Annotated in this window: 56 protein-coding genes and 5 pseudogenes (1 of these 61 running past the window's edge); 25 read left to right on the top strand and 36 right to left on the bottom strand. The window is 50.9% G+C overall.

Translation table 11 applies throughout. The features are described from left to right. Window positions 1–243 carry the 5' portion of a GNAT family N-acetyltransferase gene (locus tag JCM12308_RS22370; protein WP_054785135.1) on the bottom strand. It extends 219 nt beyond the left edge of the window, so the window shows 243 of its 462 coding nt (coding positions 1–243); its start codon is at window positions 241–243; its stop codon lies off the left edge, out of view. A 10-nt stretch (window positions 244–253) separates the two neighbouring features. Beyond that, complete coding sequence (locus JCM12308_RS22365) at window positions 254–1405, bottom strand: MFS transporter (RefSeq protein WP_054785134.1); 1152 nt, start codon at window positions 1403–1405, stop codon at window positions 254–256. 184 nt (window positions 1406–1589) lie between these two features. Here JCM12308_RS22365 and JCM12308_RS22360 point away from each other — a divergent pair, with 184 nt between their 5' ends. The 6 genes and pseudogenes from JCM12308_RS22360 (at window position 1590) to JCM12308_RS22335 (ending at window position 5976) form a co-directional block, all read left to right on the top strand. Next, a complete protein-coding gene (locus tag JCM12308_RS22360; RefSeq protein ID WP_208608889.1) occupies window positions 1590–2120 on the top strand; it encodes a TspO/MBR family protein in 531 nt (176 codons plus the stop codon). Between the two features lie 42 nt (window positions 2121–2162). Beyond that, on the top strand, window positions 2163–2357 hold the full coding sequence (locus tag JCM12308_RS22355; RefSeq protein WP_014283219.1) for a twin transmembrane helix small protein: 195 nt from the start codon (window positions 2163–2165) through the stop codon (window positions 2355–2357). Between the two features lie 24 nt (window positions 2358–2381). Further along, a complete protein-coding gene (locus JCM12308_RS22350; RefSeq protein WP_054785133.1) occupies window positions 2382–2957 on the top strand; it encodes a cob(I)yrinic acid a,c-diamide adenosyltransferase in 576 nt (191 codons plus the stop codon). A gap of 289 nt (window positions 2958–3246) precedes the next feature. Continuing rightward, window positions 3247–3995 (top strand): annotated as a pseudogene (locus tag JCM12308_RS22345) (electron transfer flavoprotein subunit beta/FixA family protein). 23 nt (window positions 3996–4018) lie between these two features. Then, complete coding sequence (locus JCM12308_RS22340; RefSeq protein WP_054785132.1) at window positions 4019–4948, top strand: electron transfer flavoprotein subunit alpha/FixB family protein; 930 nt, start codon at window positions 4019–4021, stop codon at window positions 4946–4948. 146 nt (window positions 4949–5094) lie between these two features. Next, on the top strand, window positions 5095–5976 hold the full coding sequence (locus JCM12308_RS22335) for a 3-hydroxybutyryl-CoA dehydrogenase (protein ID WP_037037379.1): 882 nt from the start codon (window positions 5095–5097) through the stop codon (window positions 5974–5976). Between the two features lie 67 nt (window positions 5977–6043). Here the strand turns inward: JCM12308_RS22335 and JCM12308_RS22330 are convergent, their stop codons facing one another. Then, on the bottom strand, window positions 6044–7156 hold the full coding sequence (locus JCM12308_RS22330) for a CobW family GTP-binding protein (RefSeq protein WP_083416805.1): 1113 nt from the start codon (window positions 7154–7156) through the stop codon (window positions 6044–6046). A gap of 70 nt (window positions 7157–7226) precedes the next feature. Further along, window positions 7227–8570, bottom strand: a complete 1344-nt coding sequence (locus JCM12308_RS22325) for a D-alanyl-D-alanine carboxypeptidase family protein (RefSeq protein WP_054785130.1) — start codon at window positions 8568–8570, stop codon at window positions 7227–7229. 485 nt (window positions 8571–9055) lie between these two features. On the opposite strand from JCM12308_RS22325, the gene JCM12308_RS22320 reads away from it, so the two are divergent. The 3 genes and pseudogenes from JCM12308_RS22320 to acs all read left to right on the top strand — a co-directional run bounded on the left by JCM12308_RS22320 (window position 9056) and on the right by acs (window position 12341). Further along, entirely contained in the window at window positions 9056–9658 is a 603-nt protein-coding gene (locus JCM12308_RS22320; protein ID WP_054785129.1) for a glutathione S-transferase family protein, read from the top strand. A 160-nt stretch (window positions 9659–9818) separates the two neighbouring features. Beyond that, window positions 9819–10217, top strand: coding sequence for a DUF1761 domain-containing protein (locus JCM12308_RS22315; protein WP_083416806.1), 399 nt, complete (start codon window positions 9819–9821; stop codon window positions 10215–10217). A 176-nt stretch (window positions 10218–10393) separates the two neighbouring features. Then, window positions 10394–12341 (top strand): annotated as a pseudogene (gene acs / locus JCM12308_RS22310) (acetate--CoA ligase). Window positions 12342–12418: 77 nt separating this feature from the next. Here the strand turns inward: acs and JCM12308_RS22305 are convergent. The 11 genes from JCM12308_RS22305 to ffh all read right to left on the bottom strand — a co-directional run bounded on the left by JCM12308_RS22305 (window position 12419) and on the right by ffh (window position 22587). After that, window positions 12419–12853 carry a hypothetical protein gene (locus JCM12308_RS22305; protein WP_054785128.1) on the bottom strand — a complete coding sequence of 145 codons (435 nt, stop codon included), beginning with the start codon at window positions 12851–12853 and terminating at the stop codon, window positions 12419–12421. A 31-nt stretch (window positions 12854–12884) separates the two neighbouring features. Beyond that, window positions 12885–13874: a pilus assembly protein TadG-related protein gene (locus JCM12308_RS22300; protein WP_164845347.1), complete on the bottom strand. Its 990-nt coding sequence runs from the start codon at window positions 13872–13874 to the stop codon at window positions 12885–12887. Window positions 13875–13985: 111 nt separating this feature from the next. Beyond that, window positions 13986–14591 carry an HNH endonuclease gene (locus tag JCM12308_RS22295; protein WP_054785126.1) on the bottom strand — a complete coding sequence of 202 codons (606 nt, stop codon included), beginning with the start codon at window positions 14589–14591 and terminating at the stop codon, window positions 13986–13988. Between the two features lie 223 nt (window positions 14592–14814). Then, complete coding sequence (gene leuC, locus JCM12308_RS22290; protein ID WP_054785125.1) at window positions 14815–16221, bottom strand: 3-isopropylmalate dehydratase large subunit; 1407 nt, start codon at window positions 16219–16221, stop codon at window positions 14815–14817. Between the two features lie 304 nt (window positions 16222–16525). Further along, window positions 16526–17386 (bottom strand): metallophosphoesterase, encoded by an 861-nt coding sequence (locus JCM12308_RS22285; RefSeq protein ID WP_054785124.1) that lies wholly within the window; start codon window positions 17384–17386, stop codon window positions 16526–16528. A gap of 845 nt (window positions 17387–18231) precedes the next feature. Further along, entirely contained in the window at window positions 18232–18693 is a 462-nt protein-coding gene (rplS, locus tag JCM12308_RS22280; protein ID WP_041767793.1) for a 50S ribosomal protein L19, read from the bottom strand. A gap of 201 nt (window positions 18694–18894) precedes the next feature. Next, a complete protein-coding gene (trmD, locus tag JCM12308_RS22275; RefSeq protein WP_054785123.1) occupies window positions 18895–19599 on the bottom strand; it encodes a tRNA (guanosine(37)-N1)-methyltransferase TrmD in 705 nt (234 codons plus the stop codon). Window positions 19600–19725: 126 nt separating this feature from the next. Further along, entirely contained in the window at window positions 19726–20262 is a 537-nt protein-coding gene (gene rimM, locus JCM12308_RS22270) for a ribosome maturation factor RimM (protein WP_054785122.1), read from the bottom strand. 36 nt (window positions 20263–20298) lie between these two features. Continuing rightward, window positions 20299–20691: a 30S ribosomal protein S16 gene (gene rpsP / locus JCM12308_RS22265; RefSeq protein WP_008550428.1), complete on the bottom strand. Its 393-nt coding sequence runs from the start codon at window positions 20689–20691 to the stop codon at window positions 20299–20301. 21 nt (window positions 20692–20712) lie between these two features. Beyond that, window positions 20713–21030: a chorismate mutase gene (locus JCM12308_RS22260; RefSeq protein ID WP_014283236.1), complete on the bottom strand. Its 318-nt coding sequence runs from the start codon at window positions 21028–21030 to the stop codon at window positions 20713–20715. Beyond that, window positions 21031–22587, bottom strand: a complete 1557-nt coding sequence (ffh, locus tag JCM12308_RS22255; RefSeq protein ID WP_008550724.1) for a signal recognition particle protein — start codon at window positions 22585–22587, stop codon at window positions 21031–21033. A 387-nt stretch (window positions 22588–22974) separates the two neighbouring features. Here ffh and JCM12308_RS30835 point away from each other — a divergent pair, with 387 nt between their 5' ends. The 3 genes from JCM12308_RS30835 to JCM12308_RS22245 all read left to right on the top strand — a co-directional run bounded on the left by JCM12308_RS30835 (window position 22975) and on the right by JCM12308_RS22245 (window position 25034). Then, the gene (locus JCM12308_RS30835; protein WP_208978867.1) at window positions 22975–23250 is read left to right on the top strand and encodes a hypothetical protein; all 276 of its coding nucleotides are present in this window, start codon (window positions 22975–22977) and stop codon (window positions 23248–23250) included. Window positions 23251–23341: 91 nt separating this feature from the next. Next, the gene (locus tag JCM12308_RS30830) at window positions 23342–23971 is read left to right on the top strand and encodes an alpha/beta hydrolase (RefSeq protein ID WP_208978866.1); all 630 of its coding nucleotides are present in this window, start codon (window positions 23342–23344) and stop codon (window positions 23969–23971) included. 79 nt (window positions 23972–24050) lie between these two features. Further along, on the top strand, window positions 24051–25034 hold the full coding sequence (locus JCM12308_RS22245) for an alpha/beta hydrolase (protein ID WP_054785121.1): 984 nt from the start codon (window positions 24051–24053) through the stop codon (window positions 25032–25034). Window positions 25035–25097: 63 nt separating this feature from the next. Here the strand turns inward: JCM12308_RS22245 and JCM12308_RS22240 are convergent, their stop codons facing one another. After that, window positions 25098–25775 (bottom strand): YggS family pyridoxal phosphate-dependent enzyme, encoded by a 678-nt coding sequence (locus JCM12308_RS22240; protein WP_054785155.1) that lies wholly within the window; start codon window positions 25773–25775, stop codon window positions 25098–25100. A gap of 212 nt (window positions 25776–25987) precedes the next feature. Between JCM12308_RS22240 and leuS the strand changes: the two genes are divergently transcribed. The 4 genes from leuS (at window position 25988) to JCM12308_RS22220 (ending at window position 30681) form a co-directional block, all read left to right on the top strand. Continuing rightward, a complete protein-coding gene (gene leuS / locus JCM12308_RS22235; RefSeq protein ID WP_054785120.1) occupies window positions 25988–28600 on the top strand; it encodes a leucine--tRNA ligase in 2613 nt (870 codons plus the stop codon). Next, window positions 28587–29198 (top strand): LPS assembly lipoprotein LptE, encoded by a 612-nt coding sequence (lptE, locus tag JCM12308_RS22230; RefSeq protein WP_054785119.1) that lies wholly within the window; start codon window positions 28587–28589, stop codon window positions 29196–29198. Before leuS ends, lptE begins: the two co-directional genes overlap by 14 nt. 7 nt (window positions 29199–29205) lie before the next feature. Next, complete coding sequence (gene holA, locus JCM12308_RS22225) at window positions 29206–30246, top strand: DNA polymerase III subunit delta (RefSeq protein ID WP_014283243.1); 1041 nt, start codon at window positions 29206–29208, stop codon at window positions 30244–30246. A gap of 78 nt (window positions 30247–30324) precedes the next feature. After that, a complete protein-coding gene (locus JCM12308_RS22220; RefSeq protein ID WP_054785118.1) occupies window positions 30325–30681 on the top strand; it encodes a hypothetical protein in 357 nt (118 codons plus the stop codon). Window positions 30682–30805: 124 nt separating this feature from the next. Here JCM12308_RS22220 and JCM12308_RS22215 read toward each other — a convergent pair whose 3' ends face one another. From JCM12308_RS22215 to mnmE, 5 genes are all read right to left on the bottom strand, one after another. Next, window positions 30806–31705: a ParB/RepB/Spo0J family partition protein gene (locus tag JCM12308_RS22215; protein ID WP_008550316.1), complete on the bottom strand. Its 900-nt coding sequence runs from the start codon at window positions 31703–31705 to the stop codon at window positions 30806–30808. A 107-nt stretch (window positions 31706–31812) separates the two neighbouring features. After that, the gene (locus JCM12308_RS22210; RefSeq protein WP_008550276.1) at window positions 31813–32640 is read right to left on the bottom strand and encodes a ParA family protein; all 828 of its coding nucleotides are present in this window, start codon (window positions 32638–32640) and stop codon (window positions 31813–31815) included. 11 nt (window positions 32641–32651) lie between these two features. Next, window positions 32652–33317 carry a 16S rRNA (guanine(527)-N(7))-methyltransferase RsmG gene (rsmG, locus tag JCM12308_RS22205; RefSeq protein WP_306303371.1) on the bottom strand — a complete coding sequence of 222 codons (666 nt, stop codon included), beginning with the start codon at window positions 33315–33317 and terminating at the stop codon, window positions 32652–32654. Between the two features lies 1 nt (window position 33318). Next, window positions 33319–35202: a tRNA uridine-5-carboxymethylaminomethyl(34) synthesis enzyme MnmG gene (gene mnmG / locus JCM12308_RS22200; RefSeq protein WP_054785117.1), complete on the bottom strand. Its 1884-nt coding sequence runs from the start codon at window positions 35200–35202 to the stop codon at window positions 33319–33321. Between the two features lie 286 nt (window positions 35203–35488). Continuing rightward, the gene (gene mnmE, locus JCM12308_RS22195) at window positions 35489–36838 is read right to left on the bottom strand and encodes a tRNA uridine-5-carboxymethylaminomethyl(34) synthesis GTPase MnmE (protein WP_054785116.1); all 1350 of its coding nucleotides are present in this window, start codon (window positions 36836–36838) and stop codon (window positions 35489–35491) included. Window positions 36839–36936: 98 nt separating this feature from the next. Here mnmE and JCM12308_RS22190 point away from each other — a divergent pair. Then, a pseudogene (locus tag JCM12308_RS22190) lies at window positions 36937–38942 on the top strand (thioredoxin domain-containing protein). 115 nt (window positions 38943–39057) lie between these two features. Here JCM12308_RS22190 and JCM12308_RS22185 read toward each other — a convergent pair. The 10 genes and pseudogenes from JCM12308_RS22185 to hemE form a co-directional block, all read right to left on the bottom strand. After that, window positions 39058–39665: pseudogene (locus JCM12308_RS22185) on the bottom strand (GNAT family N-acetyltransferase). Beyond that, complete coding sequence (locus tag JCM12308_RS22180) at window positions 39658–40248, bottom strand: GNAT family N-acetyltransferase (protein WP_083416813.1); 591 nt, start codon at window positions 40246–40248, stop codon at window positions 39658–39660. The pseudogene JCM12308_RS22185 and the gene JCM12308_RS22180 overlap by 8 nt, the downstream one beginning before the upstream one ends. Beyond that, window positions 40241–40579 (bottom strand): GNAT family N-acetyltransferase, encoded by a 339-nt coding sequence (locus JCM12308_RS31810; RefSeq protein WP_083416814.1) that lies wholly within the window; start codon window positions 40577–40579, stop codon window positions 40241–40243. Before JCM12308_RS31810 ends, JCM12308_RS22180 begins: the two co-directional genes overlap by 8 nt. A 101-nt stretch (window positions 40580–40680) precedes the next feature. Beyond that, entirely contained in the window at window positions 40681–40830 is a 150-nt protein-coding gene (locus JCM12308_RS31805) for a GNAT family N-acetyltransferase (RefSeq protein ID WP_244271995.1), read from the bottom strand. Further along, the gene (locus JCM12308_RS22170; RefSeq protein ID WP_054785115.1) at window positions 40823–41407 is read right to left on the bottom strand and encodes a GNAT family N-acetyltransferase; all 585 of its coding nucleotides are present in this window, start codon (window positions 41405–41407) and stop codon (window positions 40823–40825) included. Before JCM12308_RS22170 ends, JCM12308_RS31805 begins: the two co-directional genes overlap by 8 nt. Next, window positions 41400–41990: a GNAT family N-acetyltransferase gene (locus JCM12308_RS22165; protein ID WP_054785114.1), complete on the bottom strand. Its 591-nt coding sequence runs from the start codon at window positions 41988–41990 to the stop codon at window positions 41400–41402. Before JCM12308_RS22165 ends, JCM12308_RS22170 begins: the two co-directional genes overlap by 8 nt. Next, on the bottom strand, window positions 41953–42573 hold the full coding sequence (locus JCM12308_RS22160; protein ID WP_054785113.1) for a GNAT family N-acetyltransferase: 621 nt from the start codon (window positions 42571–42573) through the stop codon (window positions 41953–41955). The genes JCM12308_RS22165 and JCM12308_RS22160 overlap by 38 nt, the downstream gene beginning before the upstream one ends. Window positions 42574–42792: 219 nt before the next feature. Further along, entirely contained in the window at window positions 42793–44058 is a 1266-nt protein-coding gene (gene rho / locus JCM12308_RS22155) for a transcription termination factor Rho (protein ID WP_014283257.1), read from the bottom strand. Window positions 44059–44323: 265 nt separating this feature from the next. Then, complete coding sequence (gene hemJ, locus JCM12308_RS22150; RefSeq protein WP_008550558.1) at window positions 44324–44752, bottom strand: protoporphyrinogen oxidase HemJ; 429 nt, start codon at window positions 44750–44752, stop codon at window positions 44324–44326. Between the two features lie 29 nt (window positions 44753–44781). Next, complete coding sequence (hemE, locus tag JCM12308_RS22145; protein WP_041767802.1) at window positions 44782–45810, bottom strand: uroporphyrinogen decarboxylase; 1029 nt, start codon at window positions 45808–45810, stop codon at window positions 44782–44784. Between the two features lie 427 nt (window positions 45811–46237). On the opposite strand from hemE, the gene JCM12308_RS22140 reads away from it, so the two are divergent. The 5 genes and pseudogenes from JCM12308_RS22140 to dnaQ all read left to right on the top strand — a co-directional run bounded on the left by JCM12308_RS22140 (window position 46238) and on the right by dnaQ (window position 49886). Further along, entirely contained in the window at window positions 46238–47086 is an 849-nt protein-coding gene (locus JCM12308_RS22140) for a pyruvate, water dikinase regulatory protein (RefSeq protein ID WP_075698400.1), read from the top strand. A gap of 61 nt (window positions 47087–47147) precedes the next feature. Further along, window positions 47148–47744: a Maf family protein gene (locus JCM12308_RS22135; protein WP_083416815.1), complete on the top strand. Its 597-nt coding sequence runs from the start codon at window positions 47148–47150 to the stop codon at window positions 47742–47744. Beyond that, a pseudogene (locus JCM12308_RS22130) lies at window positions 47741–48573 on the top strand (shikimate dehydrogenase). The gene JCM12308_RS22135 and the pseudogene JCM12308_RS22130 overlap by 4 nt, the downstream one beginning before the upstream one ends. Next, window positions 48574–49173: a dephospho-CoA kinase gene (coaE, locus tag JCM12308_RS22125; protein WP_014283261.1), complete on the top strand. Its 600-nt coding sequence runs from the start codon at window positions 48574–48576 to the stop codon at window positions 49171–49173. Window positions 49174–49175: 2 nt separating this feature from the next. Beyond that, entirely contained in the window at window positions 49176–49886 is a 711-nt protein-coding gene (gene dnaQ, locus JCM12308_RS22120; protein WP_054785111.1) for a DNA polymerase III subunit epsilon, read from the top strand. 48 nt (window positions 49887–49934) lie between these two features. Here the strand turns inward: dnaQ and JCM12308_RS22115 are convergent, their stop codons facing one another. Next, the gene (locus tag JCM12308_RS22115) at window positions 49935–50921 is read right to left on the bottom strand and encodes a 2-hydroxyacid dehydrogenase (RefSeq protein ID WP_008550212.1); all 987 of its coding nucleotides are present in this window, start codon (window positions 50919–50921) and stop codon (window positions 49935–49937) included. A gap of 249 nt (window positions 50922–51170) precedes the next feature. Here JCM12308_RS22115 and JCM12308_RS22110 point away from each other — a divergent pair, with 249 nt between their 5' ends. Then, on the top strand, window positions 51171–51719 hold the full coding sequence (locus JCM12308_RS22110; RefSeq protein WP_008550430.1) for an SH3 domain-containing protein: 549 nt from the start codon (window positions 51171–51173) through the stop codon (window positions 51717–51719). Between the two features lie 85 nt (window positions 51720–51804). Here JCM12308_RS22110 and fabI read toward each other — a convergent pair whose 3' ends face one another. The 3 genes from fabI to fabA all read right to left on the bottom strand — a co-directional run bounded on the left by fabI (window position 51805) and on the right by fabA (window position 54514). Continuing rightward, a complete protein-coding gene (gene fabI / locus JCM12308_RS22105) occupies window positions 51805–52632 on the bottom strand; it encodes an enoyl-ACP reductase FabI (RefSeq protein WP_054785110.1) in 828 nt (275 codons plus the stop codon). Window positions 52633–52686: 54 nt separating this feature from the next. Continuing rightward, entirely contained in the window at window positions 52687–53904 is a 1218-nt protein-coding gene (fabB, locus tag JCM12308_RS22100; RefSeq protein ID WP_041767806.1) for a beta-ketoacyl-ACP synthase I, read from the bottom strand. A 94-nt stretch (window positions 53905–53998) separates the two neighbouring features. Beyond that, window positions 53999–54514: a 3-hydroxyacyl-[acyl-carrier-protein] dehydratase FabA gene (gene fabA / locus JCM12308_RS22095; RefSeq protein ID WP_008550291.1), complete on the bottom strand. Its 516-nt coding sequence runs from the start codon at window positions 54512–54514 to the stop codon at window positions 53999–54001. 372 nt (window positions 54515–54886) lie between these two features. On the opposite strand from fabA, the gene irrA reads away from it, so the two are divergent. After that, window positions 54887–55318, top strand: a complete 432-nt coding sequence (gene irrA / locus JCM12308_RS22090) for an iron response transcriptional regulator IrrA (protein WP_008550507.1) — start codon at window positions 54887–54889, stop codon at window positions 55316–55318. A gap of 16 nt (window positions 55319–55334) precedes the next feature. On the opposite strand, the gene nth is transcribed toward irrA, so the two are convergent. Continuing rightward, a complete protein-coding gene (nth, locus tag JCM12308_RS22085; RefSeq protein WP_008550121.1) occupies window positions 55335–56054 on the bottom strand; it encodes an endonuclease III in 720 nt (239 codons plus the stop codon). Between the two features lie 100 nt (window positions 56055–56154). On the opposite strand from nth, the gene JCM12308_RS27960 reads away from it, so the two are divergent. After that, window positions 56155–56405: DUF2244 domain-containing protein (locus JCM12308_RS27960; RefSeq protein WP_208978863.1), on the top strand; the 251-nt coding region annotated here is incomplete at its 3' end.

Below are 56405 nucleotides of genomic sequence, written 5' to 3'. Positions count from 1 at the left end.
GATACCACACCCTTGTTTTTCTGGCAGAACAGCCAGCTTTCGCAGTCTCACGGACGGGAGATCGAAGAAGAAAGACCCGACGCCAATCAGATTCTCCTCTTCAAAGGCGCCGATATGAAGAGCCTGGTGATCTTCCGGCACCATAACGCGCTCAATCGGCGAATCCGGCCAAAGTACCTGCTGACGAAGCTTATAGGTGAGCTTTGCAGGGATACCTCGGAACCTAATCTCTATCGCTCGCATCTCATCCCCCTCACCGCTTAATCAGAGACCGGCTCATAAACAGGCTCAGCACAAGTGCAGGAAGCATCAGCATGAAGCCACCCTGAATGCCAAGATGATCAGCCGCATAACCGATGACGAGCGGACCAACGAGGAAACCACCGAGCGCGATCTGAGTCATCAGGCCCACATTGGCGGCAGCAGAACGGCCCGGTTTTTCAGCAGCAGCCGTCACTGCCAGTGGGAACCCGCCGGAAACACCGAGGCCAACAAGACCAAAACCAAGCAGAGACACAGCGTAATTCGGTGAGAACACCAGAATACCAACACCAATGAGCGCGAGAACAACAATACCTGCAGCGGCAACCTGAACCTCAACACGGGACCGCAACCAGTCACCCGTCAGGCGGCCAAAGGTCAGCATCATCGCAAAGGTGCTGTAGGCAATACCGGCATATCCAGCGGAAAGATCAAACAGATCAGTCACATAAATCGCAGACCAGTCCGCAATCGCGCCTTCTGTCATGGTGATGCCAAATGCAAAGAAACACACGGCGACCAGCGCCCCACTTGGCATCTGGAAGCCATCCTCGGACTTTTCAGCAACATCAGGCTCACGCCCTTCTGTCAGACTGTAGGAAGTAAACAGCGCTGGCAACAACGCCATCCCACTCACCATCAGGATGCTCTCAGACGGCCCATAACCAACCCAGGAAAACCCGGAGCTGATCAGACTTCCCACCAGCACGCCCAGGCTCCACAAACCATGGCAGCCAGACATAATCAGCTGCCCACTCTTCCGCTCCGTCTTATCCGCAATCACATTCATGCAGAGCTCAACAAACGCCAGCGAACTGCCAACAACAGCCAGATACACGAAGAGTTCCAGAATGGAGCTCGCATAAGTCGGAAGCGGCATCAGGCAGATGAACGCAAACAAGCCGATGATCAAAAGCTGACGCGCACCAAACTTTTCTGTCAACCGACCAGCGAACATTAACATGATCAGCAAGCCCACCGGCATACCAACCAGAGCCAGCGCAAACTCCCCTTCACTCACCTGAAGTCTTTGCTGAATTTCTGCGATACGTGGAAACCAGGCGCCAAGCGCTATAGGTTGAAGAAAGAAGACGCCGCGAATAAGATTCACATCGCGCGCACCGAGCACTGCTTGTTGTGTCATGGGGAAAGCTTTGAAGAGAGAGAAACGACTAATATAAATATCTAGCGTGATATTTTAGAAAAATGCAAGCTGTGTAGAGCACCTAATACATCGTTATGCTGACCGCTGACGTAACAACGCAAACCAACGCGGAAATAAGCGTAAAAAACGCAATTTCGCACAAAACCTTTCAAAAGGAATGTCCGTGCCCTTAAGCGACACCACAAAAGCCAAGTTAAAGAACAGAGTTGTCTGGAGTCGTCTCGTTGGATGGGGACTTTTGTGTTACGCCACAGCAGCTTACGGCGGCATCGTCACTACGCCGGCTATTCCGGAGTGGTATGCCTCCCTCACCAAGCCATCTTTCAATCCACCAGACTGGCTTTTCGCACCGGTTTGGTCTGTTCTTTACACACTTCTTGCCATCAGCATCTGGCTGGCCACTGAGTTTCAACAGACTGGTACCAATGATGCAACCCGGAAACCCGCAAAAACGAGCCTTCAGATAACTTTCGTTATTCTGTTGTTTTTAAACGGAATTTGGTCTTGGGCTTTCTTTGGACAGCAAAACCCCACTTTAGGTCTCGTTGTCCTTATCATCTTGCTCGCGCTAAGTTTTTTCACTTTCCGCCTGTTTTATAGAGCGCAAATCTTTGCAGCATGGCTATATCTGCCCTATCTCCTTTGGGTTAGCTTTGCAGCCATCCTTAATGTCTCTATTGTGGTTCTGAATTAATCCGACGCCTCAACAAGAGGTGTTCAATGATTGGAGATTTTAATGAGCGGTATTGTTGCCACTCTGGTTCCTATTGCCCTTCTCGCCGTCGCTCTGGTCCTCGCTCTCGGCCTTTGGAACATGATGCGCGGCGGAGATCCTAATCGCTCGCAAAAGCTGATGAGATATCGCGTTCTGCTGCAGTTCGCGGCTATCATATTGATTATGCTATCTGTTTATTTGGCAAGCACATCCTGATTTTTTGGTTTGAAACGGTAGAAAATGGTCACCCTCAATAAGATCTATACAAAAACTGGCGATGACGGCACCACTGCTCTGGGCAGCGGCGAGCGCAGACAAAAGCACGATCTGCGTATCGAAGCCTATGGAACCGTTGACGAAACCAACTCTATTGTCGGCATTGTTCGCCTGCATGCATCCAAAGAGATGCCCGTGCTGGACGAACTGCTCGGCCGCATTCAAAACGACCTGTTCGATCTCGGCGCCGATCTGGCAATCCCGGATACCGGCGAAGACCTCGGATACGAGCCTCTCCGCATTACAGAAAATCAGGTCAGCGCTCTGGAAGACGCAATTGACCAGATGAATGTTGAGCTTACCCCGTTGAAATCATTCGTCTTACCAGGTGGAACACCACTGGCGACATACCTGCACCAGGCCAGAACAGTGTCTCGCCGTGCAGAACGCCTCGTCGCCGCGCTCTACCAAAAAGAGAAGGTCAACAAGCAAGCCCTGCAATACCTCAACCGCCTCTCTGACCTCTTCTTTGTTGCGTCTCGCTACGCAAATCTGAAGGGTGAAGGCGATGTTTTGTGGGTGGCAGGCAAAAACAGATAGCGATTTTTTGATCAAAAATCGGCCACAGGTGCTTGACGAATAGGTAAACTATCAACACTTATGGACAACTATCTTCACCTTAAGGCCACTAGGCCTTATACATTGGTTGAAACCCAATACCTATTTACCCTAGGCGATCGTTGACAGCCCCAAAATAGCTCATTACGGTCGCCGCAATTGCAATGCAATTTGCATTCCCTTTTGGCTCTGGTAGCCCGGCGGAAAGAGTGTCTGAACAACTAGGTTACGACGCAAACTCCCCTGTTTTTCTAGTGGAGGTTCTAGGAACATGAAAATTCTCGTGCCCGTAAAACGGGTCGTTGACTATAACGTAAAAGTTCGCGTGAAGGCGGACGGCTCTGGCGTTGAACTGGCAAACGTCAAAATGTCCATGAACCCATTCGACGAAATCGCCGTTGAAGAGGCACTCCGACTAAAAGAAGCCGGCAAAGCAACTGAGATCATTGTTGTTTCCATCGGCCCTAAGCAAGCAACTGAAACCATTCGCACCGGCCTCGCAATGGGCGCCGACCGCGGTATTCTGGTTCAGACTGACGACACCGTTGAGCCGCTTGCTGTTGCAAAAGTTCTCAAAGGCATCGTTGAGGAAGAAGAGCCAGGTCTCGTAATCCTTGGCAAACAGGCCATCGATGATGACTGCAACCAGACTGGTCAGATGCTTGCTGCACTTCTGGGCTGGGCACAGGGCACCTTCGCATCCAAGGTTGACCTTGGCGACAACACTGTAGACGTCACCCGCGAAATCGACGGCGGCCTGCAGACTGTTAAGCTGAACATGCCAGCTATTGTTACCACCGATCTGCGTCTGAACGAGCCTCGCTACGCTTCTCTGCCAAACATCATGAAGCAAAGAAGAAGCCGATTGCTGAGAAAACTCTCGCAGACTTCGGTGTAGACGCAACCCCTCGCCTAAAGGTTCTGAACACTGCTGAACCTGAAGCACGTAAGGCAGGCGTCAAAGTAGGTTCCGTTGAAGAGCTGGTCGACAAGCTCAAAAACGAAGCTGGCGTTCTCTAAGACAGGTCAAAGGAGTTAGTAATATGACCACGCTTCTTGTGGCTGAACATTCAAATTCTGCATTGAACGAAGCAACCGCTAAAGCGCTGACTGCAGCTGCTGAAATGGGCGGCGACGTTCACATCCTCGTTGCTGGTAAAGACTGTGGTGCAGCGGCTGAAGCTGCTTCCAAACTGTCCGGCGTTGCTAAAGTTCTCGTCGCTGACGATGCAGCTTACGAGCATCAGCTTGCTGAACCAGTTGGCGATCTGATTGTTGCTCTCGCAGGTAACTACGACGCTGTCGTTGCTGCTGCGACAACCAACGGTAAGAACACTCTGCCACGCGTAGCTGCAAAGCTCGACGTAATGCAGATCTCTGACATCATCGCTGTTGAATCTGCGGACACTTTCAAACGTCCAATCTACGCAGGCAACGCAATCCAGACCGTACAATCTGCAGATGCAAAGAAGGTTCTGACTGTTCGTACAGCATCCTTCGCAGCAACTGCTGAAGGTGGTTCCGCACCAGTTGAAGCTGCTGCAGCTTCTGCTGATCCGGCAATCTCCTCCTTCGTTGGTGAAGAAATCGCTGCTTCCGATCGTCCTGAACTGGCTGGCGCTAAGATCATCATCTCCGGTGGTCGTGCTCTCGGTTCTGAAGAGAAGTTCAACGAAGTCATCACCCCAGTCGCTGACAAGCTTGGCGCAGCAATCGGCGCATCCCGCGCTGCAGTTGATGCTGGTTACGCACCAAACGATTGGCAGGTTGGTCAGACCGGTAAGGTTGTGGCGCCTGATCTTTACATTGCTTGTGGCATTTCCGGTGCAATTCAGCACCTTGCAGGTATGAAAGATTCCAAGATCATCGTCGCAATCAACAAAGACGAAGAAGCACCAATCTTCCAGGTTGCTGATTATGGACTGGTCGCAGACTTGTTCGAGGCTCTTCCTGAACTGGAAAAAGCCCTCTAATCATATTTGATTAGCTTTTCAGGAACCCCGGGATGTTAATATTTCATTCTGGGGTTCTTGCTGTTTGAAGCAAGACTTGCGATGTATGTTGTTACGAGAACGTCAAAGCACGTTTAGAGAGTGCTTGTAAGAATTTGGATCTGACAATGGTGGTCGAAGTAAAGAAAGTCGGTGTAATTGGCGCCGGTCAAATGGGCAATGGCATCGCACACGTTAGTGCTTTGGCTGGTTATGATGTAATCCTTCACGATATCGATCAGGATCGTATCGACAATGGTCTTGCCAGCATCAACGGCAATATGGCCCGTCAGATCTCTAAGGGTACCATCACCGAAGAAGAGCGTGACCTTGCTCTAACTCGCATCAAAACCTCTGAAGATGTCTCCGCTCTTGGCGATGCAGACCTCGTGGTTGAAGCGGTGAGCGAGAATGAGCAGATCAAACGCAAGGTTTACCAGAGCGTTTGTCCGGTTCTGAAACCAGATGCTATCCTTGGTTCAAACACCTCTTCCATTTCCATCACACGTCTTGCATCTGCAACAGACCGTCCGGAAAAGTTCATCGGCATCCACTTCATGAACCCGGTTCCAGTGATGGAACTCGTAGAGCTCGTGCGTGGTATTGCAACAAGCGATGAAACCTTTGAGATTTCTAAGGGCTACACCCTTGGCCTGAACAAGACCATTGCGGTTTCAGAAGACTTCCCAGCATTCATGGTGAACCGTATTCTGCTGCCAATGATCAACGAAGCAATCTACACTCTCTATGAAGGTGTTGGCTCTGTTGAGGCAATCGACACAGCAATGCGTCTGGGTGCAAATCACCCAATGGGTCCACTGCAGCTGGCAGACTTTATTGGCCTCGACACCTGTCTCTCCATCATGCAGGTGCTCTACGAAGGCTTGGCAGACACCAAATACCGCCCATGCCCGCTTCTGGTGAAGTACGTTGAGGCTGGTTGGCTCGGTCGCAAAACCCAGCGTGGTTTCTATGACTACCGCGGTGAAGTGCCGGTCCCAACTCGCTAAGAGCGCACTGCAGAAACACAAAAGCCCGCCAAATGAGCGGGCTTTTTTATTAGGTCAAATCAGTCGTTTATTTAAACGTACCGCTGAACCCACCAATAGAGAGCGGATTGTCCATCATCGCGGTCTGGTCCGGCGTATCTGCAGCCACACCACCGGTGAAGGCATCAAACATCTTCTTCACAAAGCCCTCAGACAAGCCTTTGGTGATGAACACAAGACGCGTTCTCTGATCAGCATCAGGCCACTCAGCAAGCCGTGCAGGCGGATGAAACACGTGCTGCACCCCGTGGATCACCAAAGGCTGTTCCGGATGCTCTACGGTCTTAATAATCCCTTTAACGCGCAACAGCTTAGGCCCGTGCGCCGAACGAAGTAGATCCAGAAACATCTCCAGCGCAGCATTTGAAACAGCACGATCCGTTTCCAGCGTAAACGCACGCACATCCTTACCATGACGGTTTGGATCATGATGGTGGTCATGACCGTGCCCGTCACCATGATGATGGTGATGAGCGTGAGAGCTATGCCCTTCTTTATAGGCCTCTTCTTTCAGCCACTTTTGAACATCAGGGATCTTGGTCTCAGGATTGTAAAGACCACAATTGATGAGGGCTGCCGCAGTTGCAGATCCATCCTGCGCATTCAGCACAGTTGCACCCGGGTTCAGATGCTTCAGCTCTGCCATCAGCCCGTCAGACGGCTCTTCCAAATCAGTCTTAGTCAGAACAATACGATCTGCAACAGCAACCTGCTTCACCGCCTCTTCATGAGAGTGAATGGTATCAAGTCCATTGACCGAATCCACAAGCGTCACCACCCCATCAAGGCGATATCGCATAACGAGATAAGGATGCAGCATCACAGTATGAAGCACAGGCGCAGGATCAGCCAGACCGGTGGTTTCAATAATCACGCGGTCGATCTTCTTCATCCGGCCATTATCAATACGGCGCAGGATATCTTCCAGCGTGTTGATCAGATCACCACGAATAGTGCAGCACAAACAACCAGATGAGAGCTCAATGATGCCATCATCGATGGTATCGACCAGCAGATGGTCCAGTCCAATCTCACCAAACTCATTGATGATAACGGCAGTATTCTCCAGAACTGGCTCTTTGAGAATGCGGTTAAGAAGCGTTGTTTTGCCTGCTCCCAAAAAGCCAGTAATGACGCTCATTGGGATTGGTGTTGGCGGACTCCGCCTCTCTTGGGTACTAGCCATAATTCTGCACTGCCTGTAGCTACGGTTACTGCGTTTTACCGAAGACAGGCGTATTAGCATAGAGCCCACCTGGGCTGCCAAACAAATCTCGTTTAGAGCTGGACTTTAATGGCTGCAGCGAAGCCCCCTTACCCACTGGCACATTGAGAACAGGCTGCTGAATACCGCCAATCGGCTGTCTTTCCAAACTACCCTTTGATCCTGGCTTCGGTGTCGGCATCGGCACTGCATTGCCCATTTTCTTAAGCGCAACAACAGGATGCTCATTACCAACACGAACGGTCACCGGTGCATAGGACTTCAGCTGAGGCCCCAAGATCTCTTCAAAAACCAAACCCCAGTTCACCTTCTTTTTGGAAAGGCGAATGGATTTTCCTTTCGGACTCGGGCTGCCAGCATCCGCATAGGCCATCATGCTTGCAGAACCACGATTACTGCCAAATCGATCCACCAACTGCTGAGCCGTTGGTTTGGCATTACGCTTGCAATATCTGTCTTTAGGCGGGGCTTGTTTACCGCTCCCACGGAAGACTCCAATGTTCGTTCCAACGGTCTTCTTAAAACCGGAATCAATTAGCTTCTTGGCAAAAGCTGACCGTTCCAGACTGGAAGCTGCCCCCAAAACAATCGCAATAACGGTCCTGCCATTCCGCGTGGCCGAGGTCGCAACATTGAAGCCGGAGTTACAGATATAGCCGGTTTTCATACCGTTCGCGCCAGCTGTCCGCAGCAGAAAATCTCTGTTCCCAGACCGAAACGTTCTGCGTCCAAAGCGAATTCCCGGATGGCTCATGTAAGAGCGATACTGCGGAAACTTGTTCCAAAGCTCTCGCGCAAGAATAGCCATATCTCGCGCAGTGGTGACCTGACGATTGTCCGGCAAACCATGCGGGTTTACAAAGTTGGTGTGCGACATGCCCATGCGTCGCGCATTAGCATTCATCATGGTGATGAAGTTTTCTTCAGTCCCACCAACCCGCTCAGCCACAGCAACCGCGATATCATTGGCAGACTTCACAAGGATCATCTTCAACGCATTATCAAGCGTGATTGTGGTCCCTACCTTGAAACCCATCTTGCTCGGCGGCTGATTGAGTGCATTTTGAGAGACCATCACCATATCGCTCATCGCCATATCCCCTCGTGAGATATGCTGAAAAGCCACATAAGCGGTCATCATTTTGGTGAGAGAAGCAGGATACCAGCGATCAAAAGCAGCATTATGCTCAAGCACTTGACCATTATCAGCATCCATCAGCAACCAGGCAGCGATATCAGCACGAGCCGTTGAGAGCAATGAGCCCAGAGCTACCGCGAAAACAGCAAAAAATCGAACCTTCTGCGCAATCCAATAAACTGAAAAATTCACGATATTGTCGCTCCACGCCTACCAGTATCTGCAGCAAGCACTCTTTGCATCGCTGACGCCAATAGCTTCGTTGCCAGTTTAATTTCATGAACAGCCCAAGCTATCGATGGCAACACCGTAACGGTAAACAATAAAAACTATGTCACCAGACACCGGGAATAGAATTAGGTGTCTTTCCTGAAATATTGGGGGTGACAATATCAGCAAAAGATCGCCATTTCCAAACATTTCAGAGGAATTTCTTCTGATGGTTATTTTATGAAATCAGGCTATCAAAGAGACACTGCAGCAATCACCCCTTCAGTTGTGAGGGGTAACTTATGCAGAGCGCAAGGAAAGACATAACTTTCAGCTCAACTGTCAATCTACCGTCCGGATCAACTGCTTCGCCGTTCAAATCATCCGCCCTTATCCTCAAGTCTCAAACAACGAGGCTTCCCTTTTCGTCAAAGCCCGCCGATGATCAGGGAAATGAGGAGGATTTCATGTACAAAGTTATCGGACACCCGCAATCAAGAACCATGCGGGTTTTGTGGCTCTTGGAGGAGCTGGATCTGCCTTACGAGGTCGTTCCAAGTAAACCGCACCATGAAAATGTTTATGCCGTAAATCCTTCAGGCAAAATTCCTGCCCTGATCGTCGGCAATGAAACCATTTACGATTCAACAGCCATCTGCACATATCTGGCAGACAAACATTCAGGCCTTTCCTTCCCAGCTGGAACTTTGGAACGTGCCCAACAGGACAGTTTCACAAACTTTGCACTGGATGAGATGGACTCAATTCTCTGGATGGCTGCAAAACACTCATTCATTCACCCGGAAGATCAGCGCGTCCCCGACATCAAACCAGCCTGTCGCTTCGAATGGGCGAGGTCGATGAAATACCTGGAAACACGCCTGAATGGAAACACATGGGCGATGGGAGACACCTTCACCATTGCCGATATCATCATTGGACACTGCGCATTCTGGGCCAAAGTTTCCAAGTTCGAGTGGCCTGAAGGCCCAGTAAGCGATTATTTCTCAAGAGTTTTAGCCCGACCAGCTCTGGCAAAAGCCAACGAAAAGGCACTTGCTCAACTCTGACGATCGCAAAACAGAGGGTGGAGGTCACCATCCTCTCCCAAAGCATTCAAAGGATAATTCAACTCACCTGCCCTTGATGCCTCCAGATATTTTCAATACATTTCCCAGATAAGAAATACTAAATCATGTGCACACCATATCTTATACAAGGTGTATTGATATGATTGAAGGAATTTACTTACCGGGTGTGCTTGCCGCTGGAATCGCCTCATATATTTTCGGTTCTATTTGGTACTATGTACTTTCATATTCATGGATGAAAGCTGTCGGCATCTCTGAAGAAGATGTTCAGATGTCGCCATCTACCTACGTCGTCACATTTCTCTGCGAGATGATCATGGCCTTCGTACTGGCCGGAATTCTCGTTTATTCAGGATCAGTCACCATCATCAGCGGCATCACTGCAGCTATCGTGATTTGGGGCGGATTTGTTCTGACTGGCCTTATCGTCAATCACAAGTTTCAACGCGCTTCATGGATGCTGACCTTTATCGACGCTGGCCATTGGCTTGGCGTTCTCATGGTTCAAGGCGCTGTTTACGCTCTGATTTCCGGATAAAACAACACTTCGACCAATCGCCTATTGCTGAATTTTCGTAGGTCAAACGAACCTAGAGAGAACGGGACCTACGAAAGTTCGAAGCATAAGCGCTAGACGCCCCAACGGCAGCTGCCCATAATACGCCACAGGAGTTGGGTATGTGATTACCCGTGGAGGAAATGGGGAGATTGACCATGACTGGTGATGTGTATCCAGTACCGGCTGAGATTGCCGAAAACGCCCTGCTCAACAATGAGCAGTACTTGGAGATGTACAACAAGTCCGTTGAAGATCCCGACGGATTCTGGGGGGAACACGGAAAGCGGATTGATTGGATCAAGCCCTACACAACCGTCAAAAACACCTCCTACGACTATCACAATGTTTCCATCAAATGGTTTGAAGACGGCACGCTGAACGTAGCAGCAAACTGTATTGACCGTCATCTGGCAGAACGCGGCGACCAGCTGCAATCATCTGGGAGGGTGATGAGCCGGATCAAAGCAAAACCATCACCTATAAGCAGCTTTCTGACGCCGTAAACCGCTTCGCAAACGTCTTGCTGACCAATGGCGTCAAAAAAGGTGACCGCGTCACCGTCTACATGCCAATGATCCCTGAAGCAGCCTACGCAATGCTCGCCTGTGCCCGTATCGGCGCCGTGCATTCCGTTGTTTTCGGCGGCTTCTCACCAGATAGTCTCGCAGGCCGTATTGAAGACTGTTCCTCTCGCTTCGTAATCACCGCCGACGAAGGCGTTCGTGGTGGCAGAACCGTGCCACTGAAGGAAAATACCGACCGTGCGATCGAGAAATGCGGCAACGTCGACAAAGTGTTCGTCGTAAAGCGCACCGGTGGCAACATCAACATGACTGAAGGCCGTGACCTTTGGTACCACGAAGAGATCGAAAAAGTCTCCGCAGACTGCCCACCAGCAGAAATGAATGCTGAAGACCCGCTCTTCATCCTCTACACTTCCGGCTCCACAGGTCAGCCAAAAGGCGTCATGCATACCTCAGGCGGTTACCTCGTCTACGCATCAATGACGCACCAATACGTCTTCGACTATCATCCGGGCGAAGTCTACTGGTGTACAGCTGACGTTGGCTGGGTCACAGGCCACAGCTACATCCTCTACGGCCCACTAGCAAACGGCGCCACAACCCTGATGTTCGAAGGTGTGCCAACCTACCCAACCGCAGGTCGCTTCTGGGAAGTTTGTGACAAACACAACGTAAACATCTTCTACACTGCCCCAACTGCAATTCGCGCATTGATGGGTGCTGGCGATGAGCACGTCACCAACACATCCCGCAAATCACTCCGCATTCTTGGGTCCGTTGGTGAACCAATCAATCCGGAAGCATGGATGTGGTACCACAACGTGGTTGGCGAGCAACGCTGCCCAATCGTCGACACATGGTGGCAGACAGAAACCGGTGGCATCCTGATCACACCACTGCCGGGCGCAACAGACCTCAAACCAGGCTCTGCAACCCGCCCATTCTTTGGTATCCAGCCTGCAATCGTTGATGCAGAAGCAACTTCCAGGAAGGCGCCACCGAGGGCAACCTCGTCATCACAGACAGCTGGCCGGGTCAGATGCGTACGGTTTACGGAGACCACGAGCGCTTCGTTCAGACCTACTTCGCAACTTACAAAGGCTTGTACTTCACAGGTGACGGCTGCCGCCGTGACGAAGACGGTTATTACTGGATCACAGGCCGCGTGGATGACGTAATCAACGTTTCCGGCCACCGCATGGGCACCGCAGAAGTAGAAAGCGCCCTCGTTGCCCACCCAGACGTCTCAGAAGCCGCTGTAGTGGGCTACCCACACGACGTGAAGGGTCAGGGCATCTACGCTTATGTAACCCTCATGGAAGGCCTTGAGCCGTCCGAAGAACTGAAGAAAAAACTGGTGAAGCACGTTCGCGCCGAAATCGGCCCAATCGCATCCCCTGACCTCATTCAGTTCGCTCCTAGCCTGCCAAAAACCCGAAGCGGTAAAATCATGCGCCGCATCCTCCGCAAAATCGCAGAGGACAGCTTCGAAAACCTCGGCGACACCTCAACCCTCGCCGACCCAACAGTAGTCGGCGACCTAATCGACAACCGCCAAAACCGAGCCGAAACGGTTTAGGTTGGTCAGATAGAAGACTGAAAACACAAAACCCCGCCGATCTGGCGGGGTTTTCGTTGCTGAATGAGCATAAAATTTTACTGAGACAGATAGATATTTTTAATATCGTTTGCAATCTTTTCAAACGCTTGGATCAACTCACTCTCATTGTCAGCTTTATAGAAAGTACTGCTGCTTGTTGCACAAGACTCCATCACTCGCTTGGCGGCATAAGAGCTTCCGAAATGAACAGAATATACAGTGATATTTTTGTCCTTCATATTCTTACAAATTTCTTTCGCTCTAGCAGATGAAGTGCCGTACTCTCCATATGATGATGAGTACCTCCAATCTATCTTATTGGCGAAAAACTCATGCTCATCCCTTGTAAACTTGTTTGAACCGTCAGGATTGGGACCTTCCGTCCAAGTGCCATTACGCTTTTTCTCAGCAATTTTTTCTTCACGTGCACGCTCGACACGATCATAGTTATAATTATCGCGATAATGCACGTTGAAATCGCCATCAGTCATAAACACTGCATATTTTCGAATATTAGGTGTGTCATATGAAAGAGGCTTGCTGTTTGTCGGCCAAAAACTCGACCATCTTGGAGAGATGGTGTACCAACCCCAAGCAATCCCGATTTGACCTGCCAGTACCCCCTCCTGCTGACAGCTGTCTAATCGAACTCTCAATCTTAGTCCTATCGGCTGTGAGAGGAACTATCTTTGCATTTCGAGGACAGTAACTATAGCCAGACCCAATATAATCTGTGTTACCTTCATCGTCTTCGAAATCATGAGGAACTTCGGTAGTAGCTTGGTTCATGATGCGTTCATGAACACAACCATAATAGCTAACATCAAACGTTGCTTTTTCTGCAAGTGTATTATCTAGCTTCACACCATTGCTATACGGAATAAAAGAGACACGGATGCGACTCTTTGCAATGTCAGTATCCTCAGGCAGTAGAGCATTAAGCAAACTAGTTGAAGCTCTTTTAAGCGCACCAATGTGCGATCTCATCGATCCGGTTACATCGACAATTACTGAAACCTCTACATTGCTTCTTGGGAATCTTGCAGTTGAGCTACTACCAACTGCGAGATCGCTGGTTTCATCACTACTCCCACCTGTTAAGAGCCCGATCATTGGAGAAAAGCTATTACTTAGCTTTGCTGACGCACTAGCGGAAATAGTATCTCCACCAATCTCATATTTAACTATAGGTTTTGTTACTTCAACATCTTCGCCAATAGAGTCTTTGATGTTCGCTTCAAAGTACTCTTCAATCATTGCTTGAACTTCGGCTTTACTCATATCAGTCGTCGAAAGCTTATTAGCCACAGCCAGCACAGCTGCATCCAAAGCTTGGTTTACTGCTCTTCGAGTGTTGAAGCCCATGCCAAAATCAATGGCCATTCCGGCAAAGACGATCATCAGAACCATAAGAACGGCCACAAGCACTGCAACCACTCCATCTTCGGAGCGATTGAACTTCTTAAATAGATCGGAGAATTGCTTGAAGTAACCCATCGTGATGCCCACCATCGACGCCCATGTAATTATGCCTAGCATAATCTAAGGGAGGTATCGCGGGTATTAATCACTCAACTTTATCGAAAGTTTTGAGGCGGATGGCTAACAAAACATTAACTGCAATCACGGTTCCAGTTCGCTGTCCCAGTAAAGGAAATCCAGCCAGCTTTCGTGGAGGTAGTTTGGTGGGAACAAGCGGCCGTTGTTATGCAAGTCCTGAACGCGTGGGATGAATGGCATTTGCATAGGGCGCATGTTCATTTCTTGCCAAGATTTATTCGCTTTCCGCAAGTTACACGGCGAACAAGCTGTTATGACGTTATCCCATGTCGTCAGTCCCCCTTTGCTACGAGGGATAAGGTGGTCAAACGTCAGATCTCTCTCAGATCCGCAATACTGGCACTGGAACTTATCTCTCAAAAACACGTTAAACCGCGTAAAGGCCGGATTTCTCTCAGTCTCGACAAATGACTTGAGCGCCACAACGCTTGGGAGCTGGAACTCGAAGCTTGGGCTGCGGACAACCTGATCATACTCTGAGACGATGTTCACCCGATCCAAAAACACAGCCTTCACCGCTTCCTGCCACCCCCAGAGTGACAGGGGATAGTAAGAGAGAGGTCGATAATCTGCATTCAATACAAGCGCTGGGAAAGCGCCTTCTGAAACGACTGCGTTCACAACATACTCCGGAGTTTCGCCTGGCTTAGAGTACCAAACGGAAATCATCTTGAGATGCTGTGATATTGTAGGCCCCAAATGACAGCTATGTGAAGTCTGACACTGCCTCTTACCCTAAGGAAATCAAAACACGGTATCTACCCGCTCAGACAGAGCGTAAGCAGATCAGAGGCTTAGCTCGGCAGAATCCATCAGGCCGCAGCCAATCCTGCAAATAAAAAAAGCGGGAATAGTCGCCTACTCCCGCTTCTCTTTGAATTCTTAGCAGTGATTACTTCCAGTCGCGCACGTCAACAAAGTGACCTGCGATCGCCGCTGCGGCAGCCATGCCTGGAGAAACGAGGTGCGTACGGCCTTTGAAGCCCTGACGGCCTTCGAAGTTACGGTTCGATGTAGAAGCACAACGCTCACCCGGCTTCAGCTTGTCAGCGTTCATCGCCAGACACATGGAGCAGCCCGGCTCACGCCATTCAAAGCCTGCATCCTTGAAGATCTCATCCAGACCTTCCGCTTCCGCCTGCGCTTTCACCAGACCAGAACCCGGTACGATCATCGCGCTCACAGTGTCAGCAACCTTCTTGCCCTTAACAACCGCTGCAGCTTCGCGTAGATCTTCGATGCGGCCATTGGTACAGGAGCCAACAAACACACGATCAATCTTGATGTCGGTGATCTTCTGACCCGCTTCAACGCCCATGTACTCCAGAGCACGCTCTTTGGAAGCACGACGAGTTTCGTCTTCAATGTCAGCTGGGTTAGGAACAACGCCAGTCACTGATGCAACATCTTCAGGAGAAGAGCCCCAGGTTACGATTGGAGGCAGGTTTGCCGCGTCCAGAACGATTTCCTTATCAAACTCAGCATTCTCGTCGGTGAACAGAGTTTCCCAATAAGAAACAGCCTGCTCCCATGCAGCGCCTTTTGGAGACTTCGGACGACCCTTCAGGTACTCGTAGGTCTTCTCATCCGGAGCAATCAGACCAGCACGTGCGCCAGCCTCAATAGACATGTTACAAACGGTCATGCGACCTTCCATGGAAAGACCACGGATTGCCTCACCAGCATATTCGATCACGTAGCCAGTACCACCAGCAGTGCCCAGCTCGCCGATGATCGCCAGAACGATATCTTTCGCGGTAACACCTTCAGGCAGCTGACCATTTACGGTCACACGCAGGTTTTTCGCCTTCTTCTGGATCAGCGTCTGAGTTGCCAGAACGTGCTCCACTTCAGAAGTACCGATACCGTGCGCCAGAGAACCGAATGCACCGTGTGTGGACGTATGACTGTCACCACAAACGATGGTCATGCCTGGCAGTGTAAAGCCCTGCTCCGGTCCAACAATGTGCACAACGCCCTGACGCTGGTCGAGCTCGGAGTAGTACTCAACGCCAAACTCAGCAGCATTGTCTGCCAGTGTCTGAACCTGCAGCGCGCTCTCAGGATCATCGATGCCCTTGGAACGGTCAGTGGTTGGAACGTTGTGGTCAACAACAGCCAGTGTACGCTTAGGGTGACGAACCTGACGGCCAGCCATGCGCAGGCCTTCAAACGCCTGCGGGCTTGTAACTTCGTGTACCAGGTGGCGGTCAATGTAAAGCAGGCAAGTTCCGTCTTCTTGCGTGCTGACCACGTGGTGGTCCCAGATCTTATCGTAAAGAGTTTTGGCCTGCGACATTGCGCTTGTCTCCTGGAAACGACTAATCCTTGTTTTTCTCGCAGTTCTGATCGCACCTACCAAGCGCTCAAGATCCGAGAAAACAGGATCATTCACTTTTTACCTGCAGCTCTCTGCGGCCGCATAAATCTTGAAAATGCAAAGGCGTCACAACAGAAGCCTCCGCTATACTGGCTCTATTAATCCTCTCAGATCGCCAAAATATCAAGCTTCTTTGCCTTGAGATTCTCTCAAGACCAGGAGGTAATCATAGCAAATTGAAGGCCTTCAAAGGGTCCATCACATCACCGCAATACATTGCGATCTAAGCATATATTTCTATGAGCAAAAGTTCAGGTGGGCACATAAATCGAATGGGAAGTCCGGAACATCCCAGACCGCTGCTCACAATGAGAGTGCTTCCATTTTCCTCGAAAGCGCCCTTCGCGTACTTCCGGTCCAGACGCGATGGTATTGTCAAAGCACCAATAAACGGCAGGCGAACCTGCCCCCCATGCGTATGCCCACTCAATGTCAAATCTACGGATTTCTTAGCTTTCAGAAAGATATCCGGCTCATGGGCGAGCAAAATCCGCGGGGCGGTGTCATCTTCAACCTGACTTAAGGCCACCTCAAGATCATCGCGTCGGCCTTTGCCATGCAGCTGACAGGCTTCTCCATACTGATCATCCAACCCGATAATCCAGACATGGGAGTTCCCACGTGTCGACACGCGCTGTGCCTTATTCTCGAGAACAGTCACACCGAAGGCTTCCAGCGCCTCTCTGGCTTCCTCACCACCTTCCAGCCAATCGTGATTGCCCAGCACACCAAACACGCCCAGAGGGGCCTTTAAACGCTCCATAGGCTGTGCCCAATCGGCAGCTGCAGCCAACGGTTTTGCAAAGGGAGGATGCATGGCAGTGTGAAAATCACCCAAAAGCGTAATGAGATCAGGCTCCAGACTGTTCGCACGCTCAACGATGCGCTTAATCCGCTCTGGCCGCATCCATGGCCAGCAGGCATGTAGGTCAGTCAGCACAACAACCCGCAAAGGTTTCTGGCCAAGAGCATCAGGAGAGACAACAACTTTATGCCGCGTGATTTTAGGAGGGAGCCAAGGCTCAACGAAAACGGCATAGATGCCGAGTAACACGACGAAAAGGATGATGAGTGCAATCACCATTCTGTTTCAAATCCCCTGCTCAGCCATCAACCAAAACCAGCTTAACCCACGTTGATTAATTGTATTCTGACAGACACCTCGCCTGCCTCCCCAAAAACTACGTGAAGTTTTCTGCAAACAGTTGGTGGAAGACTATTAGAAACACCAATAGCACCACATGGCATCCCATGCAGTGGTGAAGCTGGAGTTCCCGATTATCGGGACGAGCAAGGCGGCAGGCAATACCTGCGCTACTTATTGAAACTAATTCTTCGGCATCGACTACACGCCTTGCCCGGACGTTTTTGCAGGAGGCTAAAGCCAAGCTCCAAAAGACACTTGGAAGCGTTGCAGCTGTTGGAAAGCCTCAACGCTCAGTGTTGGCGCCCGTTGGTTTGGCCGGACATCCGCTATCCCTCAACACTGTTGGCGAAAGGGGAACCTCCACGGACCCGCCTGAAGATGCGTTAAGTCTTCAGATAGCCCCGCCCTGCCCACACCGTACCGACGGACGCTCCGCCAGCTGCCCGAATGCGCAGGCATGGCTTTAGTATGGGCATGTTTTCAAGCCAGGGGGATAAGTTTTTGAGGCAAGTAGCCATCACTCCTCGGTATCATCCCGGCCTTTGAGCCGGGACCCATACTCCCAAGCCTTACTATTTAACTGAGCCTTCGATCATTCTCCGGCACCGGGGTTATGGATCCCGGGTCTACGCAGGGCTTCGCCCGGGATGACACCGCAAGCGACTGAACCCAAGACCAATCAAACAACAAAACCCAAGAGCAAAAGACCCGGCCTTAAACGCAAAAAACCCCGCCGATTTCTCAGCGGGGTTTTTGAAACCAGTAAGGTCCGAGAGTAAATCTTACTCTTCAGCACCTTTAGCTTCAGCAGCCTTTTCAGCAGCTTTTGCAGCTTTTGCTTCAGCAGCAGCAGCACGAGCTTCTTCGTTAAGGCGCTTTGCGCGTACGTTGGTTGCTTCAACGATACGTGCGGATTTACCGCGACGCTCACGCAGGTAGTAAAGCTTCGCACGACGGACTTTACCGCGACGTACAACTTCCACACCTTCAACCATTGGGCTGTAGATTGGGAATACACGCTCTACACCTTCGCCGTAAGAGATCTTACGAACGGTGAAGCTTTCGTTGATGCCGCCGCCGGAGCGTGCGATGCAAACGCCTTCATAAGCCTGCACACGAGTACGAGTACCTTCAGTAACGCGTACGAGAACACGTACGGTGTCACCTGGAGAGAACTCAGGAAGCGTACGCTTCTCTTCGATGCGCGCCATTTCTTCGGCGTTGAGCTGCTCAATGATATTCATGGCAGTTTCTTCCATTATACAATTGGTCAGAGCGTCCCTAATGGTCCAGCCACCGGTACGTATTCACCAAACCTTGGCATTATGCCGGGAAGTGAAGTGGAACTAAGACCCTAACGGTAAACGCCAGACAGAATCCACTCCAGTCGGCGCGGGTTTAGCCGATTTTTCTATGTTTGTCATGAAAAAAGTGTAGAAAACAGCCTATCCACGGCTATTTTTTAAGTATTCCTGCCAGAGGTCTGGGCGACGTTCTTCAGTAATCTTTTCAGAGATCTCCAATCGCCACTGATCAATCAGTTTATGATTGCCGCTTTTAAGAACAGCAGGAATCTCTCGGCCCTCAAAATCTACCGGGCGCGTGTAATGCGGATGTTCCAATAAGCCATTCTCAAAGCTTTCGGTTTCACCACTCTCTTTATTGCCCATCACACCTGGAATCAGGCGCACAATACTGTCTAAAACCACATGTGCAGCCACTTCACCGCCAGAAAGGATGTAGTCGCCAATGGAAACTTCTTCGAGTTGACGGCCTTCAATCACACGCTCGTCCACACCCTCAAAGCGACCGCAGACGATAATAACACCCGGTCCATCAGCCAACTCTCGCGCTTTTGCCTGAGTAAACGGCTTGCCCCGCGGGCTCATGAGCAGACGTGGGCGGGTATCACCTTCTTCCGTTACATCATCAATCGCTTTGCCAAGAATATCCGGACGCAGAACCATACCGGCGCCGCCGCCTGCTGGCGTGTCATCCACGGAGCGATGTTTATCGGTGGCATAGTCACGAATGTTCTTCGCATCCAGAGACCAATCCCCACGCTCCATCGCACGCCCGGACATGCTCATACCCAGATTTCCCGGAAACATCTCAGGATACAGTGTCAAAATGGATGCACGAAAGCTCATGGTGGTCCTGCTTCAGCAATCAATGGAATGGTCTAAATGCAAAACGAGCAAAAATCACCGTAATGATCTCAGCTCGTCCTGCGTATCGGGATATATGCCAACCAGTTAGGAAGGCTCTGAACCGTCTTACGGTTCTTTCTCACCTTCCTCGTAAAAGCCTTCTGGAGCATGAACTTCCACGAAGCCTTCTTTAAGGTTGATGACAGGAACAACTGCTTTGGTGAACGGGAACAACAGAGATTTGCCGCTCTTAGGTGCGATTTCGATGAGATCGCCAGCACCAAAGTCCAGAAGAGCCAGAACTGTACCAATCTGCTCTTTATTCTCATCAAGCGCCTTCAGGCCGATAAGGTCAGAGTGGTAGAATTCATCCTCATCTTCCGTTTCAGGAAGACGCTCACGAGGTATATAAAGCTTCAACCCATTCAGAGCTTCAGCTTCGTTGCGGTCATTCACGCCTTCAAACTTGGTCACCACCACGTTTTTCTGCACGCGTGCCCGCTTCACTTTAAATTTGCGACTGCCGTCTTCGCTTTCAAGCTTGCCGTAATCGCCAAAAGAAAGCGGGTCATCACCAAATGGTTTGACCCGCACTTCTCCACGTATGCCGTGAGCAGCCCCGATCTGAGCCATTAGAATGCGGTCTTCAGGCTTGTTTGCCATAGCCGGCGTCTCCTTATCAGATCGGGTATGCTTATCTTATTCGGAAGCTTCTGCTGCTTCTGCCGCTGCTTCTTCAGCAGCTGCTTTTGCTTCAGCTTCTGCAGCAAGTTTCTCGTCAAGACGTTCCTGAGCTTTCTTGCCGAGTTTTGCTTTGTTAGGGTTGTTGCGTGGCTCACGCTTCAGCAGGCCAGCTGCGTCCAGGAAGCGGTGTACGCGGTCGGTTGGCTTCGCGCCGTGACCGAGCCAGTGCTTGATGCGCTCTTCGTTCAGTTCAACGCGGTTTTCAGCGTCTTTTGGCAGCATTGGGTTGTAGCGACCTACAACTTCAATGAAACGGCCGTCACGTGGGGAACGAACGTCTGCGATAACGATGCGGTAGAAAGGACGCTTTTTAGCACCACCGCGTGCCAGGCGAATTTTTGTAGCCATTGTTTAGTTACTCCTAGGTATTCAGTCTGTGCTGTGTTCAGCAGCAATAGCTTCATGATGCCGAATGACTTCCTTCACGATGAAGTTCAGGAACTTTTCAGCAAAGTCAGGATCAAGATTGGCCTCGGCCGCTAAACGGCGCAGACGCTCAATCTGAAGTTTTTCACGGGCCGGGTCAGCCGGTGGAAGACCATGGGTCGCTTTCAGCTCCCCAACAGCCTGTGTGCAGCGAAACCGTTCAGCCAACATATGCACCAGAGCAGCGTCAATGTTGTCGATGCTGGAACGAAGTCCACCAAGGATCACCTTGGCTTCTTCTGTCTTATCGATCTCGCTCAATTACTTTTTCCCCTTGCCAAGCCCTGGCAAACCAGGCGCTCCACCAAGACCGGGCAATTTAGGGCCACCAGCACCTGGCAATCCCCCGGGAAGCCCACCACCCGGTAATCCTTTAGGCAATTCCATGCCGCCTGGCAGCTGACCAGACTTAGCCATCTGCTCCAGCGCTTTAGGGTCAATGTTCGGCATTCCGCCGCCCATGCCTGGCATGCCGCCACCCATGGCGCCCATCATCTTGCCAAGCATACCCTTGCCTTTGCCCTTACCCATGGCCTTCATCATGTCGGCCATCTGGCGGTGCATTTTCAAAAGCTTATTAACTTCAGCAACCTGTACACCAGAACCCGCAGCAATACGCTTCTTGCGGCTTGCTTTCAGCAGGTCAGGCTTCGCACGTTCCTGCGCAGTCATGGAAGAGATGATCGCCATCTGGCGCTTGAACATGTTCTCATCAAGGTTGGCTGCAGCAAGCTGCTTCTTCATTTTGCCAACACCCGGAAGCATGCCCATCATGCCGGACATTCCGCCCATCTTTTCCATCTGCTTCAGCTGTTCAGAAAGATCGTTCAGGTCAAAGTGACCCTTCTGCATCTTCCGAGCCATCTCTGCGGCTTTTTCCGCATCAATCGCTTCAGCAGCCTTTTCAACGAGGGAGACAATGTCACCCATGCCGAGGATGCGATCAGCAATACGCTTTGGATGGAAGTCTTCAAGAGCATCGGACTTTTCACCGGTACCAATCAGCTTGATCGGCTTGCCGGTTACAGCACGCATGGAAAGAGCCGCACCACCGCGACCATCACCATCCATACGGGTCAGCATGATACCTGTGATGGAGCAACGCTCATCAAAGCTCTTCGCCAGATTAACAGCATCCTGACCAGTCAGAGCATCGGCAACAAGCAGAACTTCATGCGGGTTGGATGCAGCTTTAATCTGCTCCATTTCCACCATGAGAGGCTCATCAATGTGGCCGCGACCTGCGGTATCGAGCATGACAACGTCATAACCGCCCAGCTTCGCTGCGTTCAGCGCGCGCTTGGCGATATCAACTGGCTGCTGCCCTTCAATGATAGGAAGTGTGTCGATTTCGTTCTGTTCACCCAGAACTTTCAGCTGCTCCTGCGCTGCCGGACGGCGCGTATCAAGAGAAGCCATCAAAACTTTGCGCTTGTCGCGCTGTGTCAGACGACGTGCAATCTTGCCGGTTGCAGTGGTTTTACCTGCACCCTGCAGACCAACCATCATGATACAGACCGGAGCCGGGGCATTCAGGTCGATCGGATGAGATTCCTCACCCAGCATCTCCACCAGCTGGTCATGAACGATCTTGACGACCATCTGACCCGGCTTAATGGACTTAACAACCTCTGCACCAACAGCGCGATGCTTCACCTTATCGGTGAAAGAACGCACGATCGGCAACGCCACATCAGCCTCGATGAGCGCGCGGCGGACTTCGCGCAGCGCTTCACTAACATCGGATTCAGAAAGCGCACCACGTTTTGTGAGCTTATCTAGAATACCGCCTAGGCGATCTGACAGATTATCGAACATGTCGTTCCTTTAAAATCTCGTTTCGGCACAAGCACCTAAAGAAAACTCCTCGGCGCTGTACACTCGTTCCTCAATGAATTTGGTGTCACCGCAGTCAATTTGCCATGCCAAACCAAGTGCACATAGCAAAAAATCACCCGAGGGCGCATCGCGCTGTCGGGTGTTGACCTCTGGGATCTCTTTATACCTTTTCGGGTCCCAGTCAGTGGCTCCAGAATTCAAATCGAAGGAGTTAACTCGGGTATCTACGAGAAAGCAGGTGCCGAGTCAAGCAAAACTGCCATTTCCTAGAGATTGTATAAGCTTGGATAAAAAGGAAAACTGACAGACACACTCCGTTTCCGGTCAGGCTGGCACTCAATCAGCGAAAAAAGAGGCGATGTAACGATGCTGTTTAGAAATAAGTATCTGTTTTTGTTGTCTCTTATCATCCTGATCGCCGGGTTTCTGGTCTACTGGGCCAACACCTATATTTCTCCCTCCATAACCTTCAACCCAAGCGACATTGGCGAAGACCCGGAAGCTACATCGCGCGGGTGGAAAGCCGGTTTAAGGATATTAAGCCGGGATTGGAGAAGCAAATCATCTGGCAGAACCCGGATACCAAAGCCAAAACCGACTACGCCGTCGTCTACATTCACGCTTCTCCGCCAGCAAGGATGAAATCAGACCCGTCCCGGATCTGGTCGCCAGTTCCATTCAGGCCAATCTCTATTACACACGCTTGCCCGGCCACGCCCGCACACCAGCCGCAATGGGAGAGCCCGGAGTTGATGACTACTTCAATGCGCTGGCAGAAGCTCTGGCAATCGCAAAGGCCATTGGCAACAAAGTCATCATGATCAGCACCTCCTTCGGCGGAACACTATCCGCCTGGACGGATCTGACAGACCACGCGCTCAAAGAAGACATTGAAGCCATCGTGCTGGTGTCTCCGGTCTTTGAGCTAGCCGCAGCAGGAACCTCCCTGCTCACATATCCACTCGCAGAGTTCTATACGCCCATCATTGTGGGCAAGTACCGTGTTGCGGACCCCAATGCCAACTTTGAAGAAATCTACGCATGGACCAACGCCTACCCATCAACCGCCCTGCTGCCTCTTGCTGAAACAGTCAAACTGGTTGGCAGTCTGGATGCTGCAAACGCAACCATTCCCACCATGTTCATCTACGATATTCGCGATGAAACCTCATATGAGAAAGCCACAGCAAGATTCTTTGATAACTGGGGCGCTCCAAAGCATCGCCTTCTCATCACAGAATCTTCGGGCAACCATCATGTCATCGCAGGCGACATCACCAATCCCGAAAATAATCTGCTGGTTTCCAACGGTATCATCGAATGGCTGGGCTCTCTGGGCGTGCCCACAATCTACTCGCAGTAACACCTTCAAAGTGCTCTGATTTGATATTTCAACCCAAGCTGGAATATGCTGGTGCCGTTAAGGAACAAAGGCACCCCATATGCTATTTCGTTATTTTATTTTTGTAGTGCTGATTTTGCTCGTCGGTGGCACAATTGCCTTCATGGTAGGCCCAAGAGAACCACGCGATACAGAGATCACCTTCAAGCCCGAAATTATGGGTGACGATCTCGAATTGTATCTGTCAGACAACGAAGCCAAATTTCAGGATATCCGCGCTGACACCGCCAAGGAAATCATCTGGTTCAATGGCGAGAAGAACAGCAAAACGCCGCTTTCAATCATTTACATCCATGGCTTTTCCGCCAGCAAACACGAAATCCGCCCGGTTCCGGACCGCGTTGCCAATGAGATGGGTGCCAATCTCTTCTACACCCGCCTGACTGGTCACGGACGTTCCGGCGATGCAATGGCAGAGGCCACATTGAACGACTGGATCAATGATCTGGCAGAGGCCGTTGAGATTGGCCGCCGCATTGGCGAAAAGACAATCATCATGTCCACCTCAACAGGCGGCTCATTGGCAGCATGGCTGGCTATGCAGGACCATCCTCTGAAAGAGGACATCGCCGCGATGGTGTTCGTCTCGCCAAACTTCGGCGTCAAAGCTGCCGGCGGCTTCCTGCTCGATATGCCGTATGCGCGGCACTATGTACCTCTGATCATTGGCAAAACCCGTTCATCCTCAAAAGCGCCTTCCAAGGAAGAGCAGATGGGCTGGACCATCAGCTATCCAAGCGTAGCCCTGCTGCCAATGGCAACCGCGATCTCTGTTCTGCAGGAGCAAGACCCAGCGAAGGCCAGCATCCCTGCTCTGTTCATCTACAGCGAGAAAGACGAAACCATCGACGCAGCGCTAACCAATGTCGCCTATGACAAATGGGGCGCCCCAAAACAGCGCCTGCTCATCGAAAGCTCAGGGGATGACAACAACCACGTCATCGCAGGCGATATCATCAGCCCGCAGAACAACGACCTTGTGGTCTCAACCACAGTTCAGTGGCTAAGCGACCAACTGCTCTAAGCCAAAAAGCAAAACGGGCGAGAAGTCCCTCGCCCGTTCCAAATTCAAAACTCTCAGAAAAACTTACTGCGAATAATCGCGCGCGCCAAACACGGCGGAGCCAACACGCACGTGTGTCGCGCCATGCTGCACAGCGATTGGGTAGTCAGAAGACATGCCCATAGAGAGCTTCTCAAGGCCGTTTCGCTTTGCGATTTTCTCAAGCAACGCGAAATGCATACCCGGCGCTTCATCAACAGGTGGAATGCACATCAGGCCTTCAATCTCCAGCCCATACTCATCACGGCATTTCGCGATAAACGCATCCGCTTCCTTTGGAGGAATGCCAGCCTTCTGGTCTTCTTCCCCGGTATTAACCTGAATGAACAGCTTTGGCGTCTTGCCTTGCTTATCCATCTCAGCTTTCAACGCTTTAGCGATTTTATCGCGATCCACAGTATGGATAACGTCGAACGTCTGGATAGCTTCTTTGGCCTTATTGGATTGCAGCGGGCCAATCAGATGCAGCTCAACACCGTCAAACTCTTCACGAAGTCCCGGCCATTTGCCCATAGCTTCCTGCACACGGTTTTCACCAAACACGCGCTGACCAGCTTCCAGAACCGGCTTAATCGCTGAAGCTTCAAAGGTTTTTGAAACTGCAATCAAAGTCACAGAACCATCCGGACGCTCAGCATCCGTCTCTGCTTTCCCGATGTTTTCCTTGACCTCTTTAAGGCGAAGTGCAGCAGCGTCGCTCATTCCTAACTCCAGCGAAAAATCCATATTCGAGACATGAAATGCGCTCCCTAAGGTCCAAAAGCAAGAGTAGTTGCACTTCATTGAGAAATTTCTGACAAATCTTCTCGGTTTTTCCTCTGTCTACCGCTTGACCAAACTGGCAATTTCTGGTGACAGTCCGAGCAAACCTAATTTGCTTGTTCAAGGCAAAAATCAAACACACGGCGGAATAAATGGCTACGGATAGGTATAATGCACGCGCTACGGAAGCGCGCTGGCAAAAAGTATGGGACGAAAAGAAGATCTTCGAGACGGACAACGATGATCCGCGCGAGAAGTACTACGTACTAGAGATGTTCCCTTACCCATCCGGTCGTCTACACATGGGGCACGTCCGCAACTATTCCATGGGTGACGTGGTTGCACGTTTCAAACGCGCACGCGGCTTCAACGTTCTGCACCCAATGGGCTGGGATGCATTCGGCATGCCTGCAGAAAACGCAGCAGCTGAAAAGAAGGTGCACCCAAAGGGCTGGACTTACGACAACATCGCAGCAATGCGCGGTCAGCTGAAGACAATCGGCCTGTCTTTTGACTGGAGCCGCGAGTTCGCAACCTGCGATGAAAGCTACTACGCACAGCAGCAGGCGCTGTTCCTGGACTTCCTGGAAGCTGGCTTGGTTTACCGCAAAAACGCGAAGGTAAACTGGGATCCGGTCGATATGACCGTTCTGGCAAACGAACAGGTGATCGACGGCAAAGGCTGGCGCTCCGGCGCAGTTGTTGAGCAGAAAGACCTGACCCAGTGGTTCTTCAAGATCTCTGATCATTCTGAAGAGCTGTTGGAAGCAATCGACACACTGACCGAATGGCCTGAAAAAGTTCGTCTCATGCAGAAGAACTGGATCGGCAAGTCAGTTGGTCTGAAGGTCAACTTCGAGTTCACTGAAACCGCTCCAACCGGCGACGAAACTCTGGAGATCTTCACCACCCGTCCGGATACGCTGTACGGCGCGTCCTTTATGGGCCTGTCTCCAGATCATCCGATCACGCAGAAACTGGCTGAAGACAACGCAGAACTGCAGGAGTTCATTGCTGAATGTCGCCGTATCGGCACCACAGCTGAAGCAATTGAAACCGCAGAAAAGCTTGGCTTTGACACTGGCCTGCGCGTGAAGCATCCACTGGATCCATCTTGGGAACTGCCAGTTTACGTGGCAAACTTCATCCTGATGGACTACGGCACAGGCGCGATCTTCGCATGTCCTGCACACGACCAGCGCGATCTGGACTTTGCTCACAAGTACAAGCTGCCAGTGAAAGCAGTTGTGCTGCCAGCAGGCGAAGATGCAGCAACTTTCGAAGTTGGTACAGAAGCTTACACTGGCGAAGGTTCCATCTTTAACTCCGACTTCATGAACGGCATGTCCATCGAAGATGCGAAGAACGCTGTTTCTGACAAGCTGGAAGCGCAGGAAGTTAAAGGCAAGCAACAGGCTCACCGCGAGACCAACTACCGTCTGCGCGACTGGGGTATCTCCCGTCAGCGTTACTGGGGTTGTCCGATCCCTGTCATCCACTGTGATGACTGTGGTGTTCAGCCTGCGCCAAAAGAAAGCCTGCCAATCGTTCTGCCGGAAGATGTCACCTTCGACCGTCCGGGCAACCCGCTGGATCGTCACCCAACATGGCGTGATGTGAAATGCCCATGCTGTGGCAAGGACGCTCAGCGTGAAACCGATACCATGGACACCTTCGTGGATTCCTCCTGGTACTTCGCACGCTTCACCGATCCGAAGAACAGCAACCCAACCGATCCAAAGGTTGCTTCCGAATGGCTGCCAGTCGATCAGTACATCGGCGGTATTGAACACGCGATCCTGCACCTGCTCTACTCCCGCTTCTTTGCTCGTGCCATGCAGATCACCAAGCATCTGGACGTGAAAGAGCCATTCAAAGGCCTCTTCACACAGGGAATGGTGAACCACGAGACCTACAAAGACGCAGATGGCAAATGGGTCACTCCAGCTGAAATCAACATCATCAGCACCGAAGGCGATAGAAAAGCGGTTCACGCAGAAACCGGCGCACCAGTCACCATCGGTTCCATCGAGAAGATGTCCAAGTCGAAGAAGAACGTTGTTGACCCAACCGACATCATCGACACCTACGGCGCTGACACCGCACGTCTCTTCGTGCTCTCTGACAGCCCGCCAGAGCGTGACATCATCTGGACTGAAGATGGCGTAATCGGTGCATGGCGTCACGTACAACGCGTATGGCGCATCATCGGTGAAGTCGCTGAGAAGACCGAAGCAAACACTGCCCGTCCTGCTGAGTTCAGCGACGAAGCGGTTGCTCTGCGCCGTGTCTCTCACAAAACTCTGGCGGCGATCACCAAGGACTTTGACGGCCTCGGCTTCAACCGCGCTGTTGCTCGTCTTTATGAGTTCACCAACGCAATCAGCAAAGCGCTTCAGGCAGACCTCAGCAAACCAGATATGGCTTTTGCTCTGCGCGAAGCAGCTGGCTTCATTCTGCAGCTCATGGAACCAATCACACCTCACCTTTCTGAGGAATGCTGGTCCATGCTCGGCAACGAAGGGCTGGTATCCACATCAAACTGGCCAGTTCTGGAAGAAGATCTGCTGGTAGAAAACACCATTACGCTTCCGATTCAAATCAACGGCAAGAAAAAAGGTGAGCTTTCTGTAGCAAGAGACTCTTCCAAAGAGCAGGTAGAAGAAGCTACTCTGGCTCATGAGGCTGTTCAGAAGGCTCTGGACGGCAAGGCCCCACGTAAAATCATCGTGGTACCTCAGAGGATTGTAAATGTCGTTGTTTGATCGCCCTGCTAAATCAGGTCGCCCTTCCCGCCGGGTTCTACTCGGCGGGGCAACAATTGTTGCAGGCGCCCTTCTTCTTTCTGGCTGCCAGTTCCGCCCGCTTTACGGGGTAAGCCCAACGCTCACCAGCGATGGCACGGAACAGACACAGACCGTCCAGGCGCAAATGGCGGCAGTTTCTCTGAACTTTCCTTCCTATGGAGACTCAGGATCCATCAAGCGCATCAACCAGGTTCTGCGTAATCAGCTGATTTTCGCATTCACCCGTGGTGGTGATGCATTGCCTCCAAAGTACCGCCTGGAAATCCTGAGTGACAGACGCCGCGCTGAGGTGGGTGTTGAGCAGCTGGCCGACGTGCCAACCGCATACAACATCACCATCAACACCAGCTTCGTTCTCTCTGACATCCAGAGCGATCGCACGCTCTACACTGGTCGCTCTTTTGCCTCTGCATCCTTTGACTTCTCCAGTCAGCGTTTTGCAAACCTGAGAGCTGAAAGAGACGCTGAAGACCGCGCTGCCAAGGTTGTCGCTGCAGACATCAACACCCGCATCGCAAGCTTCTTCGCAACGCATCCAGTCGAGCCTGTAGAATAGGACCACTATGGTAGCCCTCAAAGCTGCTGAAATTGACCGGTACATCGCCAACCCGCCAGACTCTGTAAACCTCATCCTTGTTTATGGACCAGACACCGGGTTGGTGAACGAGCGGGCACAAGCCCTCATCTCAAAAGCAGCAGCTGAGAATGATGATCCATTCTCACAAGTTAAACTCGACGCTGCTGACATCGCTGCAGACCCCAGTCGCCTTGTAGACGAAGCCCTCACCATTCCTCTCTTTGGTGGCCGGCGGACAATCTGGGTGCGTGAAAACGGCACCAAGAGCGTGCTTCCTGCAGTCGAACCTCTTCTGAAAAACAACGACTTTACGGCCTTCATCGTCATCGAAGCCGGAGACTTGAAAAAGACCTCAGGCCTGCGCAAGAAGATCGAAGCCAGCAAAACCGCTGTGGCGATCCCCTGCTTCGCAGACACTGCGCGCGATGTAGATCGTCTGATTGATGAAGAAACCCTCTCAGCGGGCCTGCAAATCAGCAAGGAAGCCCGTATGGCGCTTCACACTTTGTTGGGCGCAGACCGCATTGCCAGCCGCGGTGAGCTCAAAAAGCTCTGCCTCTACGCGATGAATGACAATCGCATTGAGGTCCACCATGTCGAAGAGATCATCGGTGATGCCTCCGCATTCGCCATGGATGAGTTGATCGATGCTGCCGCTTTGGGTGACACCGTCACGCTGGACCATGGCCTGGAGCGCCTGTCAGCCTCAGGGATGGACGTCGGCGTTATTGCCTCTCAAGCCCTCAGACATTTCCAAATGCTGCACCTATGCCGCCTAAAAGCCAATCAACGCATTGCTGTAGAAGATGTTATCGGTGGCATCCGCCCACCAATCTTCTGGAAGCGCCGCTCTAAGATTGTCCGGCAGGTTGAGATCTGGAACGAGGATTTCCTTGAACGCGCGCTGATCCGTCTCAATGACGCAGTCAAAGAAGCACGCTTTAATGCAAACCTCTCAACTGCAATCGTCTCACACACGCTGCTGGCAATTGCTCAGGTTGCAAAGGCCTCAAACCGACGCCGCTAAACACCAGGAAGGTGGCTTTCCACCTTCCTCTTAAGAACAACAATATTCGCACCAAGCGAAATCGCAGGCTAAAACGTCATGCTTAAATCATACGTGCTATGGGTCGCCCTGAAGTTCACCCAGCATGAACTCTGGGCCATCAACTTCGCCCTTCTCCGCCCTCAGCTTTCCCTCTTTGGAGCTGCCTCTCTGTGGGTCTGGATCTTCCCGCCACTGATCAGCCTCGGGCTTGTGCTCGGCTATATGATGGAGAACTTCCCGACCGCAGGTTCTGCCGTGAACCTCGTTATCGGCCTCCCAAGTCTTCTCATCCTCGCCTATTGGGTGTTCCGCTGGTACTTCATCTGCCTCGCTCTGATGTTCGGCCGCCGTACTATGGCAGAAAAGAAGAGAGCAGAAGTCAGCGCACGAATCCAGAAACTGCTGTCAGCCTAAGTCAGGTTCCTGCTGTTTGTAGTTTGTTTCTCTTCCGAATCTAATTCAGTTTCATATCCGAATCCAAAAGGCCGAGCCTCAGTTAAGAGACGCGGCCTTTTGTTAATTCTGGAAATGAGATCAGTTAGTTCTGAATGCCCAGCAAGCGACAGACTTCGTCAAGCTGCTCAACGTTCTTGTACTTGATCTTAAGCTCACCAGTGCCCTTTTCGGTCTTGTGAGCGATAGCCACCTTAAGACCCAAACCGTCTGTCAGACGCTTCTCCAGAGCCCGTGTATCCGCATCCTTTTCAGGCTTCGGAGCGGCTTCTTTCTTCTGGAACAGATCCGGGTTCTGAGCCAGGCGTTCTGCATCACGAACAGTGAGCCCCTTCTCCACGATAAGCTCAGCCAAAGCAGCAGGATCTTCTGCGGTGATCAGCGCACGCGCATGACCAGCGGTGAGAAGGCCTTCAGCTAGATAATCCTTCACTGAGTTTGGCAGTTTCAGCAGACGCAGCGTATTCGCCACATGGCTGCGGCTCTTGCCGATAACCTTGGAAAGCTCAACCTGACTGTAAGAGAATTCTTCGATCAGCTGATCGTAACCCAGCGCTTCTTCGATCGGGTTCAGGTCCGCACGCTGCACGTTTTCGATGATCGCGAGCTCAAGCGCTTCCTGATCAGTCACCTCACGGATAACAACAGGCGCCTCATGGAGACCAGCTTTCTGAGCAGCACGCCAACGACGTTCACCAGCAATGATCTCAAAATGACCTGGCTTGTTCGGACGAGGACGCACCAGAATTGGCTGCACAATCCCCTTTTCACGAACGGATTCGGTCAGGTTATTGAGATCATCTTCTACGAATGATTTCCGAGGGTTACGTGGGTTTGGCTGCAGGTACTCAATCGGCACCTTGCGCACATCACGGTTACGTTCTGGTGTGGAGACAACTGGCTCTGAGTTTACGTCACCCAACAGCGTTGCAAGGCCGCGCCCTAGTCGCTTATTGGTTCGCCCTGCTTCCTCAGTTTTCGCCATTTCAATTCCACCTATTCACATTCTTGGAGCGTCGGAGTCGGCAGCCCCTTCCCGCACGGTTGCGGGTCAAATAACAAAACTCTTGTCTTTAAGAAGCGACAGCCAGATCAGGCAGCCGCCATCCGCATGTCACGCTCGCGCTGAATAATTTCGGAAGCGAGTCGTAAATAAGCCTGCGAACCGGAACACTTCAAATCATAAAGCAAAGCTGGCTTACCATAAGATGGAGCCTCAGAAACGCGAACGTTCCGTGGGATCACAGTTTCATAAACCGCATCACCCATGGTTTCGCGCACGTCCTGCACAACCTGACTGGAGAGGTTGTTACGGCTGTCATACATGGTCAGCACAATACCGTGGATGCTCAGCTCTGGGTTCAGAGACTGTTTCACCTGCTCAACAGTGCTCAGCAGCTGGCTGAGACCTTCCAGAGCAAAGAATTCGCACTGCAACGGCACCAAAATGCTGTGAGATGCTGCCAAGGCATTGATAGTTAACAGGTTTAGAGATGGTGGACAGTCCACCAACACGTAGGAATACCCCTGCGCTCTACCCATTTCAGCAGCCTGTGCCATACCAGAAATCGCGTTGCGAAGACGGAATGTACGATCAGGTGCGGATGAAATCTCCAGCTCTACCCCAAGCAAATCCATCGTTGATGGAGCGATCCATAAGCGCGGAACAGCTGTTTCAAGAACAGTCTGCTCAAGCGTGGAATCTCCGCTCAAAACATCATAGGTGGAATACTCGCGATCGACACGATCAATACCAAGACCAGTCGAGGCATTGCCCTGCGGATCAAGGTCAATAATCAGGACACGCTCGCCAATCGCGGCAAGTGCGGTGCCAAGATTAATGGCTGTTGTCGTTTTGCCTACGCCACCCTTCTGGTTAGCGATAGTCAAGACGCGAGGAGATTGCGGCAGTAAGCTCATCCGACAGCACCCTAGTTAGCGGTTTTCGGGTCAATTTTCGTAAGGACCAAAACGCGACTTAGCGGATCTACTAGACTTACTTTTTCTACCAGATCAATTGACCAGTCGGCAGATGCTTCTTCAATTTCGCGGCGAAAATCTTGGCCTTTGTGGAAAACAGCCGTCGCTCCACGCTGCACAAATTGCGAAGAAAACCCGCAAAGAACCTGCAAAGAAGCCAAAGCACGAGCAGAAACGCCCTCAATTGGAGCTTCCCAGCCTTTCGTAACGGCTTCGATTCTACCCGCATGAACTTTGACGTTACAGCCTGCTTCGCGCGCCACAGTGCGAAGGAACGCAGCCTTGCGCTGGTTGCTCTCAACCATATGCACGATGCCATCGTCCCCTTCCTGCTTCAGCAGCATGGCTGTCACAAGACCTGGGAAACCTGCACCACTTCCGAAATCAATCCAGGAGCGTGCATCCGGCAAACTGCGCTGAATCTGGATAGAATCGGCTACATGACGCATCCAGATGTCGTTCATGGTGGAAGGCGCGATCAGATTCTGTGCTGGCTGCCACTTGCGAACAAGGTCTACATAGATACTTAGACGCTCAAACGTTTCACGTGAAGCATCCTCATACATACGCATGACAGGTGTAATCTGGCTGTAATCAGCCCTTTTTTCGAATGACATACTAAACAGCACCAGCAATGTTTTTGCCTGAGCGGCGAATATACGCAAGCAGCAAAGTCAGCGCAGCCGGAGTAATCCCGTCCATGCGCGAAGCCTGCCCAATGGTAGAAGGACGCACAGCTTCAAGCTTCTGGCGTACTTCGTTGGAAAGTCCGGTCAAAGCCGTATAGTCAATCCATTCAGGAATAACCAGGTCTTCGTCCCGTTTCAGAGCCTCAATGTCAGCTGCCTGCCGCTCCAGATAAACCGCGTACATCGCGTCAATGGAAACCTGCTCGGCAACCTTGAGATCAAGATCCTTCAACTCATCAAAGATGCCCATAAGGTCTTTGAGAGTGATGTTTGGATATGCCAGCAAATCAAAGGCAGAGCGCTTCACGCCATCCTGATTTATCGGCAACCCCTTTTTACGACCCTCGTTGGGTGTAATTTTGACGGACTGCATCAAATCCTTTGTTTTCCGCAGCTTTTCCATCTTCGTTTCGAAAGCGACTCGACGAGTATCGCCAATACATCCCCACTCAATACCAAGCGGTGTGAGGCGCTGGTCAGCATTGTCTGCACGTAGTGTGAGACGATACTCCGCGCGGGATGTGAACATACGATACGGCTCAGAAACGCCCCGTGTGATGAGATCATCCACCATCACACCGATGTACCCGTCAGCACGTCCAACAGTCACCGGAGCGCCGTCCTGAGCGGTTCTGGCAGCGTTAAGGCCGGCAAGCAGACCTTGTGCCCCAGCCTCTTCATAACCCGTTGTACCGTTGATTTGACCCGCGAGGTAAAGGCCCTTCTGTTTCTTCACCTCAAGCGTATTGGTCAGCTCAGTCGGATCAATGTGGTCATACTCAATCGCATAAGCCGGCTTGAAGTACTCAACCTTCTCCAGACCCGGAATGGTCCGCAGAAACTCGATCTGCACATCTTCCGGCAAAGACGTAGAAATCCCGTTTGGATAGACCGTCGGATCATCCAGCCCTTCCGGCTCAAGGAAGACCTGGTGGCCATCACGATCACCAAAGCGAACGATCTTATCTTCAATGGACGGACAATACCGAGGACCCCTGCCCTTGATCTCACCGGAGTACATCGCTGAGCGCTTGATGTTGTCGCGGATGATCTTGTGCGTCTCAGGCGTAGTCCGTGTGATGTAGCATGGCACCTGACGGATCTGAATTTCATCAGTCAGCGTGGAGAATGGAATAGGCTCTTCATCACCTGGCTGCTCTTGCAGGATGTCCCAGTTGATCGTGCGACCATCCAGACGAGCTGGTGTACCGGTCTTCAATCGACCGAGACGTAAACCAATCTCTTCCAGAGACACAGACAGTCCAAGCGCAGGCGCTTCCCCGTCTCGACCTGCCGGGATCTGCTTGTCACCAATATGGATCAGACCACGCAGGAACGTACCGGTCGTGATAACAACAGCCTTCGCTGAAACCTGACGGCCATCACCAAGCACAACACCTTTCAGGATATCGCCCTCGCGGATCAGCTTGTCAGCCTCACCTTCGACCACGTCCAGATTAGCAATCGCCTTGATCTCAGCCTGCATCGCTTCGCGGTAGAGCTTGCGGTCTGCCTGAGAACGCGGCCCCTGCACAGCTGGTCCCTTACGACGGTTGAGCATGCGGAACTGGATACCAGAGGCATCAGCAACGCGGCCCATCAGCCCATCCAGCGCATCGATCTCACGCACCAGGTGCCCCTTCCCCAAACCGCCAATGGCCGGGTTACAAGACATCACACCAATGGTGTCGAAGCGATGCGTAATGAGCGCGGTATGAGCACCCATGCGCGCAGCCGCGGCTGCAGCTTCACAGCCTGCATGGCCGCCGCCAATTACGACAACGTCAAACTCAAGATCAAAATTATCAGACATTTCGGTCCTGCATTTCGCCCATCCAAATACAGAGAAAGCACAAGCCACATTCTCTGTGAGCCTCTGGACCATATGAAGGCCGCAGATAAAACTTGGGGGAATTAGAAGGGCAACTACCTATTTTCTTGGAGACTTGATACAACAGGTCACGCGCTGGGTCAAAGAAAACAGCGCAGTGAGTCGCCAATGCCGCAACATTAGTTATCCACGGGACTCACGTATTTTTCCCCACTGACTCACGATTCCCAATAAATGTTTCACGTGAAACATGGGCATTCTACATCTTTTATTTACCTACGCAGAAGTCGCGGAAGATGACATCCAGCAAGTCCTCGACGTCGATTCGACCTGTAATGCGGCCCAGCTGATCTGCTGCTCGGCGCAGGTCCTCTCCCCTCAGCTCAATCGGAAAACCTTCTGCCTGAATGCCACGATCCAGATCTTCCACGCACTGAGTGAGATGAGAGCGATGACGTTCACGGGTGATGAGCGGGTTTTCGATGAGCCCGATATTTCGTTCCGCAAACGACTCGAGACTTGATAGCAGTGTGTTCATGCCACCCTCTTCACGAACAGAGACATTGATCTCTTCTGTCGTTTCGAAGGAGTCATGATCAGCAATCGGACCCAGATCACTCTTGGTGTTGAGACGCCAGATCTCCGCCCCACTCTTAAGCAAGCTCTCTGGCAACTCCTCTGCTTCCACATTTGGAGCATGGGTCCAGAGAATGAGATCAGCTTTTTCAGCATGAACGAGAGCACGGCGAATACCCTCTTTCTCGATCATGCCAGCACTCTCACGAATGCCCGCGGTATCAATCAGCGTGACCGGATAACCACCCAGATCCAGATGCACCTCCAGCACATCACGAGTGGTGCCAGCCTCAGGAGTAACGATCGCCACATCACGTTGAGCAAGCTTATTCATCAAACTGGACTTGCCCGCATTAGGCGGTCCAAGCAGAACAACCTGCAGACCAGAGCGCAGACGCTCCCCTCTCCGCGCATCAGAAAGGTGGGCAACAATCTGGTCACGAAGCTTCGCCAGCTCCACCCAGATTTCATCAGCTACGGAATCTGGAATGTCATCTTCATCGGAGAAGTCGAGCTCAGCCTCAATCATCGCACGGCTGCGGATCAGCGTTTCGCGCCACTGCGAATAGAGATCACCAAGTGCTCCATCCATCTGACGCTGAGCCTGCCGACGCTGCGCATCGGTCTCTGCATCAATCAGATCAGCAAGGCCTTCAACCTCGGTCAGGTCGAGCTTGTTGTTATGAAATGCCCGACGCGTGAACTCACCCTGCTCTGCGGGACGTGTCTTTTCAAAAGTAGAAAGCGCCCGCAGCACCGCCGCCACAACAGCGCGGCCACCATGACAATGCAGTTCAACAGTGTCCTCACCGGTGAAACTGCCCGGTCCTTCGAACCACAAAATCAGCGCATGATCGAGAACAGAACCATCTACAGGGTCCCATAATTTCTTAAGGCATGATTCACGTGAAACAGGGAATTTGCCCTTAATCAGCTTTCTCAGGATTGGCCCGGACTGAGGACCTGATAAACGGATAACAGCAACACCTGAAGGAAGTGCGCCGCTAGAAACTGCATAGATGGTTTCCTGTTGTGTATTCATTCCACGTCCGGTTCTTAATTCGCTATGTTATCACGCAGTGACTGCGTTAAACCTACCCTATTCGCCAAGCAATACCTTGAACTCAGGATCACCTCTTTATGAGCAGAAATCGCTTAACGAACGCTTCAAGCCCTTACCTTCTTCAACACCAAAACAACCCTGTCCACTGGTGGGAATGGAGCAAGGAAGCACTGGAAGAAGCACAAAAAACAAACAAGCCAATTCTGCTGTCTGTTGCTACTCCGCCTGCCATTGGTGCCATGTGATGGCTCATGAAAGTTTTGAGGATGAAGCAACAGCCGCTCTCATGAATGAGCATTTCGTCAACATCAAGGTAGACCGTGAAGAACGCCCTGACATCGACCAGATCTATATGCAGGCTCTTCATATGCTTGGTCAACAGGGTGGTTGGCCGCTGACCATGTTCCTCACTCCGGAAGGAGATCCATTCTGGGGTGGCACTTATTTCCCGAAAGAAGCACGACATGGCTCTCCTGCATTCAAGGATATTCTGACTGCCATCTCTCAAAGCTTCATCGCTGATCGGGACACCATTGAAGAGAACCGACAGGCCATCAGTCAGGCTCTCAACAAACCACCAACAGAAGCCTCCCCTCTTTCAAGCTTCCTGATCACAGCTGCTGGCAAGCAACTCTTCAACATGCAAGACGATGTTGAAGGCGGCATGAAGGGCGCACCAAAGTTCCCTCAGGCCTCTGTTCAGGAGCTCATCTTCAGAACCTCCAAAGCGCAGAAGAACACCTTCATGCGTGACCAGTTTTTGAAAACCACAGCAGCTATTTCTCAGGGCGGCATCTACGATCATGTGGGAGGTGGCCTGGCTCGTTACGCAGTCGACTCTATTTGGCTGGTCCCTCATTTTGAAAAGATGCTCTACGACAACGCACAGTTCATCGAGCATCTGAGCTGGGCCTATCAGGAAACAGGTGACGAACTGTTTCACATCCGAATCCAAGAAGTGGTCGATTGGCTTGAGCGGGACATGAAGTTGCCTGAAGGTGGCTTTGCCTCTTCCATGGATGCAGACAGCGAAGGCGTTGAAGGCAAGTACTATGTCTGGAGCTATGACGAACTGAAGAGTCTCCTCCCAGCAGAACACTTCGATCTGTTCATCACCACCTATGACGTCACACCCGATGGCAACTGGGAAGGCAAGGTCATCCTCAACCGACGTCACTCCCCTGCTCTGCTTAACGCTGCTGAAGAGGAAGCTCTGGCAACGTGCAGAGCGATCCTGCTTGAACACAGAGCAACACGCATTCCACCTCACAAAGACGACAAGGTGTTGGCCGACTGGAACGCCATGCTCATCTGTGCGCTGGTAAAAGCAAATGCTCTTGTTTCACGTGAATCTATGCGCACTTCTGCCAAGGCCGCTTTCGCCTTCATCACAGAGCATATGTTCGTGGATGGAAAGCTCAGCCATTCCTGGCGACAAGGCCAGCGACTGGAAGTCGGCTTCGCCTCTGACTACGCATGGGCCGCAAGAGCAGCGCTCGCCTTGTACAGATCGGAACCGAATCCTTCCGAGAAGCAGAATTATCTGAGACAGGCCGAAGAATTCCTGAGCATCCTGAAGGAGCGCTTCACTCACTCCAATGGCGGCTTCTACATGACAGACAAGGATGCGGATGATCTCATCCTTCGTCCGTATCACGCTTATGATGAGGCAACGCCAAACTACAATGCAGTGGCCGCCCTCGCCTTCTCAGAGCATTGGATCCTGACAGGTGATGCATCTTCCCGTGATGTCGCCGATGGAACTTTGAACGCATTTGCGGCGGATGTTCCAAACAACATCTTCGGCACAGCATCTCTACTCACAGCACTTGATACGCGTACTCGCTTCAAGAAAGCGCTTGTTGTTCTGGGAACCGGTTCGGACTCGAATCCAATGATGCAGGCCCTGCACTCACAAGCTGACCCTGCCCTCTATGTGGATGTCATCCCAGCAGGATCATCCAAGCCTGTAGAGTTGGAAAACTCATCCTGGAACACAGATGAAACCACCGTCTTCATCTGCTCCGAAAAAGGATGTTCCCTGCCAGCAACCACACCTGAACAGGTGAAGGATCAGATTTGATCTGCAGATAAATTAAACGCTGACTCACAGTTTCACGTGAGTCAGCGTTGCTATTTAGACTTCTGAAAGTATGGGTGATTCACGTGAAACATCACAGATTTCACAGGAAGCCTGTTCAAGCTTTCCCATCACTCCAGCTCTTGGATACGCTTTCAAAACGATCCTTGTTCAAGCGATAAAGCACATGCCGTAGCAGAGGGTGTCCCTCCTCCAGCATTGGATGATCAAAATCATCAGCTGGGTTTCTCTCCATACCCAGACGCTGCATCAGCTTTTGTGACCGCCAGTTCGTCTCAGTGGTGAAAGCAACAATCTCATCAGCCTCAAGAGTTTCGAACCCGAATCCAAGCCAGATCTTTGCAGCTTCCTGCGCCACGCCCTTTCCCCATGCATCAGGATCAGTCGCCAGCCAATCTCAACACATGGATCAAATGGAAGCGGCTTTGGATAGGTTGGAATGTTCAAACCACAAAAGCCAAGAAACCGTCCTGATGCTCGGTCTTCTACAACAGGACATGCAAAACCCAACTCATCCTGCTTAGCCATCAACCGCTCAAGCATATGAGCACTCTCATCGCGAGACATCACATCCGGGAAGAATTCCATCACACGTGGATCAGAGTTCATCTCAACCAATCCGTCCAGATCCCGCTCTTCCCACTTCCGCAACACAAGTCGCTCAGTCTCAATACGTGGGCACTTATCAATTAATGTCTCAACCATTTTCACATTCCAAATACATCTTCTTTGAAAGCCGATACAAAACATGTCGGCATAGCGGATGTTCAACAGGCACACCCGGAAAATCAAAATCCTCAGCTGGATCATAAGCCATGCCAAGCTTCTCCATCACGCGCCGTGACTTATGATTTTGAACAACAGTGAACGCCACAACTTCATTTAGCTGAAGAGTTTCGAACCCGAATCCAAGCCAGAAGTTTGCCGCTTCAACTGCAATCCCCTTCCCCCATGTCTCCGGGATCAGCTGCCAGCCAATCTCGACACAAGGATCAAATGGCAACGGTCCGCCATAAGCAGGGATGGCTAAACCGCAGTAGCCGAGGAAGGCACCAGTCTGTTTATCCTCAACAACGGGAAAACAAAACCCATCTTCTTCCTGCCGTTGAAGGGCACGCTTTAAAGCACTCTCACTTTCTTCAGCACTAGGCCTTTTACGAAAGAACTCCATGACTCTCGGATCAGTGTTCAGCTTGATCAGCCCATCCAGATCACTCATTTGCCATTTGCGAAGAACAAGGCGCTCAGTCTCAACACGCGGACATTTATCTATCAGTGTCTCAACCATGTGCCTGCTCCCGGAACTGATCCTTTGAAAGGCGATACAAAACATGCGGCTTCAATGGATGTCCGTCCTCGATCAGCGGGTGATCAAAGTCCCCTGAAGCATCCCGCAGCATACCTAGTCTCTGCATGACTTTTTCAGAGCGCCAATTGATGCGGGACGTGAAGCTCACAACCTCATTGAGCTGGAGAGTTTCGAACCCGAATCTAAGCCAGATCCTTGCTGCTTCCTGAGCAACTCCCCTCCCCCATGCATCAGGTATCAAACGCCATCCAATCTCCACACAGGGGTCGAAGGGCAGCGGTTCTGGATAGGTCGGCACCCAAGCCCACACAACCCCAGAAACCTCCCTGTGACCTTCTCCTCGACCACAGGCGTACCAAAGCCAAACTTCTCCTGCTTGAACAAGAGACGCTCAAACATCCGCTCACTATCCTACCTGGACATCACTGCAGGAAAGAACTCCATGACCGTCGGATCTGCGTTCATCCCAACGAGACCCTCCAAATCTCGCATCTCCCATTTCCGCAACACCAAACGCTCCGTCTCAATACGCGGAGATTTATCGATTACATCTTCAATCATGCCCCTGCCCCAAGTACCGTTGCCCTGTCATTTTGTAGAGCACTTGCCTTTTGAGCCTGTGCCCATCCTCAAGCATAGGATGTTCAAACTCTCCAATGCGCTCCATCCCAAGACGCTGCATTACCTTCTCAGAGCGATGGTTCTGTATGGGAGTGAAGCTGACAATCTCGTTGAGCTGAAGAGTTTCGAGTCCGAATCTAAGCCACGTTTGTGCGGCTTCTGTCGCGATCCCTTTTCCCCACTCATTGTGTAAGAGCCGCCAACCGATTTCAACACAGGGACCAAATGCGAGATGATCCTGATAACCGGGAACCTTCAACCCGCAATATCCCAAAAAGCGTTCACTTCCCTTTTCAGAGATAACCGAAAAGCAAACCCCATCCTGTTGCTGCGCATCCATGTAACGCGCCAGCATACTCTCACTCTCAGCATAAGACAGAACCGACGGGTAAAACTCCATCACCCTCGGATCAGCATTCATCTCCGCCAAGCCATCCAGATCGCGCGCTTCCCACTTCCGCAAAACAAATCGCTCTGTAGTAAGGCGCGGACAACAGTCAATCACAGCCTCAACCATTGGCTTGCGTCAGAAACTGTTCTGCAGAAATCCGATACAGCGCATGCCGGCACAAGGGATCATCAACGGGCACATTAGGAAAGTCGAAGTCTTCAGCAGGATCATACCTCATGCCAAGCTTCTCCATCACCCGTCGCGACTTACGATTTTGCACAACGACAATGGCGACAATTTCATCGAGCTGAAGTGTTTCGAATCCGAATCCAAGCCAGAACCTTGCCGCTTCAACAGCAATGCCCTTTCCCCACGCCTCAGGGATAAGACGCCAACCAATCTCAACACAAGGCTCACATGGAAGAGGATCACTGTAGCCCGGAACATTAAGACCACAGAACCCAAGGAAGGCACCCGTCTCTTTATCTTCCACCACGGGAAAACAAAACCCATGCTTCTCTTGCTGCTGAAGACTAATCTCAAGATACCGACAAGCTTCCTCCGGAGAATGCAGCGATGGGAAAAACTCCATCACCCTCGGATCCCCATTCATGCGGATCACCCCATCCAAATCCCGCTCCTCCCACTTCCGCAGAACAAGCCTCTCAGTCTCAACCCGCGGGCACCTCTCTATCAATATCTGTGTCATTTAAATGCCTAAAATATTGCTCTTTAGAAAGCCGGTACAAAGCATGCCGACATAAGGGATCATCAGTCTCAACACCGGGAAAGTCAAAGTCTTCAGCTGGATCATGGATCATTCCAAGCTTCTCCATGACGCGCCGCGATCGGAGATTTTGAACAACAGTAAAGGAGACAACTTCTTCAAATTGCAGTGTTTCGAATCCGAATTTAAGCCAGATGTTAGCCGCTTCAACTGCAATCCCCTTCCCCCAGGCTTCAGGGATAAGACACCAGCCCATTTCAATACATGGCTCAAAAAACAGAGGCTCTTGGTACAAAGGAACGTTAAACCCGCAGAACCCAAGAAAAGCCCCTGTAGCCTTATCTTCGATAACAGGAAAACAGAAACCATCTTTCTGTTGCTTCAATAAATGGACTTCCAGCAGAAAAGGTGTTTCTTCCGGTGAGTTTAAGGTTCGGAAAAATTCCCCGACCTTTGGATCAGTATTAAGACGATAAAGACCATCTAAATCCCGCGGTTCCCACTTACGCAAAACAAGTCGATCAGTTTCAATACGCGGACATTTATCTAAAGCTGCTAGTTTCATATGCGTCTCATCTAAACTGGCTATCAAGGTTCTCAAATGAATGGCGTATCTCATTGAGAACAAAAACTCATTTGCGGCAGATATTAAACTTCGTACCCTTCCCCGAAGTTGCAGCAGTTCGCTGGTAGATAATTTTATTCAAATACATTGAGTTCAAAACAAAAAAGCCCCGCTCACCGAATTGGCGAGCGGGGCCGATAAATTCGGTTTCCAATAAACTTATGTGTTCATGGAGTCGAAGAAATCATCGTTGGACTTGGTCTGACGCAGCTTGTCGAGCAGGAACTCAACGGCATCAACAGTACCCATCTGGCTGAGAATACGACGCAGAACGAAAGTCTTCTTGAGCTTATCAGCAGGAACAAGAAGTTCTTCCTTACGAGTACCGGAGCGCTGAATATCAACGGCTGGGAACACGCGCTTATCAGAGATCTTACGATCCAGGATAATCTCGGAGTTACCAGTACCTTTAAATTCTTCGAAGATAACCTCATCCATACGGCTGCCGGTATCGATCAGAGCCGTTGCGATGATGGTCAGAGAGCCACCCTCTTCAATGTTACGGGCAGCACCGAAGAAGCGCTTAGGACGCTGCAGGGCGTTTGCATCAACACCACCAGTCAGAACCTTACCGGAGGAAGGCACAACGGTGTTGTAGGCACGGCCAAGACGCGTAATGGAGTCCAGAAGGATCACAACATCACGACCATGTTCGGTCAGACGTTTTGCCTTCTCAATTACCATTTCAGCAACCTGAACGTGACGCGAAGCTGGCTCATCAAAGGTGGAAGACACAACTTCACCATTCACGGTGCGCTGCATGTCCGTCACCTCTTCCGGGCGTTCGTCGATCAGAAGAACGATCAGGTAACACTCTGGGTGATTGGTAGTGATGGAATTCGCGATATTCTGCAAGAATACTGTCTTACCGGTACGAGGCGGTGCAGTAATCAGTGCGCGCTGACCTTTACCAAGCGGCGCAACCAGATCAATGATGCGAGCAGAGATATCTTTTGATGTGTTGTTCTCAATCTCAAGATTGAAACGTTCATCAGGGTAAAGCGGTGTGAGGTTGTCAAAATGAACTTTGTGACGCGCCTTTTCAGGGTCTTCAAAGTTGATTTTGTTGACCTTCAGAAGGGCGAAGTAACGCTCACCTTCTTTAGGACTACGGATCTGACCTTCTACAGTATCACCGGTGCGCAGAGAAAAGCGTCGGATCTGTGAAGGAGAAACGTAAATATCATCGGGGCCCGGCAAGTAGTTTGCATCTGGTGAACGGAGGAATCCAAATCCATCTTGGAGGACCTCTACGACACCTTCGCCGATGATTTCAATATCTTGTTCTGCAAGTCTTTTAAGAATGGCAAACAGAAGCTCCTGTTTACGCATGGTGCTTGCATTTTCAACTTCATGCTCCTCAGCGAATGCAAGGAGTTCAGTTGGGGTTTTGGATTTAAGGTCTCTGAGTTTCATTTCCCGCATCAATAGGATCGTCTTTACTAAGGGTTCTAGACTTGCTTTAGCTTATCAGGCTGAAGAACTTTCGAACTCTAAACGTTAGGGGGGAATTGCAGCTCACCTGGATTCGAATTTAATCGACCTTCGATAATCACCAGGAGATCAGTGATCACTCAAGCTGCATCGTGAAGTTGCGGGGACAATAACTAATCGAATTCAATTCGGCAAGTGCTTATTGCCCACTAATTCTCCTAATTTTTCAATATTAGTTTCCGAAAGTTCGGATCACCTAGGGTTTAAATATCACCAGGAACACAATTGCAACCATTAATAGTGTCGGTATTTCATTAATAATTCTAAAGTAGCGTTCACTATTCTTATTTTGATCCTGCGCAAACTTGGTGACATGACGCGAAAGCATCACGTGATATATCGTCATCAGTATTACGAGCGAAAACTTCAGCATAAACCAAAGATCAAAATACGCATCGAGCAGATAAACCAGCCACAATCCGAAAATCCATGTGGCCATCATGGAAGGGGCCATGATCGCTTTAAGCAACCGGCGCTCCATGATTTTGAAGGTCTCGCTCTTATCAGAACCGATCTCAGCGGTTGTGTGATAAACAAAAAGGCGCGGCAGGTAGAACAAACCCGCCATCCAGGCGATCACAGAAATAATGTGTAGGGACTTCGCCCAGGAATATGCATCTTCCATAATCCGCGCCTCTAATTCTTCAGTGCTGCTTACAGGCCTTTAACCCGCTTTACCATCTCAGCAACATGTTCTGGCGGAGTTTGCGGAACAACGCCATGACCAAGGTTAAAGATGTGCGGACCATTACCAAGAACTTCGAGAGCGTGATCTATTCCAGTTTCAAGCGCACGTCCACCGGCAACAAGACGCATTGGATCCATATTTCCCTGAACAGGCACAATTTTCTGGATTTCTTGAGCAACTTCAGCCGGAACAGTCCAGTCCAGACCGACAGCATCAACGCCAGTGCCTTCAACATAGCGCTTCAAACGAGCTGCTGATGCTTTCGGGAAACCAATGATCTTTGCGTTCGGACGCTGAGCCTTCACGCCATCAACGATCTTGCGGGTCGGGCCAACAGACCACTGCTCAAATCCGATGTCATCCAGAACACCTGCCCAGGTGTCAAAGATCTGCAGCGCATCAGCACCGCCATCCAACTGAGCCACCAGATAAGTGATGGAAGCTTCAACGAGCTGATCAATGAAAGCAGTAAGCAGCGCAGGATCCTTGTAGGAGCCGATACGAGCGGCAACTTGGTCCTGGGTGGTGTGACCTGCCACTGAGTAGCAAGCAACCGTCCACGGGGCTCCGCAGAAGCCCAGAAGGGTGGTTTCAGTCGGTAGCTCCGCTCTCAGACGCTCAACTGTGGCAATAACAGGAGCCAAATGCTCCATCGTCCTAGCTTGATCAAGCTTTTCAACCTGTTCGATAGAAAGTGGTTCGAGAACTGGTCCTCGACCCTCCTCAAAATTTACAGGGTAGCCAAGCGCATCTGGAACAACGAAGATGTCAGAAAATAGGATGGCAGCATCAAAGCCATACCGGCGAATTGGTTGGAGAGTAACCTCTGTTGCAAGATCGGTGTTGTAACAGAAGTCCAGAAAGTTCGGAGCCTTTGCGCGCTCGGCTCTGTACTCAGGCAAATAGCGGCCTGCTTGACGCATCATCCAGATTGGTGGGCGTTCAAGTTTCTCGCCTGCCAAAACGCGCATTACCGCTCTTTCATGAGATTCCATAAATCGCCTCTTTTTCCCAAGCCTGCTTAAAAAGAATCCTCTTTAGAGGAAGTTTCTATTTCTATTAGTGAGTGAATAGCAGGGATCAATTTCGTTCCACAATTCCTAACTGAGAAAACCCAAATAGGAAAAGTCAAAGATCAAATTCAACCAAGACTCTCAACAGGAGTCGAAAACAAATTGTTTTTTCTAAAGATTCAATGGGTTACAATCTGGAAAATAACCACAGATCACAGTTTATCCCGTAAGCTGTGCTGTGAATCTTTTGCGTGGGCAATGTGCAATCCCGTTTATCCAAGTCGTTTCGAAATCAGTATTCTCAAAATATGGAATTGTTGACGGATTAGGGTCAACGGGCATTAATTTGGAAGCACAGTGAGATTTGGGTAGTTATCCCTGATCTCTCAGGAATGTTGAGGATGATACCTTGGGTAACCACTCTAACTATTTCCATTTACACATGGTTTCGGATTCAACGGGCGAAACTTTGATGACAATTGTGCGGGCTGCGACCGCGCAATATGAGAATATTCAGCCTATTGAGCACGTTTATCCGCTGATCCGTCATGACAAACAGTTGAGTAGAGTCCTCGAAGAGATTGAATCTGCTCCCGGAATCGTACTCTACACACTTGTGGAACAATCCTATGCCCGCCGCTTGGAGCGCAAATGTCAGGATCTTGGTCTGCCATGTGTGAATGTTCTCAAACCCGTCTATCAGGTCTTCCATAGCTATCTGAACGTCACAGAAACGTGGCGCGTTGGCGGACAGCACGTGATGGATGAGGAATACTTCCAGCGAATGGAAGCTATGAACTACACCATGTTGCATGATGACGGCCAAATCGCTGGGGTTTTGGAAGAAGCAGACGTTATTCTTGTCGGCATCAGCCGAACCTCAAAAACGCCCACATCCATCTATCTGGCAAACAGGGGCATCAAAGCGGCCAATATTCCGCTTATTCCCAACATGCGCCCTCCCCGCCAGCTTCTGAAAGCTAGGAAACCCCTTGTGGTGGGCCTGATGGCCACCGCAGAACGAATTCGGGATATTCGCCAGAACCGTATTCTTTCGCTCGATGCCAAAACTGATAACGACACCTACGTTGACCGCAAATCAATCGCCAAGGAGATTGCGATGTCGAAACGGTTGTGCGCTGAAAATGGCTGGCCTCTGATCGATGTAACTCGCCGTTCTATTGAAGAAACGGCCGCAGAGATCATGGATTTGCTCCGAAAGCATAAAAATGAGCAAAAAGAGACAGAAGAATATTGAGAAGCATCGCGCTTTATCCCAATAAACAGCACAAGAAATCCTCAGATTGAGAAAGCAGAGTATGACTCGACTGGTATTAGCGAGCGGAAGTAAAATTCGCGCGACTCTCTTGGAAAATGCAGGCCTGATCTTTGATCGTATCCCGGCTAACGTTGATGAGCGTCAGATTGAAGAGCCATTGCTTTCCACTGGTGTGGACCCAGAAACTATTGCAGCCAAATTGTCCGTTGCGAAAGCGAAAGAAGTTTCTGCACGAAATCACGGTGCTTACGTAGTCGGAGCGGATCAGATCCTGGCTTTTGAAGGAAAACGCCTTGTTAAGCCGGAAGATCTGAAAGCGGCTCGCAAACAATTGGAAAGCTTTTCAGGCAAAAGCCATGCCCTTCACTCTGCAGCTTGCGTGGTGAAAGACGGCGAAGTTGTTTGGGAAGGCATTTCAACAGCGATCCTGCATGTACGTGATCTCTCCGCAGATTTTCTGGATTGGTACATCGAGCAGACCGGAACCGAAATCCTCTCCAGCGTTGGCGCTTATCAGCTGGAAGCAGAAGGCGTTCAGCTCTTTGAGAAGATTGAAGGCGACTACTTCACAGTTCTTGGCCTCCCTCTCCTCAGCCTCCTGTCCTTCCTTCGTGACATCGAGGTGCTGAAGAAATGAGGAACGCGGCAGTCACAGGTCACCCAATCGGCCACTCCAAATCTCCTTTGATCCACGGCTACTGGCTCAAGCAGCATGGTATTGAGGGCAGTTACATTGCACAGGACGTTCCTCCTGAGACTGCCAAGGCTTCTACGGCTCTTTGGCTGAGCACGGCTTTGTCGGCTGCAACGTGACTATTCCCAACAAGGAACATGCCTACAACTCTGCTGAAAAACTTGATGACGCAGCCAAAATGATTGGCGCGGTCAACACACTTTGGCTGGATGAAGCAGGCGTTCTCAACGGTTCAAACACCGATGGGCTCGGTTTCCTGGGCAATCTCGACCAGATGCTGCCAAACTGGGATAACAATGGGAACAAAGCCATTGTTTTAGGGGCTGGTGGTGCTTCCCGGGCGATTATCTGGGCGTTGCTCTCCAGAGGATACACAGAAGTGTATATTGCCAACAGAACTTTGGAAAAAGCCCAGAAACTAGCCGATCATTTTGGTCCAAATACCATCGCAATCGCGTGGGATACTCTGGGGGAAAAGCTTGGAGAAGCAGATCTTCTGGTGAACACGACCTCACTTGGTATGACTGGACAGCCAGAATTAAATATTGATCTTGATAACCTGTCGAAATCAGCAGTTGTGACGGATATAGTTTACTCTCCGTTACAAACAAAACTGCTTCGGGACTCTGCGGAACGTGGAAACCCGACTGTAGATGGTCTGGGTATGTTGCTTCATCAGGCAGTACCGGGATTTGAAAAATGGTTCGGAGTTCGCCCGGAAGTTACCGATGAACTTCGTGAGATCATACTGAAAGAAATGGGACTTGCCTGAATGGTTATTCTCGGTCTGACCGGCTCAATTGGAATGGGGAAATCAACCACCTCAAAGCTCTTCGCAGAGGCAGGAGCAGCTGTTTACGATGCAGACGCCGCCGTCCATGCACTTTACGCCGGCAAAGCCGTAGAGCCTGTCGGCAAGGCTTTTCCGGGCACTGTGAAAGATGGCCGGATCGACCGGGAAGCCCTTGGCAAGATCGTTCTGAACGACAAAGCCAAAATGATGCTCCTCGAAAGCCTCATCCACCCGCTCGTCCAGGAAGTTGAAACCGCGTTTCTGGAGCAAGCCAAAAAAGATCGCCGCAAGGTCGTCGTTCTCGATGTCCCTCTCCTCTTCGAAGTCGGCAAACACAAGACCGTCGATGCCGTTGTCGTGGTTTCTGCACCACATGATGTGCAGCGCAAGCGTGTTCTTGAAAGAGCAGGCATGACAGAAGAGAAATTTGAGGCTATCAACGCGAAACAACTTAACGACGCAGAAAAACGCAAAAGAGCGCACTTTATTGTCGACACTGGCCGGGGTATCGAACCAGCCCGTCGCGCTGTGGGTGCTATCATGCGGGCTGTGTCCTCCATCGCTTCTAGAACGGTGTAATTATGCGCGAAATCTCCTTCGATACGGAAACCACAGGCCTGAATCCGCTTGATGGTGACAGGCTGGTTGAAATCGGTGGAGTGGAGCTCATCAACTTTATCCCGACAGGCCGCACCTGCCACCTCTACGTCAATCCGCAGCGCGACATGCCGGAAGAAGCCTTCCGCATCCACGGTCTTTCCGCTGAGTTCCTCTCAGACAAGCCTGTTTTTGCTGATGTTGCGGATGAATTTCTTGATTTTGTTGGCGATGCCCGCCTCGTCATTCACAACGCACCGTTCGATATGGGCTTCATAAACATGGAGCTCGCCCGTTGTAATAAGCCAAAGATTTCAAACACTCAGGTGTTGGATACGCTCAAACTGGCACGGCGCAAGTTCCCAACCGGCTCCGTATCCCTCGATGCGCTCTGCTCCCGATATGGCATAGATAACTCCAAGCGTGTCTACCACGGCGCGTTGCTTGATGCCGAACTGCTGGCTGAAGTTTATCTGGAGATGAACGGCGGTAAGCAGAAAAACCTCGGCCTGATGCCGGATGACGAGGCGATCGACCTCGACAACATCGGCGATGATCAGCCAAAACAACGCATTGCCGCCAAACAGCGCCCTGTTCTCCTCTCCCCTGCCCTGTCAGAGGAAGAGATCGAAGCCCACGCCAAGTTCATCGCAGGTATGAAAACCGACCCTGCATGGAACAAGTATCTGAAGTAAGGCACAAACAAAAAGCGCTTCAGATTTCTGGAGCGCTTCAATCTCTTATCAGAGCATAGATGGCAGAACGCGATCCGGTGGACGGTGCCCGTCCATGAAGGCTTTGATATTGATGATAACCTTCTCACCCATATCAATACGCCCCTCAATGGTCGCAGACCCCATGTGAGGCAGCACAACCACTTTGTCTGAAGCAACCAACTTCGGATTGATCGCTGGTTCGTGCTCAAACACGTCCAGCGCCGCCCCTGCAAGCTCACCCGCTTCGATCTGACGGATCAACGCATTCTCATCAACAATCTCACCACGAGCAGTGTTCACGATATACGCATCCGGCTTCATCAGCTTCAGACGACGTGCGGAAAGCAGGTGGTAAGTGCCCGGCGTATGCGGGCAATGGATAGATACAACGTCCATACGCGCAAGCATCTGGTCGAGGCTCTCCCAGAAAGTGGCCTCCAGCTGTTCTTCAAGCTCCAGTGGCTCGCGAATTCGGTTGTGGTAATGGATAGACATACCAAACGCTTTTGCGCGTCTGGCGACCGCCTGACCGATCCTGCCCATACCGATAATACCGAGGCGCTTGCCCCAGATCCGGCGACCAAGCATCCAGGTCGGAGACCAACCATCCCATTCCTTGTTCTCAATCTTCTTCATGCCTTCAGAAAGGCGACGAGGAACAGCAAGAATAAGCGCCATGGTCATGTCTGCGGTGTCTTCAGTCATCACACCAGCAGTGTTGGTTACAGCGATGCCGCGGTTATTTGCGGAGATCACGTCGATATTGTCGACGCCATTGCCGAAGTTGGCGATCATTTTCAGATTAGGGCCAGCCTGAGCCAAAACCGAAGCGTCAATGCGATCTGTAACGGTGGGGACGAGTACATCAGCAATTTTGACGGCTTCTACGAGCTCAGCTTGGGTAAATGGCTTGTCATGCTCATTCAGGCGTGTGTCGAAAAGCTCGCGCATGCGGGTTTCAACAACATCCGGCAGCTTCCGCGTCACAACCACAATAGGCTTCTTTTTTGGCATCGTCCCCGCCTTCTGTCAAAAATTTGAAGTTTTTTAACCCTGCCTTATTCACCATATGAGTCAATGACTCAAAGGTCTTAGAGGCTGTCAAAGTTTCATTACCAAATGTTCCGGTGAAAACAAGACTTGTCAAACACGTCTACATCTAATAGCAGCCACTATCGGAAATCGCGAGATCTAAGGTATGATACTTGTGTCTCGATTTTAGTGAAAATTACGGATTAGCCTACGGGAAGTTTTGGTATCGCTATGAAAAATAAAAGTTTTCGTGCTCTTGGTGCCCTTGCAGCTGCTTTTCTATTATTCCTCTTTGTTTCCCCATCCGTAATTACTGCTCAGGCGCAGTCTGCGGGTTCTGGCGTGTCTGGTCTTCCTGTTCCACGTTTCGTGAGCCTCAAATCAGACCGTGTAAACGTCCGCAACGGCCCAAGCAGAAAACACGACATTGGTTGGACTTTTGTTCGCAGCAGGCTGCCGGTTGAAGTTGTACAGGAATACGACGACTGGCGCCGCATTCGCGATTGGGAAGGTAAAGAAGGCTGGGTTTTCAAAACCCTCCTCACTGGTTACCGCTCTGCGCTGGTAACACCATGGCTGGTAAATACCGTGGAAACCACCCCTCTTCGCAAGCGCCCTGGCCCAAATGAAGAGATCGTTGCGTTCCTTGAACCACTTGTGCTGGCAGGTGTTGTTGAATGCACAGACGGTTACTGCCGCATCTCCGGGAAGGAATTCGAAGGCTGGGTGGATCAAAGCAGATTGTTCGGTGTCTACAAAAACGAAACGATCAATAATTGATCTCGCCAGCTAAGCTAATCAAAGAAAAAGCTTCTGAGTTTCCTCAGAAGCTTTTTTGATATCTATTTGACTAATCAGAAAATGCTTAGACCGTCTCTTTTTCCCGGTTCATCTTTTCAGCTGTTTTCAGCTCTTCCAGACGTGGCATGGAAACGATGTTGTAACCGGAATCCACAAAGTGAACTTCACCTGTCACCCCGCCAGACATCTCTGAAAGTAGATAAAGGGCGGAACCACCAAGCTGCTTGCTCGTGACTGGTTGCTTCAGCGGAGAGTTATTCTGCTGGAAGTTAAACATCAAACGAGCATCCGAAACGCCAGCCCCAGCAAGCGTTCGAACTGGTCCTGCAGAAATCGCATTCACGCGAATGCCCTGATCACCAAAGTCCATCGCCAGATAGCGGACAGAAGCCTCCAGAGCCGCCTTAGCAACACCCATGACGTTGTAATTCGGCATTACACTGGTCGCGCCGCCATAGGTCAGCGTCAGCATGGAGCCACCGTTCGGCATCAACTCCGCTGCACGCTTTGCAATCTCCGTAAATGAGAAACAGGAGATCTGCATGGTGCGGGCAAAGTTATCGCGGGAAGTATCGGCATAACGTCCTCGCAGCTCAGATTTGTCTGAGAACGCAATTGCGTGCACAAGGAAATCGATGGTCCCCCATTTTTCCTTGAGCTGAGCGAAGACGTTATCCACGCTATCAATGTCTTCCACATCACATGGAACAAGCAGATCGCAGCCAATACCGTCGGCTAGCGGCTTTACGCGTCGGGCAAAGGCATCACCTTGATAGGTGAAGGCCATTTCAGCACCTTGTTCTGCAAGAGCTTTGGCAATGCTCCAGGCAATGCTGTGGTCATTGGCAACGCCCATAATCAGACCACGCTTGCCTTGCATAAGCTTGCTCATAGAAAACTCCTGTAATCGAAATCAAAGGAGCTGAGCAAGCCCAGCACCTCAAACTTAGTCTTTGTAGCGCTTAAACACGACAGTTGCGTTGGTACCGCCAAAGCCAAAGCCGTTAGACAGAACGCAGTTTAGCTCTGCATTATCTACGCGCTCTCTTACGATTGGCATATCCTCAAAATCCGGATCCAATTCTTCAATATGCGCAGAAGCAGCAATGAAATTGCCTTCCATCATAAGTAGAGAATAGATCGCTTCATGAACGCCAGCAGCACCCAGTGAGTGACCAGAAAGCGCTTTAGTCGCAGAAATTGGCGGAACCTTGTCACCGAATACGGCGCGGATTGCTTCGATTTCTTTGATGTCACCAACAGGTGTGGAAGTTGCGTGTGGGTTGATGTAGTCAACGTCACAATCAACGTCCTTCAACGCAATCTTCATGCAGCGTGCTGCGCCTTCACCGCTTGGTGCAACCATGTCGTGACCGTCAGAGGTCTGGCCGTAACCTACGATTTCTGCATAGATTTTCGCGCCGCGAGCTTTTGCATGCTCAAGTTCTTCAAGAACCAGAACACCGCCGCCGCCAGCAATAACAAAGCCATCACGGTTCTTGTCGTATGGACGAGAAGCCGTAGAAGGAGTGTCGTTGTACTTGGAAGACATTGCGCCCATCGCGTCGAACAGGTTGGAGAGTGTCCAATCCAGTTCTTCACCACCGCCAGCAAAAACCACGTCCTGTTTACCCCATTGAATCAGCTCGAAAGCATTACCAATACAGATATTGGTCGTCGCACAAGCTGCGGAAATGGAGTAGTTGACGCCGTGAATCTTGAACGGAGTTGCAAGTGTCGCAGAGTTCGTGGAGCTCATAGCTTTCGGAACTGCGGTTGGCCCGATACGACGTGGACCTTTTTCACGAGTGATATCCGCAGCTTCAACGATCGCTTTGGTAGAAGGACCACCAGAGCCCATGATCAGGCCAGTGCGTTCATTGGTGACCAGATCTTCGGAAAGACCCGCATCCTCAATCGCCTGCTCCATGGCCATGTAGTTCCATGCAGCGCCTGCGCCCATAAAACGAGCAGTACGGCGACCAAGTGCTTCTAAAGGATCCAGGTTAGGGGCACCGTGAACCTGACAGCGGAAGCCGAGCTTCTCATAGTCTTCAGCAGCAACAATGCCTGATTTACCTTCGTAAAGGCTTTGCTTGACCTCTTCAGCATTGTTGCCAAGAGGAGAAACAATACCCATACCAGTAACAACCACACGCCTCATCTAAGGTCTCCCGTGGGCTAAGCGGTCCAAACGGACCAAATTCCAAAAAAGGGTTCGTCATTCCGCATGACAAACCCTCGCATAATTTGATTACTTATTTTGCTTCGTCTTGAAACAGACCAACGCGCAGGTCTTTCGCAACAAAGATAGTCTCACCGTCAGCTTTCACCCAGCCATCAGCGATTGCCAGTTTCAGGCGGGAGCGCATAACGCGCTTCATATCAACGCCAAATTCCAGCATTTTTACGTCAGGAGTAACCTGACCTGTGAACTTTACTTCACCGGTAGAAAGTGCACGACCACGACCAGGCTCGCCCAACCAGCCAAGGTAGAAGCCAGTCATTTGCCACAGCGCATCCAAGCCGAGACAGCCAGGCATTACAGGATCACCCTGGAAGTGACATTCAAAGAACCAGAGATCTGGATTAATGTCGAATTCAGAACGGATTACACCCTTGCCGTGCTCTCCACCTTCCTCGGAAATTTCAGTGATGCGATCAAACATCAGCATAGGAGGAAGTGGCAGCTGTGCATTGCCTTGGCCAAACAGCTCACCGCGACCACAGGCCAGCAGAGCTTCTTTATCGTAGCTTGAACGCTTCTCGTGCATTCTATTCCCGCATAATTTGTCGTTTGTGTTAGGCCAGAAAACGTAGGGTTCACCTTACCTAAACGTAACGATGGTTCTAAGTATTAACTGTTCGGGCCTTCCTAACACACGAACCCGAAGATCGAAAGAGCGATGTATGTGAGTTTGCGTGTGCTCAATGTACGCAGTTGTGTTAAACTTATACTATTCTTATTATTGTTATAAGCAGTCCGGTTATTCCTGCTTGTTTTTAGCTTGATGTATCAAGGGTTATGTTCCCTTATATTGAGAGTGCTTGGGTGCAGGTCAATAGGTTGCTTTTAATCTAATGCTGGTAGAATTGGTGCGTAGGTGTTAAAACATCAGCACCCTAAAGAACTAAAGTAGGAAAAAATGAGCTCGCAGATTGCTAACGATCATCAAGATGTAACAGGGATGCTAAGAGACGCAGGTCTGCGCCCTACACGTCAGCGCGTTGCTCTGGCTGAGCTTCTTTATTCTCAGGGTAATCGCCACATTTCGGCGGAAGTCCTTCACGAAGAAGCTATCCTCGCAAACGTGCCTGTTTCCCTGGCAACAGTTTACAACACGCTTCATCAGTTCACCGAAGTTGGTTTGCTGCGCGAAGTTGCTGTTGAAGGAACAAAGACTTACTTCGACACCAACACCTCTGAGCACCATCACTTCTTCCTGGAAGATGAAAACCGTGTGATTGATATTCCGGACAGTGGCCTGACATTGGACAACTTGCCAGTACCACCTGAAGGAATGGAAATTTCCCGCGTGGAAGTTGTTGTTCGCCTTCGCAAAAAGCAGACGCACTAAGCGCTTCTGCTTTTAGTCAGGCAGCATTTTTCAAAATTTTCTCTTTGCTCTTGCAAAGATCATAGATGATGCAGCGGTCACAAGCCGGTTTGCGTGCCTTACAGATGTAACGGCCGTGCAAAATGAGCCAGTGATGCGCATGCTGCATGAAGTCTTGCGGTATCACCTTCTCGAGTTTTTTCTCGACATCCAGCGGCGTCTTGCCGGGGGCAAGGCCGAGCCTGTTCGCAATTCTGAAAAGATGTGTATCAACCGCGATTGTTGGCTGCCCAAAAGCAATATTCAGCACAACATTTGCGGTTTTCCGGCCAACGCCCGGTAATGCTTCCAGCTCTTCACGTGTCTGAGGAACCTGCCCACCATGCTGCTCAATCAGCATTTGCGAGAGCAGGAACGTGTTTTTCGCCTTGTTCTTGTAAAGCCCAATAGTCCGGATTTCTTCGCGGATCTTGTCCTCACCAAGCGCAACCATCTTCTCAGGCGTGTCTGCAATCTGGAACAGATGCTTTGTCGCTTTGTTTACGCCGGCATCGGTTGCCTGAGCAGATAACACGACAGCCACCAACAGTGTGAACTCATTGGAATGGTTGAGCTCTCCTTCCGGTTCCGGGTTGTCTTTTTCGAATGTCGCAAAGATCTCGTAAATCTCGGCTTTAGAATACCTTGATCGGGAAACCGGCTTTTTGCGTGTACTGGAAGAAGATGCAACCTTCTTTGTTTTGGTGGCGTCAACCATAGGACTCTCGAAGGAAATAAGTGACTTTGCGTAGGCTCTGAAAGCTCTATACTCTGAAGAGATAAAGAGTAGCAATGAAACAGAGTGCGAAATAGCACCAATGCCCCATGATCTTCAAAAGCGGGAGCCTTATCCCCCTTTCTTTCAGGCTGTTCTAACCCCGCACCGCTCACTATCTCGCCGAGGCGTGAACATCGTTCTCTGGTGCGCAGGCTTGATTGTGGCCTTTTACTCGATTGTTCTGGTCCTCATGGGCCTCTGGCCCGCTCCAATTCTGCTTTCCCTACCATCTTGTTCCTCTGGCTGGCCTTCCGGCACAACTTCGCAACCGCTGAAACTTACGAGGAAATT

The sequence above is a fragment of the Pseudovibrio denitrificans JCM 12308 genome (assembly GCF_001310815.1).
Taxonomy (GTDB): domain Bacteria; phylum Pseudomonadota; class Alphaproteobacteria; order Rhizobiales; family Stappiaceae; genus Pseudovibrio; species Pseudovibrio denitrificans.
Note: the sequence above shows the minus strand (reverse complement) of the source record. Positions and strands in the feature narration are given on the sequence as shown.

Excerpts from the sequence above, each read along its gene's own strand:
- JCM12308_RS22365 (WP_054785134.1), bottom strand. The coding sequence starts at position 1,405 with ATGACACAACAAGCAGTGCTCGGTGCGCGCGATGTGAATCTTATTCGC.
- JCM12308_RS22355 (WP_014283219.1), top strand. The coding sequence starts at position 2,163 with ATGAGCGGTATTGTTGCCACTCTGGTTCCTATTGCCCTTCTCGCCGTC.
- JCM12308_RS22350 (WP_054785133.1), top strand. The coding sequence starts at position 2,382 with ATGGTCACCCTCAATAAGATCTATACAAAAACTGGCGATGACGGCACC.
- JCM12308_RS22340 (WP_054785132.1), top strand. The coding sequence starts at position 4,019 with ATGACCACGCTTCTTGTGGCTGAACATTCAAATTCTGCATTGAACGAA.
- JCM12308_RS22335 (WP_037037379.1), top strand. The coding sequence starts at position 5,095 with ATGGTGGTCGAAGTAAAGAAAGTCGGTGTAATTGGCGCCGGTCAAATG.
- JCM12308_RS22330 (WP_083416805.1), bottom strand. The coding sequence starts at position 7,156 with ATGAGCGTCATTACTGGCTTTTTGGGAGCAGGCAAAACAACGCTTCTT.
- JCM12308_RS22320 (WP_054785129.1), top strand. The coding sequence starts at position 9,056 with ATGTACAAAGTTATCGGACACCCGCAATCAAGAACCATGCGGGTTTTG.
- JCM12308_RS22315 (WP_083416806.1), top strand. The coding sequence starts at position 9,819 with ATGATTGAAGGAATTTACTTACCGGGTGTGCTTGCCGCTGGAATCGCC.
- JCM12308_RS22305 (WP_054785128.1), bottom strand. The coding sequence starts at position 12,853 with ATGACTGATGGCGATTTCAACGTGCATTATCGCGATAATTATAACTAT.
- JCM12308_RS22300 (WP_164845347.1), bottom strand. The coding sequence starts at position 13,874 with ATGGTGGGCATCACGATGGGTTACTTCAAGCAATTCTCCGATCTATTT.
- JCM12308_RS22295 (WP_054785126.1), bottom strand. The coding sequence starts at position 14,591 with ATGATTTCCGTTTGGTACTCTAAGCCAGGCGAAACTCCGGAGTATGTT.
- leuC (WP_054785125.1), bottom strand. The coding sequence starts at position 16,221 with ATGTCGCAGGCCAAAACTCTTTACGATAAGATCTGGGACCACCACGTG.
- JCM12308_RS22285 (WP_054785124.1), bottom strand. The coding sequence starts at position 17,386 with ATGGTGATTGCACTCATCATCCTTTTCGTCGTGTTACTCGGCATCTAT.
- rplS (WP_041767793.1), bottom strand. The coding sequence starts at position 18,693 with ATGAATATCATTGAGCAGCTCAACGCCGAAGAAATGGCGCGCATCGAA.
- trmD (WP_054785123.1), bottom strand. The coding sequence starts at position 19,599 with ATGAGCTTTCGTGCATCCATTTTGACACTGTATCCTGAGATGTTTCCG.
- rimM (WP_054785122.1), bottom strand. The coding sequence starts at position 20,262 with ATGGCAAACAAGCCTGAAGACCGCATTCTAATGGCTCAGATCGGGGCT.
- rpsP (WP_008550428.1), bottom strand. The coding sequence starts at position 20,691 with ATGGCTACAAAAATTCGCCTGGCACGCGGTGGTGCTAAAAAGCGTCCT.
- ffh (WP_008550724.1), bottom strand. The coding sequence starts at position 22,587 with ATGTTCGATAATCTGTCAGATCGCCTAGGCGGTATTCTAGATAAGCTC.
- JCM12308_RS30835 (WP_208978867.1), top strand. The coding sequence starts at position 22,975 with ATGCTGTTTAGAAATAAGTATCTGTTTTTGTTGTCTCTTATCATCCTG.
- JCM12308_RS30830 (WP_208978866.1), top strand. The coding sequence starts at position 23,342 with ATGGGAGAGCCCGGAGTTGATGACTACTTCAATGCGCTGGCAGAAGCT.
- JCM12308_RS22245 (WP_054785121.1), top strand. The coding sequence starts at position 24,051 with ATGCTATTTCGTTATTTTATTTTTGTAGTGCTGATTTTGCTCGTCGGT.
- JCM12308_RS22240 (WP_054785155.1), bottom strand. The coding sequence starts at position 25,775 with ATGAGCGACGCTGCTGCACTTCGCCTTAAAGAGGTCAAGGAAAACATC.
- leuS (WP_054785120.1), top strand. The coding sequence starts at position 25,988 with ATGGCTACGGATAGGTATAATGCACGCGCTACGGAAGCGCGCTGGCAA.
- lptE (WP_054785119.1), top strand. The coding sequence starts at position 28,587 with ATGTCGTTGTTTGATCGCCCTGCTAAATCAGGTCGCCCTTCCCGCCGG.
- holA (WP_014283243.1), top strand. The coding sequence starts at position 29,206 with ATGGTAGCCCTCAAAGCTGCTGAAATTGACCGGTACATCGCCAACCCG.
- JCM12308_RS22220 (WP_054785118.1), top strand. The coding sequence starts at position 30,325 with ATGCTTAAATCATACGTGCTATGGGTCGCCCTGAAGTTCACCCAGCAT.
- JCM12308_RS22215 (WP_008550316.1), bottom strand. The coding sequence starts at position 31,705 with ATGGCGAAAACTGAGGAAGCAGGGCGAACCAATAAGCGACTAGGGCGC.
- JCM12308_RS22210 (WP_008550276.1), bottom strand. The coding sequence starts at position 32,640 with ATGAGCTTACTGCCGCAATCTCCTCGCGTCTTGACTATCGCTAACCAG.
- rsmG (WP_306303371.1), bottom strand. The coding sequence starts at position 33,317 with ATGTCATTCGAAAAAAGGGCTGATTACAGCCAGATTACACCTGTCATG.
- mnmG (WP_054785117.1), bottom strand. The coding sequence starts at position 35,202 with ATGTCTGATAATTTTGATCTTGAGTTTGACGTTGTCGTAATTGGCGGC.
- mnmE (WP_054785116.1), bottom strand. The coding sequence starts at position 36,838 with ATGAATACACAACAGGAAACCATCTATGCAGTTTCTAGCGGCGCACTT.
- JCM12308_RS22180 (WP_083416813.1), bottom strand. The coding sequence starts at position 40,248 with ATGGTTGAGACACTGATAGATAAATGTCCGCGTGTTGAGACTGAGCGC.
- JCM12308_RS31805 (WP_244271995.1), bottom strand. The coding sequence starts at position 40,830 with ATGATTGAAGATGTAATCGATAAATCTCCGCGTATTGAGACGGAGCGT.
- JCM12308_RS22170 (WP_054785115.1), bottom strand. The coding sequence starts at position 41,407 with ATGGTTGAGGCTGTGATTGACTGTTGTCCGCGCCTTACTACAGAGCGA.
- JCM12308_RS22165 (WP_054785114.1), bottom strand. The coding sequence starts at position 41,990 with ATGACACAGATATTGATAGAGAGGTGCCCGCGGGTTGAGACTGAGAGG.
- JCM12308_RS22160 (WP_054785113.1), bottom strand. The coding sequence starts at position 42,573 with ATGAAACTAGCAGCTTTAGATAAATGTCCGCGTATTGAAACTGATCGA.
- rho (WP_014283257.1), bottom strand. The coding sequence starts at position 44,058 with ATGCGGGAAATGAAACTCAGAGACCTTAAATCCAAAACCCCAACTGAA.
- hemJ (WP_008550558.1), bottom strand. The coding sequence starts at position 44,752 with ATGGAAGATGCATATTCCTGGGCGAAGTCCCTACACATTATTTCTGTG.
- hemE (WP_041767802.1), bottom strand. The coding sequence starts at position 45,810 with ATGGAATCTCATGAAAGAGCGGTAATGCGCGTTTTGGCAGGCGAGAAA.
- JCM12308_RS22135 (WP_083416815.1), top strand. The coding sequence starts at position 47,148 with ATGACTCGACTGGTATTAGCGAGCGGAAGTAAAATTCGCGCGACTCTC.
- coaE (WP_014283261.1), top strand. The coding sequence starts at position 48,574 with ATGGTTATTCTCGGTCTGACCGGCTCAATTGGAATGGGGAAATCAACC.
- dnaQ (WP_054785111.1), top strand. The coding sequence starts at position 49,176 with ATGCGCGAAATCTCCTTCGATACGGAAACCACAGGCCTGAATCCGCTT.
- JCM12308_RS22115 (WP_008550212.1), bottom strand. The coding sequence starts at position 50,921 with ATGCCAAAAAAGAAGCCTATTGTGGTTGTGACGCGGAAGCTGCCGGAT.
- JCM12308_RS22110 (WP_008550430.1), top strand. The coding sequence starts at position 51,171 with ATGAAAAATAAAAGTTTTCGTGCTCTTGGTGCCCTTGCAGCTGCTTTT.
- fabI (WP_054785110.1), bottom strand. The coding sequence starts at position 52,632 with ATGAGCAAGCTTATGCAAGGCAAGCGTGGTCTGATTATGGGCGTTGCC.
- fabB (WP_041767806.1), bottom strand. The coding sequence starts at position 53,904 with ATGAGGCGTGTGGTTGTTACTGGTATGGGTATTGTTTCTCCTCTTGGC.
- fabA (WP_008550291.1), bottom strand. The coding sequence starts at position 54,514 with ATGCACGAGAAGCGTTCAAGCTACGATAAAGAAGCTCTGCTGGCCTGT.
- irrA (WP_008550507.1), top strand. The coding sequence starts at position 54,887 with ATGAGCTCGCAGATTGCTAACGATCATCAAGATGTAACAGGGATGCTA.
- nth (WP_008550121.1), bottom strand. The coding sequence starts at position 56,054 with ATGGTTGACGCCACCAAAACAAAGAAGGTTGCATCTTCTTCCAGTACA.